Annotated in this window: 38 protein-coding genes and 1 pseudogene (1 of these 39 running past the window's edge); 23 read left to right on the forward strand and 16 right to left on the reverse strand. The window is 62.6% G+C overall.

Features of this window, described 5'->3' with window-relative positions:
• Both DC522_RS08380 and DC522_RS08385 read left to right on the forward strand, forming a co-directional pair.
• Nucleotides 1–615: the 3' end of an FAD-binding oxidoreductase gene (locus tag DC522_RS08380; protein WP_116528248.1), read on the forward strand. The gene continues 669 nt to the left of window position 1, outside the view; the window shows 615 of its 1,284 coding nt (coding positions 670–1,284); its start codon lies off the left edge, out of view; the stop codon is at nucleotides 613–615.
• 64 nt (nucleotides 616–679) lie between these two features.
• On the forward strand, nucleotides 680–2,218 hold the full coding sequence (locus DC522_RS08385) for an aldehyde dehydrogenase family protein (RefSeq protein WP_116528249.1): 1,539 nt from the start codon (nucleotides 680–682) through the stop codon (nucleotides 2,216–2,218).
• A 403-nt stretch (nucleotides 2,219–2,621) separates the two neighbouring features.
• On the opposite strand, the gene DC522_RS08390 is transcribed toward DC522_RS08385, so the two are convergent.
• The 3 genes from DC522_RS08390 to DC522_RS08400 are packed head-to-tail and all read right to left on the reverse strand — an operon-like array spanning nucleotide 2,622 to nucleotide 4,706.
• Nucleotides 2,622–4,067: an NAD(P)-binding domain-containing protein gene (locus tag DC522_RS08390; protein ID WP_116528250.1), complete on the reverse strand. Its 1,446-nt coding sequence runs from the start codon at nucleotides 4,065–4,067 to the stop codon at nucleotides 2,622–2,624.
• Between the two features lie 15 nt (nucleotides 4,068–4,082).
• Nucleotides 4,083–4,334, reverse strand: coding sequence for a hypothetical protein (locus DC522_RS08395; RefSeq protein WP_165820095.1), 252 nt, complete (start codon nucleotides 4,332–4,334; stop codon nucleotides 4,083–4,085).
• A gap of 54 nt (nucleotides 4,335–4,388) precedes the next feature.
• On the reverse strand, nucleotides 4,389–4,706 hold the full coding sequence (locus DC522_RS08400) for a helix-turn-helix transcriptional regulator (protein ID WP_116528252.1): 318 nt from the start codon (nucleotides 4,704–4,706) through the stop codon (nucleotides 4,389–4,391).
• 65 nt (nucleotides 4,707–4,771) lie between these two features.
• Here DC522_RS08400 and DC522_RS35825 point away from each other — a divergent pair.
• Nucleotides 4,772–5,089 (forward strand): annotated as a pseudogene (locus DC522_RS35825) (MFS sugar transporter); the annotation flags it as partial.
• Nucleotides 5,090–5,425: 336 nt separating this feature from the next.
• Nucleotides 5,426–6,151: a DUF2270 domain-containing protein gene (locus DC522_RS08410; protein WP_116528253.1), complete on the forward strand. Its 726-nt coding sequence runs from the start codon at nucleotides 5,426–5,428 to the stop codon at nucleotides 6,149–6,151.
• Between the two features lie 384 nt (nucleotides 6,152–6,535).
• On the opposite strand, the gene DC522_RS08415 is transcribed toward DC522_RS08410, so the two are convergent.
• From DC522_RS08415 to DC522_RS08425, 3 genes are read right to left on the reverse strand one after another with little or no spacing between them, the layout of a single operon-like run.
• On the reverse strand, nucleotides 6,536–7,306 hold the full coding sequence (locus tag DC522_RS08415) for an enoyl-CoA hydratase/isomerase family protein (RefSeq protein WP_116528254.1): 771 nt from the start codon (nucleotides 7,304–7,306) through the stop codon (nucleotides 6,536–6,538).
• Nucleotides 7,307–7,315: 9 nt separating this feature from the next.
• Entirely contained in the window at nucleotides 7,316–8,509 is a 1,194-nt protein-coding gene (locus DC522_RS08420) for a CaiB/BaiF CoA-transferase family protein (protein WP_116528255.1), read from the reverse strand.
• A 21-nt stretch (nucleotides 8,510–8,530) separates the two neighbouring features.
• Nucleotides 8,531–9,706 (reverse strand): extracellular solute-binding protein, encoded by a 1,176-nt coding sequence (locus tag DC522_RS08425; protein WP_116528256.1) that lies wholly within the window; start codon nucleotides 9,704–9,706, stop codon nucleotides 8,531–8,533.
• 53 nt (nucleotides 9,707–9,759) lie between these two features.
• Here DC522_RS08425 and DC522_RS08430 point away from each other — a divergent pair, with 53 nt between their 5' ends.
• Complete coding sequence (locus DC522_RS08430; protein WP_116528257.1) at nucleotides 9,760–10,482, forward strand: GntR family transcriptional regulator; 723 nt, start codon at nucleotides 9,760–9,762, stop codon at nucleotides 10,480–10,482.
• Here the strand turns inward: DC522_RS08430 and DC522_RS08435 are convergent.
• The gene (locus DC522_RS08435) at nucleotides 10,479–11,234 is read right to left on the reverse strand and encodes an enoyl-CoA hydratase/isomerase family protein (RefSeq protein ID WP_116528258.1); all 756 of its coding nucleotides are present in this window, start codon (nucleotides 11,232–11,234) and stop codon (nucleotides 10,479–10,481) included. The two genes, DC522_RS08430 and DC522_RS08435, sit on opposite strands and share 4 nt — an antisense overlap.
• The gene (locus DC522_RS08440; protein WP_116528259.1) at nucleotides 11,231–12,469 is read right to left on the reverse strand and encodes a CaiB/BaiF CoA-transferase family protein; all 1,239 of its coding nucleotides are present in this window, start codon (nucleotides 12,467–12,469) and stop codon (nucleotides 11,231–11,233) included. The genes DC522_RS08435 and DC522_RS08440 overlap by 4 nt, the downstream gene beginning before the upstream one ends.
• 331 nt (nucleotides 12,470–12,800) lie before the next feature.
• Between DC522_RS08440 and DC522_RS08445 the strand changes: the two genes are divergently transcribed.
• The 4 genes from DC522_RS08445 to DC522_RS08460 all read left to right on the forward strand — a co-directional run bounded on the left by DC522_RS08445 (nucleotide 12,801) and on the right by DC522_RS08460 (nucleotide 16,214).
• Nucleotides 12,801–13,787: a TRAP transporter substrate-binding protein gene (locus DC522_RS08445; protein WP_245444049.1), complete on the forward strand. Its 987-nt coding sequence runs from the start codon at nucleotides 12,801–12,803 to the stop codon at nucleotides 13,785–13,787.
• A gap of 61 nt (nucleotides 13,788–13,848) precedes the next feature.
• Nucleotides 13,849–14,430 carry a TRAP transporter small permease gene (locus DC522_RS08450; RefSeq protein ID WP_116528260.1) on the forward strand — a complete coding sequence of 194 codons (582 nt, stop codon included), beginning with the start codon at nucleotides 13,849–13,851 and terminating at the stop codon, nucleotides 14,428–14,430.
• Nucleotides 14,431–14,433: 3 nt separating this feature from the next.
• On the forward strand, nucleotides 14,434–15,714 hold the full coding sequence (locus tag DC522_RS08455; RefSeq protein WP_116528261.1) for a TRAP transporter large permease: 1,281 nt from the start codon (nucleotides 14,434–14,436) through the stop codon (nucleotides 15,712–15,714).
• Between the two features lie 11 nt (nucleotides 15,715–15,725).
• Entirely contained in the window at nucleotides 15,726–16,214 is a 489-nt protein-coding gene (locus tag DC522_RS08460) for a MaoC/PaaZ C-terminal domain-containing protein (protein ID WP_116528262.1), read from the forward strand.
• 495 nt (nucleotides 16,215–16,709) lie between these two features.
• On the opposite strand, the gene minD is transcribed toward DC522_RS08460, so the two are convergent.
• Nucleotides 16,710–17,576, reverse strand: a complete 867-nt coding sequence (gene minD, locus DC522_RS08465; protein ID WP_116528263.1) for a septum site-determining protein MinD — start codon at nucleotides 17,574–17,576, stop codon at nucleotides 16,710–16,712.
• 676 nt (nucleotides 17,577–18,252) lie between these two features.
• Between minD and DC522_RS08470 the strand changes: the two genes are divergently transcribed.
• From DC522_RS08470 to DC522_RS08495, 6 genes are all read left to right on the forward strand, one after another.
• Entirely contained in the window at nucleotides 18,253–19,401 is a 1,149-nt protein-coding gene (locus tag DC522_RS08470) for a M20 aminoacylase family protein (protein WP_371679138.1), read from the forward strand.
• A 141-nt stretch (nucleotides 19,402–19,542) separates the two neighbouring features.
• A complete protein-coding gene (locus DC522_RS08475; RefSeq protein ID WP_245444050.1) occupies nucleotides 19,543–20,469 on the forward strand; it encodes a LysR family transcriptional regulator in 927 nt (308 codons plus the stop codon).
• 67 nt (nucleotides 20,470–20,536) lie between these two features.
• Complete coding sequence (locus tag DC522_RS08480; protein WP_256369843.1) at nucleotides 20,537–21,508, forward strand: NAD(P)-dependent oxidoreductase; 972 nt, start codon at nucleotides 20,537–20,539, stop codon at nucleotides 21,506–21,508.
• 7 nt (nucleotides 21,509–21,515) lie between these two features.
• A complete protein-coding gene (locus tag DC522_RS08485) occupies nucleotides 21,516–23,054 on the forward strand; it encodes an aldehyde dehydrogenase family protein (protein ID WP_116528292.1) in 1,539 nt (512 codons plus the stop codon).
• Nucleotides 23,055–23,384: 330 nt separating this feature from the next.
• Nucleotides 23,385–24,218 (forward strand): DUF3100 domain-containing protein, encoded by an 834-nt coding sequence (locus DC522_RS08490; RefSeq protein ID WP_116528265.1) that lies wholly within the window; start codon nucleotides 23,385–23,387, stop codon nucleotides 24,216–24,218.
• On the forward strand, nucleotides 24,215–24,727 hold the full coding sequence (locus DC522_RS08495) for a hypothetical protein (protein WP_116528266.1): 513 nt from the start codon (nucleotides 24,215–24,217) through the stop codon (nucleotides 24,725–24,727). The genes DC522_RS08490 and DC522_RS08495 overlap by 4 nt, the downstream gene beginning before the upstream one ends.
• 481 nt (nucleotides 24,728–25,208) lie before the next feature.
• Here DC522_RS08495 and DC522_RS08505 read toward each other — a convergent pair whose 3' ends face one another.
• The 7 genes from DC522_RS08505 to DC522_RS08535 all read right to left on the reverse strand — a co-directional run bounded on the left by DC522_RS08505 (nucleotide 25,209) and on the right by DC522_RS08535 (nucleotide 34,391).
• Complete coding sequence (locus DC522_RS08505) at nucleotides 25,209–26,639, reverse strand: FAD-binding oxidoreductase (protein ID WP_116528293.1); 1,431 nt, start codon at nucleotides 26,637–26,639, stop codon at nucleotides 25,209–25,211.
• Between the two features lie 83 nt (nucleotides 26,640–26,722).
• Nucleotides 26,723–27,808 carry a hypothetical protein gene (locus DC522_RS08510; protein WP_116528268.1) on the reverse strand — a complete coding sequence of 362 codons (1,086 nt, stop codon included), beginning with the start codon at nucleotides 27,806–27,808 and terminating at the stop codon, nucleotides 26,723–26,725.
• 1 nt (nucleotide 27,809) lies between these two features.
• On the reverse strand, nucleotides 27,810–29,345 hold the full coding sequence (locus tag DC522_RS08515) for an AMP-binding protein (RefSeq protein WP_116528269.1): 1,536 nt from the start codon (nucleotides 29,343–29,345) through the stop codon (nucleotides 27,810–27,812).
• Between the two features lie 22 nt (nucleotides 29,346–29,367).
• Entirely contained in the window at nucleotides 29,368–31,128 is a 1,761-nt protein-coding gene (locus DC522_RS08520) for an ABC transporter permease subunit (protein WP_116528270.1), read from the reverse strand.
• Nucleotides 31,129–31,148: 20 nt separating this feature from the next.
• Nucleotides 31,149–32,228, reverse strand: coding sequence for an ABC transporter ATP-binding protein (locus DC522_RS08525; RefSeq protein WP_116528271.1), 1,080 nt, complete (start codon nucleotides 32,226–32,228; stop codon nucleotides 31,149–31,151).
• Between the two features lie 263 nt (nucleotides 32,229–32,491).
• A complete protein-coding gene (locus DC522_RS08530; protein WP_116528272.1) occupies nucleotides 32,492–33,559 on the reverse strand; it encodes an ABC transporter substrate-binding protein in 1,068 nt (355 codons plus the stop codon).
• Between the two features lie 58 nt (nucleotides 33,560–33,617).
• A complete protein-coding gene (locus DC522_RS08535; RefSeq protein WP_116528273.1) occupies nucleotides 33,618–34,391 on the reverse strand; it encodes an enoyl-CoA hydratase/isomerase family protein in 774 nt (257 codons plus the stop codon).
• 129 nt (nucleotides 34,392–34,520) lie between these two features.
• Between DC522_RS08535 and DC522_RS08540 the strand changes: the two genes are divergently transcribed.
• The 8 genes from DC522_RS08540 (at nucleotide 34,521) to DC522_RS08580 (ending at nucleotide 44,037) form a co-directional block, all read left to right on the forward strand.
• Nucleotides 34,521–35,333, forward strand: coding sequence for an IclR family transcriptional regulator (locus DC522_RS08540; protein WP_245444053.1), 813 nt, complete (start codon nucleotides 34,521–34,523; stop codon nucleotides 35,331–35,333).
• A gap of 137 nt (nucleotides 35,334–35,470) precedes the next feature.
• Entirely contained in the window at nucleotides 35,471–35,800 is a 330-nt protein-coding gene (locus tag DC522_RS08545; protein WP_116528274.1) for a (2Fe-2S)-binding protein, read from the forward strand.
• Nucleotides 35,793–37,160 (forward strand): NAD(P)/FAD-dependent oxidoreductase, encoded by a 1,368-nt coding sequence (locus tag DC522_RS08550; protein WP_116528275.1) that lies wholly within the window; start codon nucleotides 35,793–35,795, stop codon nucleotides 37,158–37,160. The genes DC522_RS08545 and DC522_RS08550 overlap by 8 nt, the downstream gene beginning before the upstream one ends.
• Nucleotides 37,157–38,341, forward strand: a complete 1,185-nt coding sequence (locus tag DC522_RS08555; protein WP_116528276.1) for an FAD-binding oxidoreductase — start codon at nucleotides 37,157–37,159, stop codon at nucleotides 38,339–38,341. Before DC522_RS08550 ends, DC522_RS08555 begins: the two co-directional genes overlap by 4 nt.
• A gap of 5 nt (nucleotides 38,342–38,346) precedes the next feature.
• Nucleotides 38,347–39,312: an ornithine cyclodeaminase family protein gene (locus DC522_RS08560; RefSeq protein ID WP_116528277.1), complete on the forward strand. Its 966-nt coding sequence runs from the start codon at nucleotides 38,347–38,349 to the stop codon at nucleotides 39,310–39,312.
• A gap of 11 nt (nucleotides 39,313–39,323) precedes the next feature.
• On the forward strand, nucleotides 39,324–40,556 hold the full coding sequence (locus DC522_RS08565; RefSeq protein WP_165820096.1) for an FAD-binding oxidoreductase: 1,233 nt from the start codon (nucleotides 39,324–39,326) through the stop codon (nucleotides 40,554–40,556).
• A 949-nt stretch (nucleotides 40,557–41,505) separates the two neighbouring features.
• Nucleotides 41,506–42,654 (forward strand): plasmid replication protein RepC, encoded by a 1,149-nt coding sequence (gene repC / locus DC522_RS08575; RefSeq protein WP_116528280.1) that lies wholly within the window; start codon nucleotides 41,506–41,508, stop codon nucleotides 42,652–42,654.
• A gap of 204 nt (nucleotides 42,655–42,858) precedes the next feature.
• Nucleotides 42,859–44,037, forward strand: a complete 1,179-nt coding sequence (locus DC522_RS08580; RefSeq protein ID WP_116528281.1) for an acyl-CoA desaturase — start codon at nucleotides 42,859–42,861, stop codon at nucleotides 44,035–44,037.
• Nucleotides 44,038–44,243 lie beyond the last annotated feature (206 nt).

Consider the following 44,243-nt stretch of genomic DNA (forward strand, 5'->3'; position numbering starts at 1 on the left):
GGGGGCGGCTCCGTGCGGGCCAGGTGGGTGATCGTCGCCACGAACGCCTACACGACCAGCGTGTGGCCGCAGATCCGCGCCGAGCTCGTGCATCTTCCCTATTTCAATCTTGCCACCAGGCCGCTTGGCGACAACCTGCATAACACGATCCTGCCGGAGCGGCAGGGTGTCTGGGACACGAAGGAGATCCTGAGCTCCTTCCGCTTCGACCAGCAGGGGCGGCTTGTCTTTGGCAGCGTCGGTGCACTTCGGGGGCCGGGCCGCTCCATCCATCCCAACTGGGGTCGCCGTGCACTCCGAAAGCTGTTCCCCCAGCTCGCAGACGTTGAGTTCGAATACGAGTGGTACGGCAGCATCGGCATGACCACCAACAACTTGCCGCGGTTCCACAGGCTGGCCCGGAACGTGGTCTCGTTCAGCGGCTACAACGGCCGCGGCATCGCGCCGGGAACCACCTTCGGGCGCACGCTTGCGCGGCTTGTCCTGGGCGAGATCGCCGAGGCTGATCTGCCGCTGCCGCTGACCGATCCCGAGCCGGTCCGGTACCGGGCGGTCAAGGAAACCTATTACGAGGTCGGGGCCCAGATCGCTCATGCCGCCACGGACCGCCTCTGACAACCGCGACACGTAAGCAAGCCGTTCAATCGCCATCCTCTTCATTTCGACAAAGGGTTCCAAGATGTCCCGATCCTCCATTACTACCGAGGTCCACGGCCTCCTCCGACAGTTTGGCGTCTCCATCAACCGCTTCACCGGCGACACGCTCGAGGTGCGTTCACCGATCACTGGCGAGGCGATCGCCAATGTTGCCGAGGTCAGCGCTGCGGAGGCCCGCGAGACCATCGCCCGGTCGCAGGCTGCCTTTCTCCAGTGGCGAAGTGTTCCGGCACCTCGCCGCGGCGAACTCGTGCGCCTTCTGGGCGAGGAACTGCGCGCCAACAAGGAAGCGCTCGGGCGGCTCGTGACCCTCGAGGTCGGCAAGGTCATCTCCGAGGGCCTCGGGGAGGTCCAGGAGATGATCGACATCTGCGACTTCGCGGTCGGTCTCTCCCGCCAGCTCTACGGACTGACGATCCAGTCCGAGCGGCCCGACCATCGATTGACTGAGCAGTGGCATCCCGCCGGCGTGGTCGGCGTCATCTCCGCCTTCAACTTCCCCGTGGCCGTCTGGTCGTGGAATGCGGCGCTCGCCTTCATCTGCGGTGACTCGGTGGTGTGGAAGCCGTCCGAGAAGACGCCACTGACGGCGCTTGCCGTAGACGCCTTGTTCCGCCGGGCCGTGCGGCGCTTCGGCGACGCACCGGAGGGGCTGAGCACCCTGCTCATCGGCGGCCGCGACATCGGTGAGCTGCTGGTCGACGATGCACGCGTGCCCGTCGTCTCCGCCACCGGATCGACCCGGATGGGGCGCGCGGTGGGCGAGCGGGTCGCCCGCAGGTTCGGAAAGGCGATCCTGGAGCTCGGCGGTAACAATGCCTCCATCGTCACTCCTTCGGCCGACCTCGATCTGACGCTCCGTGCCGTCGCCTTCGGCGCCATGGGCACGGCCGGCCAGCGTTGCACGACGCTCCGACGCCTCATCGTTCATGAGAGCGTCTATGACGCGTTGGTGCCGAAGCTCGTCTCGGTCTACCAAGGGATCTCGGTCGGCAGCCCCATCGACAGTGACGCGCTCGTGGGGCCGCTGATCGACCGCGGTGCCTTCGAGGCAATGGAGAGAAGTCTTGACGCAGCGAGAGCCTGTGGCGGGATCGTTCATGGCGGCGAGCGGGTGAAGGTGAACGGAGAGGCGTCCTTCTACGTCCGTCCGGCGCTGGTGGAGATGCCGGAGCAGACCGGCCCCGTGGTGGAGGAAACCTTCGCGCCGATCCTGTACGTGCTCAAGTACCGCGACCTTGACGAAGCCATCGCGCTCCAGAACGGAGTGCCGCAGGGATTGTCCTCCTCCATTTTCGCGACCGACATCCGCGAGGTGGAGCGCTTCCTCTCCGCTGCCGGGTCGGATTGCGGCATTGCCAACGTCAACATGGGCCCCTCGGGCGCGGAGATCGGAGGGGCCTTCGGTGGGGAGAAGGAGACCGGCGGAGGACGCGAGAGCGGGTCGGATGCCTGGCGCGGCTACATGCGTCGTCAGACCAACACCATCAACTACGGCCGCACGCTCCCCCTTGCCCAAGGCGTGAAGTTCGACGTCGATGCAGGCTCGGCCTTGGCGTAGCGGGTCGGGTCTGCCACCACTGCGCAAGATGACACGGTAAAGCCGGGAAGAGGCCAACTCATCCCTTTCCTGCTTGGACGTTCAGGTGAATGTCTCCAATCTCTCGCGTCCCGGAAGTAACGCTTTGGTCTACTCGCCCGGCCCCAGGCAGACTTTCCCCAAAGGGATCTTCAGGGTCTGACCCGATGCCGCCCTTCGCGTCGATGGCGTGCCCGACCCGGGGCGCGACCAGCCCGTGTCGGCGGCGATCGGCTGGGCGAGCACGGCGGGCAGGTAGAAGGACGAGCCCCCAGGCGAGGATCTGGGTGAGGCCGAGGGTGGTGATGACCACCCTCTGGCTCGGCTTCGATGTCGCTGAACTTCCGGCGACGGCTTCGCTCAATGACTGGGACACCTGCGGATCTCAACAGCAGCAGGCCAGTTCAGCAATCTTCTCCGAGACCTTCCGATCCGGCATATCCATAGGGCCGCAGCCGCAGCCCGACTTGCCCTCGGCTTTTGCCTCGGCATCCGCAGCGCAGCAGGCATCGACCTCTGCAGGGGCAGGCCCGCCGCAGCATCCCGACGATGCGGTCGCCGCATCCGCAGGAAGGTTCGTCGAGCATACGCCCGTCTCCGGCAGCACGAGGTGGATGTCGTCCGCTGCGGCCAGATCACCGGCAATCGCCGCCACGACCGAACGCACCTGCTCGTACCCGGTGAGCATCAGGAAGGTCGGGGCGCGGCCATAGCTCTTGATGCCGACCGTGTAGAAGCCCGGCTCGGGATGGGCGAGCTCGCGATGACCGTGCGGCGGGACGGATCCGCAGGAATGCAGGTTCGGGTCGATCAGCGGCCCGAGCGCCTTCGAGCTCTCCAGCCACGAGTCGAGGTCGAGCCGCAGCTCGCGTGTGAGATTGAGGTCCGGGCGCTGTCCGGTGGCGGCCACGATCCGGTCGATCGGGCCAACCTCGCGGGTGCCCTGTGCCGTTTCGCCCTCGACCACGACCTGCCCGCCAACGGCCCTGACGCGGACCACGGAGAGCCCGGCCACCAGGGTAACTCGTCCGCTGTCGACGAGCGCCTTGAGGTTGGAGCCGAGTTCGCCCCGCGCCGGGAGCTGGTCGGCCCGGCCGCCGCCGTAGACCCGCATCAGATTCTCCCCGCGGGTCGCCCACACGATGGAGGTCGCGGGATTGCGCTCCGCCAGTCGGGCGAGGTCGAGGAGCACGTTGGCGGCCGAGTGCCCGGCGCCGACCACCAGCGTCGTCCTGCCCTCGTAGGCCGCGCGGTCGCGTCCGAGCACGTCCGGAATGCCGTAGGCGATATGCCCGGCATACTCGGCCTCGCCCTCGGCGAGGATCCCGCCCGCCCCCAAAGGATTCGGGGCCGTCCACGTGCCGGAGGCGTCGATCACCGCCCGCGCCAGGTCGCGCCGTATCGCACCGTTGCCGTCCGATACGGCGAGCACGAAGGCCCTGGTCTCGCGGCCCTTGCTGAGAACCTTGTCGGCACCCCGGCGGGTGATGGCTGTCACCTTGGCACCAGTCTCGATCGCGGCCGCCATCTCGGGCGTCGCGGCCAGCGGATTGAGATAGGCTTCATAGAGGTCTGCTCCCGTCGGCATCGCCTCGCCCGGCGGCTCCTGCCAACCATGGGACCGGAGCAGGGCGCGCGCCTCCGCGTCGGTGTTGTACTCCCATGGCGAGAACAGGCGGACGTGCCCCCAGTCGCGCACATTGGCGGCGACGGTGGCGCCAGCCTCGTAGACCTTCACGGGCAGCCCGCGCCGGATCAGGTGGGCGGCGGCGGCGAGGCCGACCGGGCCTGCGCCGATGACGGCAACGGGAAGGTTATCAAGCGAGGTCATGAGAAGGCTCCTTGGTCAGGATCGGCAGCAGGAGACGGGTGCGGGGGCGATGACGCTGCGAAGGCGGGCGACGAACTCGGCCCAACGCCGCGCCATGCCGGTGCAGCAGACGCGGCGGAGGCGCTCCACGGGGACGGCGTAGAGGTCTGTCCGGCGCAGGCCGATGTCGCGCAGGATGTGATCACCGAGATCGGCAAGCGAGAGCATCTCGCGATGCGTGGGGGCAGGACACTCCCGGCCGAGGAGGGAGGAGAGAAGGAGCAGCATCGGCATCTCCTGTATCGCTATTTCCGGTACAATGGAAATAGCAGGCAAAAATAATCAGGCGGCGTTCTCCGCCTGGGTTGTGCATCCGGCGTCGGCGCAACACTCGTCGGCCAGGAAGCCGATGAGGCCGTTCATCGCCGGGTAGCTGGCCCGGCAGATCAGGGTCGTGGCCTGCCGCTCCTGCGTCACCAGTCCGGTCAGCAGAAGCCGCTGGAGGTGATGCGAGAGCGTCGAGGCCGGGATCTTGAGGCGCTCCTGGATCTGCCCGACGGGCAGTCCCGCCTCTCCGGCCCGCACCAGCGTACGGTAAACCTGGAGCCGGGTGGTGTTCCCGAGCGCTTCGAGCTGCTTGGCTGCTTGTTCGATGTTCATGGAAATAACGTGAAGCTGTTGGCAGGCGCTGTCAAGCGCTATTTCCAGAAATTTCGAAATAACTGCCGGTATGGACGCTCGTCACCCTCGCGGCGCTTCGGTTTCTCTCTTTCGCCAATGTGCCGGGGCTGCAGATTTACGTTGCCGAGCCCGCTAAGCAGTGTCGCCCGTGCGCGGTGATGTCGCCTAGGCGCTCAACATCGCGACCTTCAATCTCGGCATCGCTTTCGGGCGTGGGTTGGCGGCCACGGTGGTCTCATCACCCCTCGGGCTCGGCGCCACCCTGTGGGTCGGCGCAATCCTGGTTGCCGTCGCTCTCGTGCTGACGGATCTGGAGCGGCGCCCTCGACCGCTGCGCGGAGCCGGTCGGCCAGCCTGCATGACCGCTCGAGGCCACCTGCGAACTTTATCCCCTCAACCATGAAAATCGGCCCGACGACGAGTGCCGGGCCGAACATACAGGAGAGCCCCTGCGCCTCTCTATGAGAAGCCGAGGTGCTTCAAAGGGAGAATAACTGCTGAAAGGCTGAAGGTGGATCGCCAAGCAGACTTGGAAAACTGCAGAGCTTTCACGATGGGCGCGTAGAGGGCGGCTTACGGAAAGTGACCAAGACTCCCGCGCAAGTGCTATAATGCGTTTGCCATGGGCGTTCGTGAGCTGGATGGCCCTCCCGTGACCAGTGCAGCCTGAACGCGGTCCAGGGCCCGGGAGAGACGCCATGCTGACGGCAAACGATCAACGCGCCACATCGGCTCTGAAGCCGACCATTACGCCGCCTGTTTTTCCGGGGACACCAACCGAGTTCATCAACCTCATAGCGCATTACCATCGCGCCGAGATCGCGCGGATGGCCGGCTGGCGGGACCGGATTGACCGCACCACCAACTGGGCCATCACAGTCGTGGCCGCCATGCTGTCGGTTTCATTGTCCACGCCGACAGCTCACCATGGTGTCCTGCTGTTCGCCATGATCCTGGTCTTGCTGCTGTTGGTGATCGAAGCGCGCCGCTATCGCTTCTTCGACGTCTACCGCAACCGTGTGCGCCGGATGGAGCGGAACTACTATGCGCAGATCTTTTCGCCGGAGGATGGAACAACAGACGATTGGATTCACAAGCTGGGCGATGACCTGAGAAAGCCCCTGTTTCTGATTGGTCTCAACGAAGCGATCTCACGTCGTCTCCGCCGCAACTACTGCTGGATGTTCCTGATCCTGCTGCTTGCCTGGCTGGTCAAGACCACATTCATCAGAATGCAAGACAGTGCGATGGAGGCTCACATCGTGACATCCGTCGGGGAATGGGTGCGAAATGCAGCCGTTGGTCCAGTGCCGGGCTGGGCAGTGATCGTGGCCGTCACAATCTTTTATGGCTGGATACTTTATGCCTCGCTGCGCCAACCCAAGGGAGAGGGCGAGCTTGCCTTCGGCAATGTGCATGTCTGAGGCGGCGTTAAGAAGATGGCTGGCTGGTCGTCCCCACCTCGCGCCTATCCCTTCAATCCGGCATCACGCGGCTGAGTTGATTTCGGGCCGTGACAGTCGCGCTGAGTTTCGACTGCCGGCTGTTCCTCCCGCAAGAAACGCTGCTACTGAAGAAATCCGACTCTCAACCAGATCTGATGGCTCTGTCGCACCGCGGGTGTGCCCCGGAATGCAGGGCTAGAGCTTCGGACCCGAAAGTGGATTTCACTTTCGGGTCCGAAGCTCATTCTCTGGAGGAGCGCATCGCTTGGCGCGGAAAACCGGGTCCACTTTTCGCTGACGCGGACCTTCGGTTCCGCACGATGCGCTAGGTCCTCGGAGCGGCATCGCGCCGCCCCAGGGCAATTACCGTCTGCGGAAGACGGGGGCACGCTTGTCCTTGAAGGCTTCCCGCCCCTCGGCGGCATCCTCCGTGGCAAAGCAGATCGTCTGCAGGTCGCGCTCGTACTCGATCGCCTTCTCCAGCGGCATCGTATACGCCGCGCGCAGATTCAACTTCGCCGTTTCCGCCGCAATCGGCGCTCGACTCGCAATCACCGACGCTAGGACCTGCGCCCGCTCGATCAGGCGTCCCGGCGCCGTAATCTCGCTCACCAGCCCCCATGCGAGTGCCCGCTCGGCATCAATGGGGTCGCCCGTCATCAGCATCATGGCCGCATTGGACGGGCCCACGGAATGAGCCAGAAAACTCGCCATGCCGCCACCACCGATCCAGCCCAGCCTGATCTCGGGCGCGGCGAACTGCGCGTTGGGCGTGCACAGCCGAATGTCGCAGCTCATCGCCATCTCGAGTCCGCCGCCGAACGCATACCCGTTCACGGCGGCGACGCTGGGCTTGAGCAGTCGACGGATGGCATCGCAGTAATCCGGGCGGTTGCGGAAGTTCCAGGGCGTGTCGTACGTGTCCAGTTCGCGAATGTCAGAGCCCGCGCAGAAAGCCCTCTCGCCGGCTCCCGTAAGAATGACGCAGCGCACCCGGTCATCCGTGTTGCAGGCCTGGACGGCGGCCAGCACAGCGGATGCCATCTCGGGTGTCATGGCATTGAGCTTGTGCGGGCGGTTCAAGGTGATGGTGCCGATGGCACCGTCAATCGAAAAACTCACGTCCTCGGTCATTGTATGTCCTCAGTAGCGTGTTTCGCCAATGGCATTGGTTGCGATCAGACGATCAATCTGTTCGTCGCTCATCCCGCTCTCCCGCAGGATCTCCCGCGTGTGCTCACCCGCCAGCGGTGCGCCGCGCTCGACCTTTGACGGCGTCCTGGAAAAGCGGATCGGGAAGCCAGGTGTCGTCACCACGCCTTCGGTCGGGTGCTCGTAGGACACGAACGTGCCGTTGTGCTTGATCTGCGCGTCCTTCACCAGATCCTGATAGCCATAGACAGGTCCGGCCCAGACGTCATTCGCCTGGAACAGATCCAGCCATTCTGCGGTCGTTCTGGCCTTCAGGCGCTCGCGCGTCTTAGCAAAGATCTCATCGCGGCGAGTCCAAGTGTCGGTCTCGTCGTTCATGGTCAGAAACGATGGTTCGCCGATCAACTCGCCGAACGTCTTCAGGCTTGGAAAGGCCACGATGATATAATTGTCCTTGGTGGCGAAAGCCCCGTAGGGGGCTCGGATGTATACATGCGCATGTGGCTCTGCCGAGCGTTGTTGCGGCTTGCCGGCCACCGTGAACACCGACAACTCCTGCATCTGGATGGTGGTGATCGCATCCAGCATGTTCACCTGCACCAACTGCCCTTCGCCCGTGCGCTCTCGGTGCAGGAGCGCCGCCAAGGCTCCCTCGAAGGCCGTATAGGCGGTAATTGCATCCACCAGGTACTGCCCGGCCGGATTGGGCGGTTCGCCGGCGCGGCCAGCGGAGAGCATGGCTCCGGACATCCCCTGCAGGATCAGGTCCTGGCCGGGACGATTGACGTAAGGGCCGTCCTCGCCGTAACCCGAAATGGACACGTAGACCAGACGCGGATTGATGGCGGCGAGCGTCTCGTAGTCCACTCCAAGACGCTTGGCCACGCCAGGGCGGTAGTTCTGCAGGAATACGTCGGCATTTTTGACCAGGTCGAGCAGAACGGCTTTGCCGCCGGGCGATTTGAGGTCGACGGCCAGCGAACGCTTGTTGCGGTTCAGCGACAGGAAGGACACGTTGACCTTATTGCCGCGGGCTCCGCCGGCCGCCACATGCCGCTGCCATTCGCCGGTCGTCGGCTCTACCTTGACGACGTCCGCTCCCAGATCGCCCAGCCGCTGAGCCGCGAACGGGCCTGCCATTGCGATCGAACAGTCGAGAACACGGTATCCACTCAATATGCTCATGTTTCTATCCCGTTGTGTCGGTCAGGCTGCGGCCTGCGTAAAGATCTGGCGGGCGGCAGACGCCACTTGGTCGATGGTCTGGGCTTTCGAGAGTTCACGGGCGCAGTAGCGCTCCATCGCGGCACCCGCAGCGGCCTGGAAGCGGATATACCCGGCCTGTCGGGGACGGATCCATGCGGTTTCCATCGAACGTCGCACTCCTGAATAGAAGCCGTTGAAGCGCGCGTTGTTGTCCGGGTCCTCCCAGGATGTCACCAACGCCGGCTGTCCGTGATGCTCGGGAATGATGCGGTCCTGCGCCGTGCGGGACAGAGCGAAACGAACGAAAGCGAGCGCAGCCTCCGGGTGCCGGGACGAGGCTGAAACCGCGAGGCCAGTCCCACCGAGCATGGAGCCGGCTTCATAGGGAGTTCTCAGGCCGCAGAAATCGGAGAAAGTCAGCGGGGCACGCATATCCGCTTCGGCATACGTCGCGTAGCCGTAGACACAGGGTGTGAAGGCGATGTCGTCACGGGCCACCATTGCTTCGTGCAGATCGATCGAGTTCCACTTGAGCGTCTCGGGGTGGGAGAATGCGAGCACGTCGTCGAGAGCCTCCAGGGCCTCGGTCATGGCGGCGTGGTCGAACTCGCAGGATCCTGCCGGGTCGGTGCTGATCGGCTTGCCCAGATTGGCCATGAGGCTCGCCACTGTCGCGAAGGCGTGCGGGGTTGGAACCGGCGTTGCGAGATAAAGACCCTTGGCACGCAGGCGGCGGCCGAGAGCGACGGTCTCCGCCCAGTTCTTCGGCAGGGCTTCGCCGGCCTGCTCAAGCAGGTCCGCCCGCGCCACTGCGTGCGGGGTTGCCGCATCGATTGGCGCCGCCCAAACATGGCCGGCGAAGCGGTAGCTCGGCAGAGAAGGCCCCACATAGAGTGCATCCGCCTGCGGTCCGAGCAGGTCGGGCAGCGCCTCGTCGAGAGCCATGAAGGCATGGGCCGCCGCCACATCGCCGCAGAAGGGATGATCGACGATCAGCAGATCGTTCTGTGCCGCGATGTCCCGGATCGGCTGATGCTCGAAATCGGAGAGGGGCCGGACCACCCACTCGATCTCGACGTCGGGGCGGCCGTTCTGGAAGGCCTTCGTCAGGGGCGCCAGTGGGCCGGTCGCTCGGCGATGCCCCCAGGCAAGGCCGCGCAGGCGAATGGTGGTCATTGGAAATCCTCCGGTTGACGATTAAGTTGATGTTGCTCTAGGACCTTCCGCCCATGGATGCGCACATCACCCCTGATAGGTCGGCTCAGCTCCCAAGGGGTGCGAGTCTGGTCGACATGGCCCATGAAGAACTGCTCCGGCGCATCACCGACGGACTGCTCGCGGATGGCGACCGCATCGTGATCGATCAGCTCGCTCGCGACTTGAGCATCAGCCTGATCCCCGTGCGCGAGGCGCTGGCGCGTCTGCACGCCGAAGGACTGGTGACCTTCGAGCGCAACAAGGGGTACCGCGTTGCACCACGGCCGTCCGTAAGCGAGCTGCGTCGGCTCTTCGAGGCACGCCTTGTGCTGGAGCAGGGGGCTTGCGAGCTTGCGCTCGCGCGTGGGGTGCCGCTGGCGCTGGGAAACCTGGAAGCCGTGAACAAGCTCATCAGCCGCGGCGCCTACGGCACCACCTTCCGGGGCTTCCGGGAGTTCGTGACATTGAACGAACGCTTCCATAGCGAACTCGTGGCGTTGAGCGACAATCCTCACCTCGAGGAAGCCTATCGCCGGCTCGGCTACCACCAGCAGATCACCCGGCCGACCTACGGCCACGGTGTTCCCGATCTGGATCTGATCGTGCGCGAGCACGAGGCTATCCTCGACGCCTTGCGACGAGCCGATGTCGTGGAGGTGCGGAAGGCGTTGCGAGAGCACATTCTCGGCGGCCATGACCGGCTTGCCACCGTGCTCGGTCGCAGCAGTAAGACAGAGCATGGGCATTGGGCCTAACCCCGCTCGCGCTGCTTGAACGCCTCGGGTCCGCTTTGCTGCGCCCCTAGGGCAAAGGCCAGGGCCATCAGTTCACGCTCCATGGCAAGGCCACCTGTCAGTCCGCCCTCCATTGCGGCGCGAATGCCGGCCTTGTTGGTGACCGTCGCCACCTCCGGATGTGCAGCGATTTCAGCCGCGAGGCGGCGGGCGGCCGCTACCTCTTGCCCTTCCTCGACGAGGAACTCACATACGCCGATGCGATACGCTTCGGCTGCATCCATGGTGCTGCCGGTGAGCAGGATCCGGCTAGCCTGTCCGTAGCCGACCAGGCGGGTGAGACGTTGTGAGAAGCCGCCGGCTCCGAGCCATCCGTGCTTCACCTCGGGGGCTGCGAATTTGGCCGTCGTGGAGGCAATGCGGATATCGCAGTTCAGTGCGATTTCGAAACCGCCTCCCATTACCCAGCCTTTCAGAGCCGCGATCACGGGCTTACGAAACTCGCCGAACTCCAGCGCATAGTTGACGGAGTGCCGCCAGGCCCATGCATCCTCGTACACCCCAAGGGTGCCGAGGTCGGTGCCGGCACAGAACGCCCGCTCGCCTGCGCCGCGGACCAGAATGCAGCGGACCGATCGGTCGGCATCGAGCGCATGACGGGCTTCGCGGATCGCCGCCGCCATATTCGGCGTGATCGCGTTGTGCTTGGCCGGTCGGTTCAGGACAAGTTCGGCAGTGTTGTCGCCGGGCCGAAGGATTTCGATCTCGCTCATGCGACGGCTCCCGTCGCTTGCAGGTGCCGGATGTCATCGGGGCCATATCCGAGCGAGGCGAGGATCTCGCCGGTGTGCTCGCCCAGAGCCGGAGCTCCGGTAATCTGCGGTTCGGGCGCGGTTGAAAAGCGGATGCTTGGAGCCGTCGTGGTGATGGCGCCGGCACGCGGGTGATCGTAGGTGACGAAGAAGCCTTCGAACTGGGGGTGCGCCTTCACGGCGGCGTAATCATTGACAGGGCCGGACCAGACGCCCGCCTCGAAGAACGCACGGACCGCATCGTCGGTCCGCCAGGTCGCGAGACGCTCGGCGACAACAGGATAAATCCGGTCACGCCAGGCATTGATGCCCTCGCGGTCGTCCGGATCCTGCGGCTTCTCTCCCGCAAGACGGGCAAGCTCGTCCGCGCCGAGCACTTTCGCGACGGCCGCGAGACTCGATTGGGCGATCGCGATGTGACCGTCGGCGGTCGGATAAATGCCGTAAGGAGGCTCCATCCAATTGGAGGCATAGGGCACGTTGTTGCGCGGGCATTCACGTCCGGTGGTGAGATAGGTCGAGATTTCCTGGATCTGAACTTCGAGGGCGGCCCCCAGCAGGGATACTTTGACCTCGCTGCCACGGCCCAGACGATCCCGTTGCAGAATCCCGGCCAGGACACCTTCGCTCGCCAGGTGCGAAGCCATGACGTCGATCATGTAGACAGGCGAGGGATGGGGCAGGCCGCCCGCGACACCGGCGTTCCAGGTCAGGCCGGAGAACGACTGGACGAGCAGATCCTGCCCGGGCCGTTCGACCATGGGGCCGCTGTCGCCATAGCCGGAGATCGAAACGTAGACGATGTCGTCCTTGAGCGGCTTCAGGTGTGTGTAGGAAATGCCGAGCCGCTCCGCGACCCCCGGACGGAAATTCTGAACGATGGCATCGGCGGTTTCGACGAGGCGGTACAGGACCTCTCGCCCGGCTTGAGTCTTCAGATCGACCGCCAGCGACTTCTTGTTGCGATTGAGGGTCAGGTACGGCGTTGTCTCCCCGCCCAGCAGCACGTCCCCCATCGGGGAGTTCCGGGTAAAGTCCGGCCGCCCCGGCGCCTCGATCTTGATCACGTCGGCGCCCATGTCAGCAAGGCGCTGGGTCGAAAGTGGACCGGCCATGGCCAGTGTGAGGTCGATAATCCGTAGCCCCGCGAGGGGGCCTTCGCCAAGACTCGTGCTGGGCGAGGTTTGTGTCTGCATGGCGTCGCTCCCGGTACGGCCGCTCGTCGAAACGGTAACCGCTTGTCGTGTTCGGACGATTCTTATCGACAGGAAGCGCAGGACGCAAGATCATATATGATCTCATATCCACTAAAGGATTGTTTGCTTATTCAGTCATCGACAGGCAAACGGGTAGCGATTCTGCCGGTAAGGCCATAACTCACCGTAATTGTCTACGTAATTGGTCTTAGGAACACACGGCTCGCCAGAGATGTTTGACAATCCCCTCCAGGGCTGATCATATATGATAAAGGGGTTCGGTGTTAGGTCGCGATCGGATCCAGAAAAGGCTGCGACCGGAGGAAACGCTATGATCAAACGCCTGATGGGCGCTGTGCTGCTGCCCGCCTTCATTCTCGCGGCTGCTCCGGCAATGGCGCAGACCACCGCAACGTTCGGCGGCTCCGATGCCGTTGGATCAATCTTCGACCGCCAGAACAAAATGTTCACCAAACTCGTGAACGAGCGGGCCGGCGGCAAGCTCAAGATCAACTTCATCGAAGGCGAGCAGCTCGGCAACGACACACAGGTCATCGAACAGATGATGGGCGGCATCGTTCAGGCTTACGGTGATGATCTGAGTTGGTACGCCCGTTGGGTGAGTGACTTCAATGTCGTTACATGGGGCTTTACGCTTCGCGATGCCAATCATACCGCCGCCTTCGTCAAGAGCGACGCCTTCAAGTCCATGGCCGAGCAGCTTCGGACGAAGCATAACCTGCGCATTCTCGCCGCTGCGCCGAGCCAGCCGCGCATCACCTTTGCGGTCAAGCCGCTGAAGTCGGCCGACGATTTCAACGGCATGAAGATGCGCGTGCCCGAGATCAAATCCTATCTCACTCTGTGGGAGACGCTCGGCACCCGGCCGACGCGTGTGGCTTGGGGCGAGACATTCCTCGCCCTGAAGACAGGATTGGTCGAAGGCGCCGAGGGTGGCGTTTCATCAGCCTACTCGGCCAAATTCCACGAGGCCGCCAAGAACGTGATCCTGACGGACCACATCTACATCATCGGCAACATCACGGTGAACGAGCCCTGGTATCAGAGCCTGTCTCCGGATCTGCAAAAACTCGTGACGGAAGCCGCGCAGGAAGCCGTGCAATGGGCGTCCGAAACCATGAAAGCGGAGACAGACGGCATCATCGCCAAGATGAAGGCGGAGGGTGCAACGGTTTCCACCATCGACACTCAGCCGATCCGCACGAAGGCCCTCGACGCTGTCGCCAAGTTAGAGGCCGAGGGCTTCTGGCGGCCGGGTCTGTGGAAGGAAATCCAGGCCATCGGCACGACCAACTGATTCATTCCCCGTTTTATAGAGCCGGCGCGTTCCGCGCCGGTTCCGGACCTGGAGACATGTCATGTCTGTCTTTCTCCGTGCGTATGCGGGGCTTCTCCGCTGGACCGGCTATGCCGAGGCGGCCCTCCTGACCGTGCTTATGGCCGTCATCGTCCTGTCGATAGCCCTTCAAGTGGTCATGCGGTTCGTCTTCGGACATCCCATGGTGTGGGTCGAAGAGGTTTCAACCTACGCTTTCGTGTGGATCACGTTCATGGGAGCGTCGGTCGGCTTGAAGCAGGTCAGGCACGTCAAGGTGGAGTTGCTGAACGAGCGGCTGTCCCCCGGCGGGCACTGGAGGATGAAGCTGGTCGGATACGTCGCCGTTCTCGCGGCTGTCGGCTATTTGGCGTTCAAGACACCAGGGGTCATCCGCATCGAGAGTTTCAGTTCCACGGTTTCGCTTCCGGTCGAGATCCCCCGCGCGTGGTTTTACTCAATTCCGTTGCTCTATTGCTGCCTTATGATGGCAGCGACCGCTCTTTACGAAATCCTGTCTCTCCTGGTTCAAGGTGACGAGGAGGTTCTCGTATCGTTTGCGCTGGCTGAGGAGATGCACGAACCCTCCGCCAGCCCGGCGGCTCCCCAACCTGTGCTGAGCTGAGCCATGATTGTCATCGCCCTTTTTCTGATCTTCGTGCTGCTCATTCTCGTCGAGGTGCCCGTTGCGTTCGCGATGATTCTGGCGGTCTTCGCCAGCATGCTGGCCTTCACCTCAACCCCGGTCGAGATCATCGTTCAGCGCATGCCGTCAGGCATCGACAGCTTTCCTCTGCTCGCGATTCCGCTGTTCATTCTGGCCGGCAACATCATGAACGGCGCCGGTATCGCCAACCGCATCTATGACTTCTCGATGGCGGTCGTCGGGCACATCCGCGGAGGCTTGGCACAGGTCAATATTCTCGGCTCGATGGTCTTCGCCGGTATGTCGGGCGTGGCGCAGGCTGATGCGGCCGGTCTCGGCACGATCGAGATCAAGCATATGAAGGAACGAGGATACGATCCGGCGTTTGCCGCGGCCTGCACGGCGGCGTCGGCGATCATCGGCCCCATCATTCCGCCTTCGGTGATCATGGTCGTGTACGCGGTCACGGCCGAGGTATCGCTTACCGATCTTTTCCTCGCCGGTATTGTTCCTGGTGTGCTGCTTGGGCTGACCCTGATGGGGCTTGTCTACGTGCAGTCCGTCCGCGGCACGATCACGGCGCCAATCGAACCCCGCAGCAGCGTACCGGCCCTGGGAACGGCATTCGTGCGCGCGCTGCCGGCGCTGGCTGCCCCGACACTTCTCACAGTGGGTCTGCTGTCCGGTGTCGCGACCCCCACCGAGTTGGGGGCGCTCACCGTCGTCTACGCGGTCTTTCTCGGATTCCTCACCCGCGATCTCACTCTCCGGTCGCTGCTGATTCACATGCGTGACAGCGCGATCACCACTGGCATCCTCACTTTCATCATCGCGGCGGCGGTGCCGTTTGGATGGTTGATCTCGGTGCAGAACGTGTCGGCCGCACTGCAGGAATTGATGACCTGGATCAATGCCGACAAATACACGTTCCTGCTGATCGCCAACGCGATCCTGCTTCTCGCTGGCCTCTTCATGGAGACCACGGCGATCCTGCTGATCGCCACCCCAGCCCTTCTGCCCGTCGTCAAGCTCTATGGGATCGACCCGGTGCATTTCGGGCTGATCATGATCCTCAATCTGCTGATCGGCTCCCTGACGCCGCCGTTCGGGGTCATCCTCTTTATCTGCAAGCACATCGCAGGCGTCACGTTCAAGCAGATGGTCAGGGCGACGATACCTTTCTATGTGCCGCTTGCCCTCATGCTCCTGCTGATCACCTACGTTCCGCAGATCTCTCTGTGGCTTCCGTCAATGTTCAAGTGAGTGAGGCTACGATGAACGGAACTGCCTTCGAGGACTATGCCATAGGATTCGAGCGTGAGAGCTTCGCGCGCACGGTCACAGAGGCCGATATTGTTGCCCACGCTGGGCAGACGGGTGATTTCTTCCCGCATCATGTCGACGAGGAGTTCGCGCGGACAACCCCTTTCGGCGGGCGCATCGCTCATGGCACCCTGATCCTGTCCATCGGGATTGGGCTCCTGGCCCGTGAGATCAACCCGCTGTCATTCAGCTACGGTTACGATCGCCTGCGATTTGTCCGTCCCGTGAGGATCGGCGACACAATCCGGGCGAGGGCGACGGTCGTCGCAAAACAGGAAGATCCGAAGCGGATGGACCATGGGCGCGTCATCGAACGCTGCGAGGTCATCAACCAACGGGATGAGGTTGTTGTCGTCGCAGATCATATCAGAATGGTACGGAGGAGAAACGCCGTCGACTCCGATCGGACGACCACGGAAGAGAGCGTCTTGCCCGCCTGATGGGGATGATCCTGGCCGGTCCCTTTGGGGTGGTTCATCATCGCTTCTACAGCATCGGACGTGAAAAGTGGACCTGCACTTTTGGGACCCATCCGATGCTTTCTCCTTCAATGAGAGCATCGTTGAGAGCGGAAAACCGGATCCACTTTTCCGCACGATGCTCTAGAGCCTCGGACGTGAAAAGTGGATTTGCACTTTTGAGGCTCAGCCATGCTCCCTTTTATACAAAGCGCATCATTGACTGCGGAAAACCGGATCCACTTTTCAAGCACGATGCGCTAATGCATGGTTGGTCTTGGCATTATGCTCCGAGTGGCAGTCGGAGCTGACCAGAGCACCGTTTCTGGTGGGTGCTCCGGCAGCGCAAGCAAAGATGCAGGCACCCCATGTTCGAATGCCGGTATCAGCTTTCAGAGATCGCTTCAGCCTCCCGCAGGGTGTAGGAGATCTCTCCCTTCGGCAGTTCATTCCGAAGTTGAAGGAAACCGGGTAGGCTCATGCTGCTCTCCGGGTGAACAACTTCCCCAAGAAGCGTGTGGTCTCGGCCGGAACCGGCGCAGGGCTTTTTGTCTCGCCTTTCAGCCGTGCGGCAGCTTCAAGGTAGGCTCGGGCCGGTGCACTGTCAGGGCTGCCAATCGTTACTGGTTCGCCAATGTTGGATGTGCGCAACACCTCCTTACTCTCCGGGATGATGCCCAAAAGCGGAACGGAGAGAATTTCCAGCACATCCTGCACCTTCAGGATATCGCCGCGCTGCGCACGGGCTGCGTCATACCGAGTAAGGAGAAGATGCTTCTCGATCCGCTCGCCGTTTTCAGCCTTCTCGGTTTTTGAATCGAGCATGCCAATGATGCGGTCAGCGTCGCGAACTGACGAGACCTCCGGATTGACCACAATGACAGCCATATCTGCATGCCGCATCGCCAGGGTTGCGCCTTTTTCAATCCCAGCTGGGCTGTCGCAGATCACCCAGTCGAACTTTTCCTTTAGCTGATGGATGACCTTCGCAACGCCGTCCTCAGTAAGACTATCTTTTTCACGAGTCTGTGAGGTTGGAAGCAGTGTCAGCGTCTCGACGCGCTTATCTCGGACCAGAGCTTGCGAGAGCTTGGCTTCACCCGTGATGACGCTGATCAAATCGTAAACTACGCGGCGTTCAGCGCCTAAAACCAAATCAAGGTTTCTCAGGCCGACATCGAAATCAACAACGACTACATTCTGTCCTGCCTTTGCTAAGGCAGCTCCTAAAGAGGCCGTTGAAGTCGTCTTGCCGACCCCTCCCTTACCGGAGGCCACAACGACAACTTTGCCGGTTTTAACGTGTGGCTTCGATTTGCTGTGCCTTGGCCGCGGTTTCTTCATGGTTGGCGTTCTCCTTAGCAACCGTGATGGGGCACGGCACCCACTCAAGCACAAGTGTAACGCAGAGAAGGCAACACCGAAGCAGAACGATGGAATGCCTCAAGTGAGGTCGCTCTGATTCTCGTCGGGTCAGTTGATTTCGTGCCCTGGGCGGTTAACAGGAGGTTAAATGTCCTGGAGGTAGTTCGAATGAAGGTGTGAGTTCGGAATGTCTCCTAATGCCATATCTGAGACATTACGCCTTCGTCAGCTCACAGGCGTGAAGCAGACGTCCCCGCGGGGCGGGGAAGACCCTGATCCGACCCGTTGCCGACGCTCAGTGCCAACTTGTGTCTCATTGCGATAAAGCGCGCGATGTTCTGCTTACGCAGATGTTCTGCTTACGCATTAGACCCGCGCACGTACTCGGAGTGCGCGAGGCAGAAGCATCGTTCTGGGCGGAGAACCCGGCCCACTTTTCGCTGACGTGGCCCTTCGGGTCACTGACGCGGACCTCCGGCTCCGCACGATGCGCTAGGGGCCGATCCGGCTTGGCGGAACGAAGAAGCCATCCATGAGACCGCCATGATGGATCCAAGAGTGTTCTGATTAGAGCAACGCAGCCATCCCGAAACGACACTAGCGCCTTTTGTGTGGCTTCTGAATCATTGACTCTGTCGATCACAGGGGGATGCCAATGAAATCAGAGGAAATCGCCGAGACAATCTCATGGCGGCATCATTTGCATCGCAACCCGGAGCTCGCCTTCGAGGAGCATGAGACTTCGACCTTCGTTGCCCGCATGCTCGACTCGTTTGGCTTGAAGGTCTCCACGGGGCTCGCGGGCACTGGTGTGGTCGGAACGCTGTCGCGGGGCTCTTCCGGCCGATCCATTGGGATCAGGGCCGATATGGACGCCCTGCCGATCGAGGAACTCGGCCAAGTCCCGTACCGATCGCTCAGGCCGGGCAAGATGCATGCCTGCGGCCATGATGGCCATGTTGCCATGTTGCTCGCCGCGGCTCGGGACTGCGCCCAGTCCGGCCGCTTCGATGGTACCGTTCATTTCATTTTCCAACCGGCCGAGGAGAATGAAGGCGGCGCGCGGCGGATGGTGGAGGACGGGTTGTTCACGGAGTTTCCGTGCGACGCCGTCTACGCGCTCCACAACTGGCCAGGGATGCCGGTGGGATCATGCGTCGCCCGAGACGGCGCCATGATGGCCGCCTTCGGCACGTTTGAAATCGTGATCGATGGAGCCGGAGCGCACGGGGCCATGCCGCACGAGGGCGTCGACCCGATCGTCGCCGCCTGCGCGCTCGGAACCTCCCTGCAAACGATCGTGAGCCGGAACGTGTCGCCCCTGGAGCCTGCCGTTCTTTCGATTACCCAGATTCACGCCGGCGAAGCCTGGAATGTCATTCCGCCCAGTTGTGTCATCCGCGGCACGACACGATGGTTCGATAATGCCGTTGGCGACCGTATCGAGAGCCGTGTGACCGACCTCGCCAACTCGGTCGTGAACGGCTTCGGATGCAAGGCCACAATCCGCTACGAGCGGCGCTATCCTGCGACCATCAACGATGCCGCCGAGGCGGCGTTTATCCGCTCCGTGGTAGGTGCCCAGACGAAAATCAGGATCGAAGACGCTCCGCCGAGTATGGCCGCCGAGGACTTTGCCTTCATGATGGAGGCCCGACCGGGGTGCTACCTGTGGCTCGGAAGCGCCCGTGACGGAGCGAACCCTGGCCTCCATTCCCCTTACTTCGACTTCAATGACGAGGTCATCCCCCACGGCGTGGACCTTTGGCGCAGGGTGGTCGAGACGAGGCTCTCCTCCTGCTAAGGGGAGTTGGATGGGCCACCGCATGACGGCGGTCCGGGAGGCTCGGACGCAGGCGTAAATGAGGCGAGCAATGAGACGAAATTATAGCGCCGCTTCGAAATAGGGCTTGCCCAAAACGCCCGCCGATGCTGACTGTGCGTCATGTCCTTGGATGCGTTAGACACCCGCGCGCTTCGTCACTTCCTGGCCGTGGTCCGAACCGGCTCGATCAGGGCCGCCGCGGATCATATCAGCATTGCGCCCTCGGCGGTGAGCCGCCAGATCGCCGATATCGAGCACCGCCTTGGCCTGCCCATCTTCGAACGATCGGCCAGAGGCGTCGTCCTCACCGAGGCGGGTGAACTCCTGGCAGAGCACGCCAAACGCATGGTCGAGGACGAGGAACTCCTGCGCGAGCAACTCGGTCGCCTGAAAGGCATCAAGCAGGGGCTCGTCAGGATCAGCTGCGGAGACGGGTTCGTCGCGGACATGATGGCGAACGGGCTCAGGACGTTTGCCCAGGTCTATCCGGATATCCGGTTCACGATTCAGCTTGCCGGAACCGCGGGCGTTCTTGCGGCGGTCTCGGATGGCGATGCCGATGTCGGTCTCGTCTATAATCCCGTCATCGATACCAGCGTCCGGTCGATTGCCATCGCGAGGCAGCCCCTTGCGGTCATAACCCCACCGGGCCACCCACTCCTGACGCGGCCGAGCATCAGTCTGGCTGAAAGCCTCGCGCACCCTTGTGCGCTGCTCATTCCGGGCCATGGCGTCCGCCAGCTCGTCGGGCGCGTGGCGGCCGATTGCGGGCTTGCCTTGTCGCCTGCACTGGAGACCCCCTCGATCGACGTTCTCCGCCAATTTGTCCGCGCCGGGCTCGGGATCACCTATCTCCCTCCGTTTGCGGTCGATACGGAGTTGGCCCGCGGCGAGGTCGGTGTCGTCACGCTTACGGATCCGCTGCTGGTCGAGGCAAGCGCCCACATCATCGTGCGGGCGCGGCGGCGCCTCCCAGTCTCAGTCGAACAACTGGTCGGTCACATCGCACGCGAAATGGTCGCGTTCCGGGTGAAGCATCCCTACTGAATTGGCGTGTTGCTGACCCGGCAACACCTTGTTCTTTCCTTTCGTCTTGCTGGCAACAACTCCGTCCCTGACTGTTGCTCGAACATCGGATCGCCGGAAGGCGGCGGCCTGGAGGAAGGAACATCGAATGAGCAAACAGGATCGTGAAACGGTCGGGGTTATCGGCCTCGGAAGCATGGGCCTGGGGATGGCGCAGACGCTTGCCGGCAAGGGTTTCCGGACCCTGGGCTACGATGTCTCGGATGCCCGTTGCGATGCCGCCGCAGCAGTAGGGGTCGAGCGCGCCCGGACAATCGGGGATGTCTTCGCCGACGCGAGCTTCGTCGTGTTCTCGCTGCCCTCCGCGCGTGAGGTGGAAGCGGTCGTGAAAGCTCCGGGGGGCCTGCTCGAACGCAAAGGGGCAAAGCGGGTCATCATCATCGATACGTCGACCTCGGAGCCGGATATCAGTCGGACCCTCGCCGCGGAGCTGGCCACCGCCGGGCACGGCTTCATCGACGCGCCTGTCAGCGGGGGCCCCCTAGGGGCCAGCTCGGGCAACCTCACGATGATGATCGGCGGCAGCGAGGAGGAAGTTGCCCTGGCTCGCCCGGTCATCGAGGCGATGGCCTCCAAGATCCTGCATGTCGGCCCGACCGGCGCCGGAAACGTGGCGAAGCTCGTCAACAACATGCTGGTCGCCGCTCACATGATTACGACGAGCGAGGGATTGCGGCTTGCGGCTGCTGCCGGCGTGGATCCTGACTCGGCCCTGCGGGTCGTGAACGCCGCCACCGGACGATCGGCGCTCAGTGAGATTCACTTCCCGAAATGGATCATGTCGGAGCGTTTCGACAGCGGGTTCTCGATGGGACTGATGCGCAAGGATGTGCGTCTTGCCAGGGAGCTGGCGGAGCGGGTCGGGGTCGATCTCCCCATTGCCCAGGCCGTTTCGCGGCAATGGGGACCGGAAAGCGACCACTTGGCCGATACCGACGATTTCACGCGCATGGGCGCCGTTTCGTCCGCTCTCGCCTCCTCCAGCAAGAAGGTTGCCTGACATGAACATGCCCCTCGCTAATACTGACAGCAGCGCACGCGTTCTGGAACTTCTCCAGGATCTCCTGCCGTCGAAGGAGATCGGAAGCCTTGTCGCCGGTCAGATCCTTCCCGGAAATGGAGAGGCCGTCGATTTGGTCGATCCTGCAACCGGCAAGGTCTTCCTGACTTATGCGGACGCCGGATCGGCCGTGGTCGATGCGGCGATGGAGGCTGCCCGGGAGGCGCAGGGCCGCTGGATGGCGCTGACCGCATCGGCGCGCGGCAGGGTGATCTGGGAGATCGGCAGGCTTCTGCGCGAGAATGCACCAGCCATCGCCGAGCTGGAAAGCCGGACCGCAGGCCAGCCGATCCGCGACACGCGCGGCTTGATCGGCAAGGTTGCCGAGATGTTCGAGTACTATGCCGGATGGGCCGACAAGATGTACGGCGATGTCATCCCCGTACCGACCACCCATCTCAACTATACCCGCCACGAGCCCTACGGCGTCGTGGTGCAGATCACTCCTTGGAATGCGCCTTTGTTCACAGCGGGCTGGCAGATCGCTCCGGCCATCTGCGCCGGCAATGCCGTCGTGCTCAAGCCTTCTGAACTGACCCCGCTGACATCCCTCGTCCTCGGCGCCCTCTGTGAGCGCGCCGGAGCTCCGAAAGGCCTCGTGAACGTCATTGCAGGCGTCGGCCGGACGTCCGGCCAGTATGCGGTCGCCCATCCGAAGACCGCCCTGGTCGTGTTCGTCGGCTCGGCAGCGGCCGGTTCCGCCATCGCTGCAACGGCAGCCCGCAATGTGGTGCCCTGCATCCTGGAACTTGGCGGCAAGTCGGCCAACATTGTCTTCGCCGATGGCGACATTGACCGAGCTGTCGTCGGCGCCCAATCGGCCATCTTCGCGTCCGCGGGGCAGAGCTGCGTGGCCGGATCTCGCCTGCTCGTCCAGCGCACCGTGCACGCCGAGTTCGTCGAGAAGCTCGCGAAGGCCTCCGAGAAGATTCCCGTCGGAGCCCCTCTCGACAATCAGACCCAGATCGGCCCGATCAACAACGAGCGGCAGTGGAAGAAGATCGACGAGATGGTCCGGCAGGGCATATCGGACGGCGCCCGGCTCGCAACTGGCGGATGCAAGCCCGCGCATCTCGAGGCAACAGGCGGTTTCTACTATTCCCCGACCATCCTGGATCGTGTCGACCCGGCGATGGAGATCGCCCGGGAAGAGGTCTTCGGACCCGTTCTGGCCGTGACGCCGTTCGATGACGAGGCCGAGGCGATTTCCATCGCCAATCGCACTCCCTACGGTCTTGCGGGAGCAGTCTGGACCGAAAACGTCGGGCGTGCACATCGCGTGGCAGCCAACGTGCGCGCCGGGACTTTCTGGATCAACGGATACAAGACCATCAGCGTGATGTCTCCCTTTGGTGGCTTCGGCCGCAGCGGCTACGGCCGTTCCAGCGGCAGGGAGGCTCTCATGGCCTATACCCAGACGAAGAGCGTGTGGGTTGAAACCGCCGAGGATCCGGCAATCACGTTCGGTTATCACCCGGTCGATTGAGACCCGACAATCCGGCAGACGGGATTCAGGTAGACCTGTGTCCCGTCGGCGATCGCAAGGGCCCTTACCTTGCGGGCTCGCATCCTCACTGGAGGCACATCGCGCAATCTGCGCAGCTTGGATTGCCATTCTGCAACGGGATGGAACAAGCATGCCTCACCTTATGGCGATTCCGCGCCACCAGGGCTACGGCGTTGCCCAATCGGCAACACCTCGTTACGAAGAAGTGGTCTATTCGCCCGTTTGGCCGCCTTCATACTTCGTAGCCGCCTCACAAGGGGGCTGAGACGAAAAGCGGCCCAGCCGCATGTGCTCGAGGGAACCAGAAATATGGCACAGACAACATTGGAGAGATACGGAGGGGTCGGGCTACACCTCTTCGTTTTGGGAATCGTGGTGGTAGCCGAGGCCATAGGGCTGATCCGTATCCCCATTGGCACCGCTGCCGTGATCCTTTTACCAATCCTTTACGCCTTCGCGATGGGTATCATTCTGAACCCGAACATCATGAAGGGCACTCGGCGCGTCCTGTCCGGCAACGCCACGAAGGTCGCCGGCACCATGATCGCCATCTCGATCATGCCGTTCATCGCGAAATTCGGGACGACGGTCGGACCGCAGATCCAAAAGGTGATCGAGACCGGACCGGCCCTGGTGCTCCAGGAGATCGGCAACCTGGGCACCATCCTCGTTGCCTTCCCGGTGGCCGTCTTCCTGCTCAAAATGGGGCGTGAGGCGATCGGGGCGACCTATTCCATCGACCGTGAGCCGAACCTGGCCCTGATCGCGGACAAGTACGGGCTCAACAGTCCCGAGGGCGCCGGGGCGATGGGCGTCTACGCGACCGGGACGATCATCGGCACCTTCATCTTCGCGATCATGCCGCCCCTGATTCACAGTCTCGGAATCTTCGACGTCAGGGCACTCGCAATGTCGTGCGGAGTGGGGTCCGGCAGCATGCTGGCAGCCTGCACGGGCGCACTTGTGTCGGCGGCGCCCGCGGACAAGGATACGATCCTGGCCCTGGCCGCGGCGAGCAACATCCTTACCTATGCGACCGGCCTCTATGCCGGTGTGTTCGTCGCATTGCCGCTGACCGAATGGCTGTACCGGATCAGTCGCGGCGAACGGACGTCCAGCATTTCCCGGGAGGCACGGTCATGACCACTGAAACCATCAAGAACACCGCCGCATCGGCGGATATCCTGAACGTGGAAGATGAACGTCGGATCGACCTGGCTCATCACGCGTTGCTCCTGCTGGTCGCCTGCGTACTTGGCCTGATCAGCAACTGGGTCGCGACGAAGGTCGACCCGATGGCCGCACTGCCCGGGATGGCGCTCCTGTATGCGATTTCGATCGTGGGCCTTCTCCTGGCAAGGTTCGCACCCTTCTATCTCCCCAGCGTCGCGTGGATCTCGCTTGTCGCGATCCTGGCAACGATTCCCGGCGTGCCGGGCTCAGCCTTTATCGTTGAACAGGTTGGAAAACTGAACTTCCTCGCTTTGGCAACACCCGCGCTCGCCTATGGCGGCCTGGCGCTGACGCAGAACGAATTCCAGATTGCCCGCACCTCGGGCTGGAAGATCGTCATCGTTGCGATCTGCGTCATGTTCGGGACCTACATGGGCTCCGTCGTGGTCGCAGACGTGACCCTCAAGCTTTTCGAATGAGAAGCGAACAGGCACCAGCGGGAGGCGCGCGAGAACGGAAGCCCCCGCTGACCTGCCGGCAAGCACCGACCGGCGCGCAGGTGTCTTAGAGCATCGTGCGGAACCGAAGGTCCGCGTCAGCGACCCGAAGGTCCACGGCAGTGAAAAGTGGATCCGGTTTTCCGCACGATGCTCTCATTGACGGAGAAAGCATCGGACCCAAAAGTGCAAATCCACTTTTCACGTCCGAGGCTGTAGACAGGATCCTCCCCACTTCGGGCTGCCGACCAAGGCAGCCCATTTTTTGGAGCGGGTCCAATTCTTTCGTCCTGAGGCTTCCACATCGGGACCACGTCGGCATTCTCGATGGCGATGTTCGTGCCGGTGTCGACCGCGAAATCAACATCAGCCTCGGCCAGAGCAGGGGCATCGTTGATGCCGTCTCCCACGAACGACGCAAATGGTGCAAGACTGCAGGAAAGCCTGATCCCGAGAGGGAGCCCTATCGAATGCCGATCCTGAGCCCAAGGAGTTTCGGGAGTTTGGCAACGGCCCGAGCCAGGACAGGAGCATGAAGATCCTGCTCGTCGGCCTCTTCGCATGCGAGAATGGCGGAGCGGATGGCGCTGGCGCCGGTAAAGCGGAACGGCTCAGGCGGCAGCCGCGGCAGTGATCGCGTGCAGAACGGCAGCGTCGACCAGCGATCCTTTTCGTTGAGGACCAACGATGCGAGACACTGCCCGGCAATATAGGTGGCGTTCACGCCATGTCCCGAGAAGCCGCAGGCATAGTGGATTCGCGTATCGGGTATGGTCTTGAAGAAAGGAAGACGGTCGGCGGAGACATCGATCGCGCCGCCCCAGGCGCGTGCCAGCGGGACCTCCCTCAACTCGGGAAGCAGCCGACGAAGCCCTGCCTCCGCCCGTCCGATGCTCGCTCTGTCATGGGTAAGATGCCGCGCCTGCGCATCATCGCCGTAGCCTACCGGTCCGGATCCAGATCCCATCAGGACGCGGCCGTCCGGTGTCTTGCGGAAGTAGTGCAGGAACATGCGCAGATCCGCGAGGCCTTCATCGCCCGTCCAGCCCATGGCAGCCAGCTGTTCCGGCGCAGGTTCGGTCATGACGACATAACTGGAAAAGATGCTGACATGCGGCCGGACCTCCCGCCGCTCGCTCAGTGCGGCATTGGTCGCGAGCACGACTTCGCGAGCGACGATGTGGCCGCGAGGGGTTTTGACTCGGCATGGATGCCCCGGATCGACACTCAACATCGGCGTATTCTCGAAAAGAGCCACCCCGCGGTCGATTACGGCCTGCCGAAGCGCGCGTGCCAAGCGAGCAGGATGCACCGTCGCTGCATCGGGATAGAAGAGGCCCCGCCGGAACACCGGTGACGCGCAGCGCGCCTGAACCTCTTCCACGGAAAGTACCGCGACATGGTCTTCCGCGCCCAGTTCGCGGGCGTGCTGCACGACGTCCGCGATCTTCTCCTCCTGCTGCGAAGTGGTGGCAACCACGAGATTGCCTCCCTCCCGCCACCAGATGTCGCGATCGCATTCGGAGGCGAAGTTCCGGATACCGTCCTGAGCCCAGTCGCCGGCCTTCGCGATCGCAAGAGCGCCGTCCCGTCCGAGAGCCTGGACGGCGGTGCCCAGAGAGGACCAGTAGCCGTGAACTTTTCCGCCGTTCTTGCCGCTCGCACCGGAGCCGCAGATCGCCGCTTCGATCAGCGCGACGGAAAGGTCGGGACGACGGCTCTTGAGAGTAAGCGCGGTCCAAAGCCCGGCGAACCCGCCACCGACAATGGCGACATCGGCCTCACAAATTCCTTCGAGCGGCGCGGCGGCAGGCACGCTGCCCTCGTCCGTCAGGGCTTCATCAAGCCACCAAGAGCGATCGGATGGATCGATGGAGGGCAGAGAGGATCTCATGGTGACAATGCCGTAATGTGCCGCGCCGAACCTGAACGCTGCAAGCGCGGGCGCTGGGCGACGCGGCAGCGGGAAGCCTGGAGTCAATCTTGTTTCTGTAGTCTTGTGCGCAGGTCCTGCATCGACCGGTGGACCTCCTCGAGGTCGGCCACAGCAAAGCCCTCCGCCAAGGCGGGGGAGTGCCGAGCCAAGCGTTCGCGCAAGACACCCGTGTAGCGCGCCCGCCGATCCGGGCCGACGACGAGGCCATTCTCTTCCTCGAAGCGTGCGTTCCACGCCACGGCCTCCTCCTGTGACAGAGATGGCGGCAGGTTGAGCGACAGGACGCCGCCGGCGAGCTGCACCGGATAGCCTCCAGGCAAGCCGTAAGGGCCAGGAACATGGCCGGCCCATGGGCGTCCTTCCGCGAGGGCGAGGATCAGCGGCACGCCGCTGGCTCCGGAGATGTCGATGACCGGCTCTGGCGTCAGCTTCACATTCCGGAACGTGCCGAACACATCGCTAATCTCTTCGTCGTCGATCCAGACCCTTGGCGATGGTCCCGAACGTGTTTCGGCTGGACGCCGCCACGCTCCAAGATTTTGATAGTGCGCAAGAACCTTGATGCGGCTCCTGTCCATCAGATTGCGATCGGCCGCGAAGGCATTGGACAAGATCGCGACGTTGCCCATGCCGCAGGTGACCTGGTGACCGAGCGCCTTGATCAATCCGTTCACCACGTCCGGAAAGCTGCAATTGATCAGGGGAGCGGTGCTCCCGAGACGCGTCATGGCTGCCGCCACACGAGTGCTGAGAAGCGCCTGGAAAACCGCCGTCGCGCTCAACCCGCCCTCGGCGACGAGTCTGCTCCAGGCGTCGCCCGATCCTGCGATCACGGACGAAGTTTGCACGGAAGCCGCCTGCACGACCACGTTCGGCGCCGTTTCTTCGAGCATTTCGACGGCAGCGCCCTCGGCAAGAAGATCGGTCTCACGTGGAACGATGGTCACAGGCGTGTCGAAGATCGCCGCACGGGCACCCGCCGCGACCTTCAGCCATTGCAGGCGCTCGCGGTTGCGCCCCGCCAGAACCACACGGGTGGGGACGGTTGCGATGGCTGCGATGTCGAACAGGATGCGGGCAGCGAAAGCGCCGGTTCCGGTCAGGAGGATGGTGGATTCAGCCGTCATCTCAGGTCCCTTGAGCGAGCCTATCCCAGCAATCGTCGAGACGCTTGGACAGCTTGTGCTTCATGATGCGCTGGCTCGGCGTGCGCTCGAACTCGTCGACGACGGCGATGTAGCGGGGGTTTTGGTAAGTGGCGAGGCGAGTAGAAAGCCAGGCGGAAATCTCTGCAGGTTCCACGTTGGTCCCGGCCTTCGGTTTGATGAAGAGCTTGATGTCCTGCTCGCCGACATCCGCCGCGACTCCGATCATGGCGCAATCCTCGACGGACGGATGATCGGCGGCCACGCGTTCGACTTCCCAGGCAGAGACGTTCTCGCCGCGGCAGCGGACGCTGTCGGTCATGCGGCCGTGAAAGATCAGGTTGCCTTCCGGGTCGTAGGAGCCGAGATCCCCTGTGTGCAGGGCACCGTTTCGAAGGGCCTTCTCGCTCGCGGCCGGATTGTCGAAATAGCCTGGAAAGATTGCACCCGGCTTCGAGGTGCGCACCACGATTTCTCCCCGCTCGCCCTGAGGCACTGGATTGCCGTCGGCATCGAGGAGTTCCACCGTGAACCACGGCACTGGATTGCCGACGGAACCGACGATCCCCTTGTCGTTGAAGGTGGTGATGCTGGAAGCCTCGGTCATGCCGTAGCATTCCCGGATCTGCACTCCGAACCGGTCCTGGAACGCCTCCCAGATTTCGCCCGGGCAGCCTCCGCCCCAGGCGATCCGCACACCATGGTCACGGTCCATCGGCGACGGAGGCTGCTTGAGAAGGATCTGCAGGATGCCGCCGAGATAATGGATGTGCGTTGCGCGGTATTCCCGCACTTGGCTCCAGAAGCGGCTCGCGCTGAAGCGATCCACCATCGCAAGGACCACGCCGTGGGTCATCGGCAGGCCAAGGAGCTGAGCCCCGCCGATATGGTAAAGCGGCTCCCATACGAACATCACGTCGCCTGCCCGGGCGGCCGCGACGAGGCCGACCGCCTCTCCCGCCAGCCGCATCATATGGTTGGAGACGATCACGCCTTTCGGCTGGCCGGTCGTGCCGGAGGTGTACATGATGGCGAAGGGCGCATCCATGGTGGGTGCCGGTTCCGCGAAGGGGGTTCCGGTGCTCAGGACATCGGCCAAACGTGGATGATCCTCGTCTTTCCCATGAACGAGAAAACCGTGCCGGGGATGCTCTGCGCCGCATTCGGCAATCGTCGGCAGGAGCTCGGCATCGGTGATCACGAGGGTCGGCTTCGAATGGTTGATGATGTACTGCAGGCCTTGGCCGCGCTGCTGGGCATTGAGCGGCACCCAGACCAGACCGGCCTTGGCGAGCCCGAATACCACCGCAAGAGTTTCCACGCTGTTGCGCATCATCACCGCGACATGCTCGCCCGACCGCAAACCGCGGGAACGCAGCCAGGCTGCCAGAGCTGCGGACTGCGTATCAAGCATGGCGAAGGTGATGGGCTCGCCGTTGAAGCGGGCGAAGACCCCCTCGGGATTCTGCTCGGCATGCAGGCGCAAAAGGTTTGCGAGACTGGTACCATCGAGTGACATCGAGATCTCTCAGATTGTGAGTTTAAGTCGTGCGGCGGAAGCGTTCGGCGAGGAGAAGGAGGACGGTCACGATCACGAAGACAACGACAGACACCGCAGCGAGCGTCGGATTGAGCTGCAGGATCATGTCGTCCCACATCTGCTTGGGAAGCGTCGTCTTGATCCCACCGCTGACGAAGATCGCAATCGTGAGCTCGTCGAAGGAGGTGATGAAGGCGAACAGGAAGGCCGCGACCAATCCTCCCTTCACGAGGGGGACCGTGACGAGAAGCAGGGTCTTGAGCCGGTTGGCTCCAAGCACCGCCGCCGCCTGATCGAGACGCCAGTCGTAATTCTTCAGGATCGCCGTGATGGTCACGAAGGCGAAGGGAAGGGCCAGGACGGTATGACCGATCACCAGACCCAGATCCGTCGCGACGAGGCCGATCTGAGCGAACAGATAAAACAGGCCGACCGCGATGATGATGCGCGGGACGATCAAGGGAGCAAGGAACGTCGCAAAGACAACTCCGCCCCAGCGGGTGTTGGAGCGCGCCAGCGCCAGTGCCGCCAGTCCCCCGATGAGGGTCGCACATATTGCGGTCGCGGCAGCCACGCCGAAGGAGCGCAATGTGGCGGAAAGCCAGACGGGCGAGGAGAAGTACGTCTCGAACCACTGCAGGCTGTATCCGGGAGGTGGAAATTCCAGGAACTGCGAACTCGTGAAGCCGATGGGGATCACGAGGAGAGTCGGCAGAACCAGAAACACGAGGGCAAGCGTGCAGTAGAGCGGCAGCAGCAGGCGTGCTCCGCGAGTTCCGATCACCTGCCGGACGGCGTCGGCCAGGACGGCGCTCGCCTTGGCGACAATCCGCAGGATCGCGAGCCCGAGCAGACGCAGGCGTCCCGATCCGCTGTCTTGCGTCGAGGTCTCGCCTGAGAGCGACGAGAGGCCGAAGAGGCGGTCATAGACCCAGCAGGTGATGAGGGCTGCGACCAGCATCATGGCAGCAAGCGCCCCGGCAAAAGCCCAATTGAGGAGTTCCTGCACCTGCGTGATGATGAGCTGCGCAAGCATCGTCTCGCGCCGTCCGCCCAGGAGAGCAGGGACGATGAAGAAGCCCAGAGACGAGATGAAGACAAGCAGGCCGCCGGCCGTCACGCCGGGCAGGGAGAGCTTGAAGTAGACCAGCCAGAAGGATTGAGCCGGAGCGGCACCCAGCGCCTGCGCTGCCTGGATCAGGCGCCGGTCGATGCCGATCATGACCGGGAGCATGGTGAGCACCGCGAGAGGGACCATCGCATGGACCATGCCGACCATCACGCCAAACTCGTTGTAGGCGAGAGGAAGCGGCTGGGAGGCTATGCCGCTTCCCGTAAGCATGCTGTTGATCACGCCGGTACGGCCGAGTATGACCATCCAGGCGAAGGTCTTCACGAGGTAGCTTGTCCAGAACGGCACCATCACGAGCAGCACCATGCGCTCCCGCAATCCTTCCCGCAGTCCGGCCAGCCAATAGGCCAGAGGATAGCCGAGGAGCACCGAGAACAGCGCCGTATTGCCGGCGATCTTGAACGTGATGCCCAGCACCTGAAGATACACGTCCGTGTTCGCGATACGGGCATAACTCGCGACGCTGAGGGCGCCGCTCGCCGGATCCTGCACGCTCAGAGCCAGAAGACGCACGACCGGATACAGGAAGAAGACGGCCAGGAACGCGAGCCCCGGTGCTGCCAGCCAGAGCGCATTGGGACGTAATAGGCGCTGGCGCAGCGGGAGGGCGGGGGCGGTGATTGCTGTCATGCCTGCGATTCCTTTAGCGTTCATGGCACCAGGACCGCTGCGTCCGGATGCCAGCCCAAGGTTGCGCGCTCTCCATATGCGGGAGCGGTCTGTCCCGGCGGCAGGCGCACGATCACCGTTTCGCCCTCGTCGAGATCAACGATGAGGCGCGTCTCGGAGCCGGCGTAGACGGCATCGGTGACACGGCCCACGATGGTGTTTCCTTTGTCGCCTCCGAGGCTGATTTGCTCGGGGCGAACCACGATGGCGGCCTCCGCACCGGAGCACGTGGCGCCTGCGGGCAGGCGGAATTTTCCATGCGGCGTCGAAAGACGGATCTCCCCGTTCGAGGCAGTGTCGACCTGCCCGCGGAAGATGTTCGAGATCCCGATGAAGTCGGCCGCGAAGGCCGTCGCCGGACGGGCGTAGATATCCTGGGGAGAGCCGAGCTGCTCGATCCGTGCATGATTCATCAGGCAGATCCGGTCGGAGAGCGCGAGCGCCTCCTCCTGGTCGTGCGTCACGTAGATGATGGTTGCACCGGTTTCACGATGCAGCTGCTTGATCTCGATCTGCATATGCTCGCGCAGCTTCTTGTCGAGAGCGCCAAGCGGCTCGTCCATGAGGATGATCGACGGCTGGTAGACGAACGAGCGGGCGAGCGCGACACGCTGCTGCTGTCCGCCGGAAAGCTCCCGTGGAAAGCGCGCCGCAAGATGGTCGAGCTGCACCATCGCCAGCGCGTCCTTGACCCGCTGCTTGACCTCCGCGGCGGACAGCGCGCGCATGCGCAGAGGGAACTCGATGTTCTCGGCAACGGTCAGGTGAGGGAACAGTGCGTAGTGCTGAAACACAAGACCGATGTCGCGCTGGTGAACCGGCGTCTGCGTCTGGTCGCGGCCATCGATGAGAATGCGCCCCGAACTCGGCTCGACGAGGCCGCAGACCATCTGCAGCAGCGTCGTCTTGCCCGACCCCGAGGGCCCGAGCAGGGTGAGGAACTCTCCCGTCGGAACGGTCAGGTGCGTCGGCTCCAGCGCCGTGACAGTGCCATAGCGCTTCGACAAGCCTTCAATGATCAGCTTCGGCGCGGTCACGCCATGCTTCGCTACCGTCGTCATCGCAGCGTATTCCTTCCTTCGTCTCGAAGCCGTGTGCGGGCGCGGTATCGAGCGGATCCGCGACACCCGCCCAACAGAAGAATGCAAGAAGAGCCGGCTCTGTAGAGCCCAAGAGCAGCCGCGGGACACAGGCTCCGCGGCCGGGCCCTCGGGCATCGGCGAAAGCTCACGCGCACCCGGTTCGTGAGCTCCAGCTCAGTCCCGCCGGAACGCGCCGCCGCTTCAGAAGTCCGTCTTCCGGATCGAAGCGGCGGCGCTCGCCATCAGGTCAAGAGCCAGCTGTTGAACCGCTCGGTCACTGCGGCGCGGTTCGCGCTCCACCAGTTTTCGTCGGCGACCCGCATCTTCTTGAGATTCTCGGGCGAGGTCGGCAGCACCTTCGCCCGCTCCGGCGAGATGCTCTTGTAGGCCTCGAGATTGGTCGGTCCGTAAGCCAGAACGTCCGTGAAGGCGGCCTGACGGTCAGGGGCGGAGCAGAACTTGATGAACTGCCTCGCGGCGTCCGCACGCGGGCATCCCTTCGGAATTGCCCAGCCCTCGATGGAATAGAGACCCTGCTCCCAGACGATCGTCGCCGGTGCGCCGCCATCGATCGCTGCCTGGAGGCGCGCGTTCCAGCCGCTGATTAGATCGACCTCGCCACTCTGCAGGAGCTGCGTCGACTGTGCGCCGCCTGTCCACCACACGGCAATGTGCGGCTTGATCTTGTCGAGGCTCTTGAATGCGCGGTCGACGTCGAGCGGATAGAGCTGATCGAGGCTCACGCCGTCGGCCAGCAGGGCCTGCTCAAGGGAGTCGATGGGATTCTTGCGCAGGGAGCGGCGGCCAGGGAACTTCTCTACGTTCCAGAAGTCCGCCCATGACTTCGGCGCATCGTTCTTGAAGCGGTCGGTCCTGTAGGCGAAGACCGTGGAATAGACGTCCGTGCCCATCCAAAGATCGGTGATTGCCTCCGGCATCAGGCCGGGCGCTGCATCACGAGTGAAGCCGATGGGTTCGAGGAGGTTCTGCTTCGCCAAGATGTCCCGCGCCGAAAGGGTCAGCGTGCAGACATCCCAAGTGTAGGACTTCGTTTCGACAATCGCCTTGAACTGTGCCGTGGGTTCGGCCTCACGGGCCACGCTGACCACTTTGATGCCGGTCGCCTTTTCAAACGGGTCGTAGAAGGCTTTCCGGAAGGCTGGGCCAAAGGGGCCGCCGGGATCGGCGACGGTGATCGTCGTCGCCGCCAGAGCCCGGCTGGAAAGACCCGGCATTCCGAGGGCCAGGGCTGCGCCGCCTGCCGTCTTGAGCAGGTGCCTCCGGTTCATCGTCAGATTGGTATCGCTCATGTTCGTCCTCCTGTTTCGCAGGTCGTGAACCCGCATTCCCTCACGCTGTGGCGGGGCTTCAGCCCTTCTTTGCCGCGGCCTTGCGAGCCAAAAACTGTTCCATCATCCGGGCCGGCTCTCCGGAGGCGTATGCTTCGCGCTGGATGCGGATGCCGGCAGCGAGGCTGTCGCGGAAGCCTTCCTCAGTCATTTCACGGAAGCGCTGGCGGTCCAGACGCATTGCGACAGGAGGTTTGCTCGCGAGGAGTTCTGCAAGTGCAAGGGACTCGCTCATCACCTTGTCCTGGGGCACCAGACGATTGATCACGCCGATGCGGTGGCATTCATCCGCATCCATCATGCGGCCAGTGAGCGTCAGGTCAATGGTTCGGGCGAGGCCAATGATCTCGCGCATGATCCAGGGACCCGTGGTGCTGGCAATTCCGGAGTTGATCTCTGGCTGGCCCATGGTCACGCCAGGGTGACCGACCCGGAGGTCGCATAGGAGCGCCACCTGAAAGGCCGAGCCGGCAGCGACGCCGTTCAACGCCGCGATAATGGGCTTCGAGAGCGACCGGATGCGGTCGTAGAGGCGCTCCCACTCGCCGATCCACTGCTCCGCCCGATCTGGGTCGAAAGTCTTGGTCTCGTTGAGGTCCTGCCCGGCCCCAAAAGCGCGGTCACCAGCACCGGTGAGGATAATAGCGCGGACTTCCGCATCCTCCTCCATGGCCGACAGGGCGGCGGTCAACTCGTCCCGCATGGCCACGTTCCAGGCATTGAGAACCTGGGGACGATTCAAGGTGATGATGCCGACTGCACCCCGCCGCTCACTCAAGACAAATTCGGCCATGGCCCGGATCCTTCTGCTGATTTTATTGCAATGCAATAGCTCTTATTGTATGTTCCGCCCAATCTAACGCTATTGTCAACTCCCTTCGAGATTTTTATCGAACTCGCTTCAATGAGAGAGAATTCAAGAATGGCGATCAGCAAAATGAAGAAGATCGAAGATGAGGCACCGGCAAAGCGCGGTCGTGCCACAGATCCGCTGATGGTGATGTCGGTCGAAAAGGCTTTCCGTGTGCTTTCGGTCTTTGATCAGCTGAGCGCGAACCTGAGCCTTTCCCAGATCGCCGCCGCGACCGAGATGGATGTCAGCGCGGCACAGCGCTTCACACACACGCTGACCCGGCTGGGCTATCTGCGCAAGGACCCTGGGACGAAGCGGTTCGAGCTGACGGCCAAGACGCTCCAGCTGGGCTACTACTACCTGCGCAGCAATCGTCTTGTGGAACGGGCGATGCCCTATCTCATGCATCTTTCCAAGGAGACGGAAGAGACGATCAACCTCACCGTGCTCGACGATACCGAGATCATTTTCATCTCTCGCTTCATGAGCCGGCATATGCTGAACACGAATGTCATCATCGGTTCCCGCATGCCGGCTTATTGCACGGCTCCAGGCATGGCGATCCTGTCGCGTCTGCCGGAGGATGAGGCCGTTGCGATCCTCGAGCGCTCCGACCGGAAGCCGATCACTCCCTCAACAACGTGGAAGCTCGACGATCTCGTGAAGAAGCTGCGCGTTTCGCGGGAGCAGGGATACGCCACCGCCTTCGATGAGTTCTATCGGGGCGATGCATCCATCGCCGCAGCGGTCATCGCGGCAAACGATCGTCCGGAAGGCGCAGTCAACATCGCGGTTCCACTCTCGCGCTTCTCGCGCGAGGAAGTCGTGGAGCGCTTTGCACTGCACATCATTTCTGCGGCGCATTCCGTCTCGTCCACCTGAGCCGACCACCTCTGCCCGGCTGATAGCTGAGCCGCATTGCCCTACCGGCTGAGGCACCTTTTTCTTGACAGCGGTTTTCCAGCAATTTTACCATTCCACACTTTTATTGCATCGCAATAAAAGTGTGGTGGTCAAGGATGCCGGATGAGGCAAAGCAGACGGCGCACAAGGGACAGTTCGTGAGGGTTGTCCCCCGTCACGGCACAATGCTGCGTCTTACGATTGACGGAAACGCGGTCGAGGCTGTCGAGGGCGATAGCCTGCTTGCGGTGCTCCTGCTGAACGGAAGAGTTGTGCGGCATCTCGAATTCGGTGGCGAACCCCGCGCCGGCTTCTGCCTCATGGGAGCCTGCCAGGATTGCTGGGTCTCGCTCGAAGGCGGCGAGCGCGTGCGGGCATGCACGACCCTCGCGGCTGATGGTATGGTCATATGGACCAATCCCCAGAAGGCTGACGCCGATGCCTGATGTGGTGATCGTCGGCGGCGGCCCGGCCGGTATACGGGCAGCATCCATCCTGGTCGAGGCAGGCCTGAGGCCGGTTCTCGTGAACGAGACAAGCCGGGTGGGAGGCCAGGGCTACCGCACGCCGGCCAAGAGCCTTGCCCTCGATATCAACGCCCTGATGGGCTCGGAGGCAGGGAAATACCAGCGCCTGCATTCACTGTTCGCTTCCCTCCGAGAGCGGATCGATTATCGACCCGGCACCCTCGTCTGGGGCATTCATGAGAAGATGCTCCACACGCTGTCCGATGGTGTGGCGGGTACGATCCCCTACGATGCGCTTATCCTCGCAACCGGCGCGACGGATCGCATCATGCCTCTGCCGGGATGGACATTGCCCGGCGTCTTCACCTTGGGCGGCGCACAGGTGATCCTCAAGGATCAGGGATGCCTGATCGGCAGCCGCGTCGTCTTCCTCGGCAGCTCGCCGCTGCTGTTCCTGGCGGCGCTGCAATACCACAGGTCCGGTGCATCGATTGCGGCCGTCGTGGATACGACTCCGTCCTCCGCAAAACGGGCGGCCATACGCGACCTCGCGGCGAGCCCGCGAACGCTGGCACGGGGGATCATGTACCGCACGGCACTCCACGTGGCAGGTATTCCTGTCATGGATGGCGCGACGCCGCTCGGGATCGACGGCAAGGACCATGTCGAGGGCGTTCGGATCAAGGATCATCGGGGCCGCGAACGAGTCATTTCCTGTGATGCCGTCGCGTATGGCCATGGCCTCAAGCCGGAGACGCAATTGGCCGAGCTGGCCGGGGCTCGCTTCTGGTTCGATCCGGTCTTCCGGCTCTGGTTGCCCGAGACGGATGCCGACGGACGGGCCGGGGCCGACCTCTACCTGGCCGGCGATGGGGCAGCGATCGGCGGAGCGGACGCCGCAGAAGCCAGCGGTGCGCTCGCCGCTCACGCGCTGCTCACGGATATGGGCAGGCCGCAGCCGGAGACCGAGCTGGTGCGCCTGCGGCGGCAGGTCGAACGCCTGCGGCGATTCCAGAGGGGGCTGGCCCGGGCTTTCGCATGGCCGGTCGCGCAGGCGGCCGCACTTCCCGACGAAACCATCGCCTGCCGATGCGAGGCGGTGACAGTGGGCGAAATCCGCGCTGCCGTTCAGGCCCCGCTCGGCCCGCGGGAGGTCAATCGCGTCAAGGCTATCACGCGCTGCGGCATGGGACGATGCCAGGGGCGTTTCTGCGGTCCGGTCCTCCAGGAGATCGTGGCGGGAGCTTGCGACGCACCAATCGCGGAAGCTGGTCGTTTGCGCATACAGGCGCCGGTGAAGCCCATTCCTCTTCATGCGGCTTTGGAGCTGGAGCCATGACGACGAAGACGGCACAGGTTGCCATCGTCGGAGGCGGGCTCATCGGCACCTGGACAGCCTTCTTCCTGGCCAAGCGCGGATGGGATGTGATCCTGATCGAGAAAGGCGTTGTCGGGGCCCAGTCGAGCGGGGTGAATTTCGGCAACCTGCGTCTGCAGGGACGCTATCCGGGACAATATCCGCTTTCTCTCAGGTCGCAGGCGATCTGGGAGGAAATCGAAGAACTGATTGGCGACCGTTGCGAGTTCGAGCGAACCGGCCACCTCTACGTTGCGATGAACGAGGCCGAGCAGGAGAAGCTGGAGCAGCATGCACGGGTCGCCGAGGGGCATGGACTCGTGATCGAGCGGATCGGCCGCGATGAACTTCGCCGCCGTTGGCCATGGCTGGGGGAGGGGCTTCAGGCGGCAACCTATTCGGCACGAGACGCCACGGCCAATCCTCGTCTCGTGTCGGTGGCCGTGGCAAGGGCCGCGCAGCGCCTCGGCGCCGAGATCGTCGAGCATACGCGCGTGACGGAGGTGCGTCGGAACCGCATCGGCTTCACTGTGGAAACGGATACTGGGCTCGTGGTGGACTGCACCGCAGTGGTGAACTCTGCTGGTGCCTGGGCCCTGGCCATTGCCGAAGCCTTCGGCGAGACGGCGCCCATGTTCGCAGCCGGGCCTCCGCAATTCGTGACCGAGCCTATTCCCTATCAAGTCGTGCCCTCCGTGCAGGCGGTGGACGGTTCCGTCATCTTTCGACAGATTCCGCGCGGCAACGTCATTTTCGCGGGCTATCCGCGGACCGCGGCAGATCCGGTGCTCAACCGAGCTCCCGTGCCGCCGATCAAGACCCTCAGCGGCATGCGCAATCTCGTGAGGATTGCTCCGTTCCTGAAATGGGCGCAGGTCATTCGCGTCTGGTCAGGCATAGAGGGCTATCTGCCCGACATGTTGCCGGTCATCGGCGAGAGCGAAACGACTCCCGGTCTGTTTCATGCCTTCGGGTTCTGCGGGCATGGTTTCCAGGTGGGGCCTGGAGTCGGTGCGGTGCTTGCCGACCTCATCGTGGATGGCATAACCGACACTCCGATTGCTCCTTTCTCCATCAATCGCTTCAGGAATGCGGTTCAGGTCTCGGACAAGCTGGCGCATGAATTCGATGCACCGGCCGCTCCCGGCAGTCGAGCAGGGTGAAGGCAATGAGGAAACTGCTTTATCTTTCGAGCGAGGACATTGCCGCACTCGACATAAAGCCTCGGGCCGCGCGAGAGGCGCTTGCGCATGCCTTCCGGCTGCATGCCGAGGGGAGGACCCACGTTCAACCGAAGCTCACCGTGCCCGTAGGTCCGGGGCACTTTTTTCAATCCCTCTGCGCTGCCATGCCCGATCCGCCATTCGCGACGACGAAATGGGTTGGGGTTGCCGCGGGCAACAACGAGCGCGGGCTGCCGAACGTCAACGGCCTGATCGTGGTGAGCGATTTCACGACCGGAGTTCCGGTGGCGGTTCTCGACGGAACCAGCCTCACGGTGCTGCGCACGGCTGCCATGTCGGCCCTGGCAGCTTCCTATCTTGCTCGTGCCGACAGTTCCACCATAGGCTTCATCGGATGTGGCGCCCAAGCCTGCGGGCATCTCGCCAGCCTCCGGGATGTGCTGCCTGGGCTTAGCAAAGTCGTATGCAACTCACGTCGCCGCTCGTCCGCGGAAAAACTCGCGGCATTCGCGCGGGAATCCGGCCTTGATGCCGAGGTGGCGGATCATCCGGGCGAGGCACTCGCCTGCGACGTGGTCGTCACGACGGTTCCGGCGCAACCCGGACTCGAGCCGTTTCTTGACGCTTCGCTCCCGAGGCCCGGGTGCTTCGTCGCCGCGGTCGATCTCGGCCGTCCCTGGCGCGGCGAGGCGCTGCGCACTTTCGATGTCCTGGCCACCGACGATCATGCTCAGGCGGCCGATCCGGCCAACCGGGCCAAGCTCCGCTACCCGGGTCCCTTCGATGCGGATCTGGCATCCCTCGTGGCCGGGACTGCTGCCAGCCGCACGGATGAGAAGCAGCGCGCCATGTTCCTTTTCCCGGGCTTCGCTCTCGGCGATCTCGCCATCGCGGCCGAGGTCATCGCCGAGGCCGGACGAACCGGCCGGGGACTACATCTGCCACTTTGAGGGAGGGGGCCTTGGCCAACATCGCCATTGTCGGAGCAGGCGTCATCGGGATCTCGTGTGCTGCCTTCCTCCAGCGAGACGGGCACTCGGTTACGATTTACGATCCGTTGCCACCGGGGGAGGGATGCTCCTTCGGCAATGCCGGAAGCATCGGCCCCGGCTCCGTGGTGCCCCTGTCGACGCCGGGCATCGTGCGACAGGCCGTGTCGTGGATCACCGATCCCGACAGTCCGTTGTGGATCGACTGGCGCTATCTGCCTCGCGCCCTGCCTTGGCTCGTGAAATTCATTGCGGCGGGGGCACGGCCGCGCATCGACGGCATCGCAAAGGCGCTCCGTTTGCTCCACGCCGACAGCTTCAAGCATTACCGGACGCTTCTGGGTGTTGATGCCGGAAACCTGCTTCATGTCTCCGGTCAGCTCTATCTCTATGAAAGCGATGCAGCCTTCGCCAAGGATGCTCTCGGCCGAGAGCTCAGGGCTTCGCTCGGGATTCGTTCGGAGATTTTGGGACCCGACGAGATCCGTGAACTGGAGCCTTCCCTGGGGCCTCGATTCGCGAAGGCGATCTACCTTCCCGATTCCGGTCATTGCAGCAATCCGCATCGCCTTGTGGCGACCATTGCCGAAGACGTCGCTCGGAACGGGGGACGCTTCGTCCGGGCATCGGTCAGGGATTTCGAGCAGGATGCCGGACAGGTCCGTGCCCTCGTGACGGATGCCGGCCGCATTCCGTGCGATATGGTGGTTGTCGCAGCCGGCGCATGGTCTCAACGCTTGGCCGGGCGGCTCGGCCTCAGGATCCCACTTGAGAGCTTGCGCGGCTATCATGTGATGCTGCCCATGCCGACGCCGGCTCCAAGCCGCCCGCTCTATCCGCTGGCCGCAAAGATCATGATGACGCCGATGGAGCATGGCCTTCGGATTGCGGGAACGGCGGAGATCGCTGGTCTCGACGCGCCGATGAACGAGCGGCGTGCCGCCGCACTCGGGAAGATTGCGAAGCGCTATTTCCCTGGCATAACCGGCGAGCCGATCTCCGTTTGGATGGGGCATCGCCCAGCAACACCCGATTCACTGCCGGTTATCGGACCTTCGCCTTTGCACGGGAACGTTCTGCTTGCTTTCGGTCACGGCCAGACAGGGCTGATTGGTGGCTCGACAACAGGCCTGCTGGTCTCTGACTTGGTCGCAAGCAGGAAACCAACGATCGATCCTTATCCTTACCGGGCAAACCGTTTCTAGAGCATCGCATTGTTGAAAACGACCCGAAGGGCCGCGCTAGCGAATAACCGGGTCCACTTTTCACTGGCGTGGCCCTTCGGGTCGCTGACGCGGACCTCCGGTTCCGCACGATGCTCTAATAGCCCATGAGTGGAAGGTAAGATCCGCAACATAGCGAATTGCAGACGAGCGGGCGTCAGCAGAAGCACAATGAATGAGAACGCACGGACCACAATCCCTGGAGCTGAATTGCTATCGGGCCATCCAGCCACCACGACACGGATAAGTTCAGATTGGGACGCGCTAACGAACGTTGGCTACATCATTATCTGAGATATACTAGCGGTTATACTCGATTTCCCGCAGATAACTCTGAGGCGGCTTTAGTAAAAGCTGCATGCCATCCGAATCAAACGGCTGCGAGGCAGTCAATATCAGCTTTGCCTTGACTCGTGGGTTCTACCCTGACGAATCGCTCGACTTCTGTCTTTTCAACAAATCTGTGGTCAGTCTTAACCAATTCTTACGGATCGACTCCACGTGCAACACCGAATCGGACATCTCTGACGGCGCTACGAGACAATGGAGTTTGCACCGTCGGTACGCTGAGTGCCGTGGTCGTCAGCGCTTCCGAGAAACCTGTCGCTGAACAGGATTCCGGGAGGCCGATGTGCTTGGCATGTGAGATCGCCGGTGGGGGTTCGATACCCTCGCACGGCGCACCGGAACTCACCGGCATGCAATCGCCCATGGTCCCGCAACGCTCTTCGAGCAGGAGACGACAAAAGTGAACTGAGGCTAGGCAAAGCAAAAGGCCCACGAAGCTGGAAACTTCGAGGGCCTTTGGAGTCACCGAGGGACGGCGACGGATCTGTTTGGCGACAATCCTTATGCCATCCCGACAAGCTGCGTGTCAACAACATCGGTTTCGGTGAGCGCTCTCGCTTTGCCCTCACATTGGAGGGACACGATGCAGCTTGCATCGTCTGGAGGTCGGCGGCTGAGACATGCTGCTCTGGCCGCGAGGAAGTTTGTGCTCGAACCTGGGCGCACCGTCACACGAAAGGAACTCTCGGCCTCTGCGCGGGAGGCAGAGAAGGCACTCGGGCTGAGTGCGCCGCAACGTCTGGTGTTGAGCCAGCTGGTGGCGTGCTGGGGCGAGCAGGAGATGGATCGACTGCTCGTCTGGCCCTCCAATCAGCGCCTGATGTCGACAACTGGCTTGTCAGAGCGCGCTGTGCGTAATGCCGTCCGTGCCCTGATCGAGTGCCAGTTGGTGATCCCGAAGGACTCTCCGAATGGCAAACGCTATGCCGTACGGGATGCCACCGGAACCATCGTCGATGCCTTCGGGTTCGATTTGACACCGCTCTACGCCCGTAATGGTGAGTGGACGGCAATCGTCGCCGAGCAAAAACGCCTCAAGCAGTGTCTGAAGCGTTCGTTTGATGAGATCACCATCTGCCGTCGTGCGGCCGAGGAAGCGTTGAGCGCGCTCGCCCAGTACCATCCTGCCGTCGATCGCTCCCCAATCGAGGATCGCCTTGCGATGCTAAAAGCTCGTACTCCCAAACGCTCTGGAACTGCCCTTCCGGAGGGACTGCTCGAAGCGTGGAAAGAAATACGAAAACACGTGGAAGAAGCTTTCTACCAGGCGGGCTGTGGCGGCACGGAATGCCGACAAATAGAAGCAGAGAAAGGATCTCCGAGTGAGACTTGTGACAAGGGCATCCAGGTTGTTGCTCAACCCGCTGTTCAAACCACTTTACCCGCTCAGCCGCTGGTTCCGGCCTTGGTCGTCGAAGCCTGCCCGGTAGTTTCAAATTACTCACAACCGATCAGAGATGCTGTTGACCTCGTCGCGGCAGGCCGCTTCCTAAGAGCATCTCTCGGGGCTCACCCAAGCGCCTGGGATGAGGCTGTCGAGGAGATCGGCGCAATCCAAGCTGCGACTGCGGTGATTTATGTCCTGCAGCTCTATGATGATGACGTGTCGAGCGGTCGAAACAGGATCCGAAACGCTGGGGGCTATTTCCGGTCCATCGTGCGCATGATCAAGGCTGGTCAGCTCGACCTGGATGCGGAGCTGCTGGTTCTACGGAGACGCAAGATGGCGTGACCCGGCCTGCAAGGCTGAACCCTGAACCCGACGGCTAATCGCGATCTTAGTTGCCTTGGTGTGATAAGGCCCTGACGAAACCGACAGGCGACACTTACGTCGCACCGAACCCGCCTATCCTCCTCCATAGTTTATAGATAAACATTTCCTTCGCAGGCTGCGCCGGCATCGCGCCCAAGAACAACAGCAACACCCGGGTCCAGAATGAGTTTTCCAATCTCCTCCCAGCCGTCGCCGCATCAGGATCAACCTGATCATGATGATATCGTCTATCCGCAGGCTATCCCCTTTGTCCTCGTTCACGTGGCGTGCTTCGCAGCAATCTGGACCGGCGTGACCTGGGAGGCCGTCACCCTCGGTGTGGCACTCTATTGGTTGCGGATGTTCGGGATCACGGCCGGCTATCACCGCTACTTCTCGCACCGCTCCTACGCCACGAGCCGCGTGTTCCAGTTCGTCCTTGCCTGCCTGGCTCAAAGCTCGGCTCAGAAGAGTGTGCTCTGGTGGGCGGCCAAGCATCGGCACCACCACCTGTTCTCGGACACCGAGCACGACGCGCACTCACCCCGTCAGAGCGGGTTTCTCTTTGCCCATCTAGGCTGGATCTTCGCGCGCAAGCACGACACGGCCGATCTGGTGAAGGTGGGCGACTTCACCACCTACCCAGAGGTGATGTGGCTGCATAAATACGAACTCGCACCAGCCGCTGTGCTGGCCCTGATCACCTTCCTGATCGGGGGCTGGTCGGGCCTTGTGGTTGGGTTCTTCTGGAGCACGGTGGCGGTCTATCACGCCACCTTCTGCATCAACTCGCTTGCCCATGTGCACGGTTCGAAGCGCTATGTGACAGGCGATGACTCGCGCAACAACTGGCTGCTGGCCTTCTTCACCATGGGCGAGGGCTGGCACAACAACCATCATGCCTATCAGGCCAGCGTGCGCCAAGGCTTCCGTTGGTGGGAGATCGACCCGACCTTCTACATCATCAAGGCGCTTTCCTGGATCGGGATTGTGTGGGATCTCAAGAGCCCGACCGAGGCGGTGCTAAAAAACGAGCAGAAGCTCGGCTCGAGGGTGATCGACCGGGCTGCAGGCGACCTCGTCGCCACCTTCAACATCGAGAGCATCTCGGCCAGACTGGTGCATGCACTGGAGACCACGCCGAGTCTTGCTGATGTCCAGGCTAAGCTGGCAGCTGCGCAGCACAGAGCCCATGAAGTGCTGACACATGTACATCTTCCTCACTTGCCGACACGGGAAGAGATCGCCGCACGGGCATCAAGCATGTTCGTGAAGACACGTTCGCTGGACGACATAGTCGAGCGGGCTCACCGGATGATCCTGGAGGCTGTTGGCAGGCGGCTGACACTCGCCGGAACCTGATAAGGAATAGTAGAAGGGCCGCATGATGCGGCCCTTTTGCAGAGACGGTTTGGCATGATCTCTCCAGATCGAGATCCAGAATTGAGAGGAAGGGAGCAATACTCCGTTTTCAGGCTTAAGCTGGTGTTCTAGAGCAACGGCAGTTCTGACGGAATCGTTGGGGCTATGCGGTGTGGCGGCTTCGTGATTCACTCATCTTGGCTCTC

The organism is Microvirga sp. KLBC 81 (assembly GCF_003075415.1).
GTDB lineage: Bacteria > Pseudomonadota > Alphaproteobacteria > Rhizobiales > Beijerinckiaceae > Microvirga.

What these genes read in the sequence shown, in the direction of transcription:
- DC522_RS08385 (WP_116528249.1), top strand. Translation starts at nt 680, where the DNA reads ATGTCCCGATCCTCCATTACTACCGAGGTCCACGGCCTCCTCCGACAG.
- DC522_RS08390 (WP_116528250.1), bottom strand. Translation starts at nt 4,067, where the DNA reads ATGACCTCGCTTGATAACCTTCCCGTTGCCGTCATCGGCGCAGGCCCG.
- DC522_RS08395 (WP_165820095.1), bottom strand. Translation starts at nt 4,334, where the DNA reads ATGCTGCTCCTTCTCTCCTCCCTCCTCGGCCGGGAGTGTCCTGCCCCC.
- DC522_RS08400 (WP_116528252.1), bottom strand. Translation starts at nt 4,706, where the DNA reads ATGAACATCGAACAAGCAGCCAAGCAGCTCGAAGCGCTCGGGAACACC.
- DC522_RS08410 (WP_116528253.1), top strand. Translation starts at nt 5,426, where the DNA reads ATGCTGACGGCAAACGATCAACGCGCCACATCGGCTCTGAAGCCGACC.
- DC522_RS08415 (WP_116528254.1), bottom strand. Translation starts at nt 7,306, where the DNA reads ATGACCGAGGACGTGAGTTTTTCGATTGACGGTGCCATCGGCACCATC.
- DC522_RS08420 (WP_116528255.1), bottom strand. Translation starts at nt 8,509, where the DNA reads ATGAGCATATTGAGTGGATACCGTGTTCTCGACTGTTCGATCGCAATG.
- DC522_RS08425 (WP_116528256.1), bottom strand. Translation starts at nt 9,706, where the DNA reads ATGACCACCATTCGCCTGCGCGGCCTTGCCTGGGGGCATCGCCGAGCG.
- DC522_RS08430 (WP_116528257.1), top strand. Translation starts at nt 9,760, where the DNA reads ATGGATGCGCACATCACCCCTGATAGGTCGGCTCAGCTCCCAAGGGGT.
- DC522_RS08435 (WP_116528258.1), bottom strand. Translation starts at nt 11,234, where the DNA reads ATGAGCGAGATCGAAATCCTTCGGCCCGGCGACAACACTGCCGAACTT.
- DC522_RS08440 (WP_116528259.1), bottom strand. Translation starts at nt 12,469, where the DNA reads ATGCAGACACAAACCTCGCCCAGCACGAGTCTTGGCGAAGGCCCCCTC.
- DC522_RS08445 (WP_245444049.1), top strand. Translation starts at nt 12,801, where the DNA reads ATGATCAAACGCCTGATGGGCGCTGTGCTGCTGCCCGCCTTCATTCTC.
- DC522_RS08450 (WP_116528260.1), top strand. Translation starts at nt 13,849, where the DNA reads ATGTCTGTCTTTCTCCGTGCGTATGCGGGGCTTCTCCGCTGGACCGGC.
- DC522_RS08455 (WP_116528261.1), top strand. Translation starts at nt 14,434, where the DNA reads ATGATTGTCATCGCCCTTTTTCTGATCTTCGTGCTGCTCATTCTCGTC.
- DC522_RS08460 (WP_116528262.1), top strand. Translation starts at nt 15,726, where the DNA reads ATGAACGGAACTGCCTTCGAGGACTATGCCATAGGATTCGAGCGTGAG.
- minD (WP_116528263.1), bottom strand. Translation starts at nt 17,576, where the DNA reads ATGAAGAAACCGCGGCCAAGGCACAGCAAATCGAAGCCACACGTTAAA.
- DC522_RS08470 (WP_371679138.1), top strand. Translation starts at nt 18,253, where the DNA reads ATGAAATCAGAGGAAATCGCCGAGACAATCTCATGGCGGCATCATTTG.
- DC522_RS08475 (WP_245444050.1), top strand. Translation starts at nt 19,543, where the DNA reads ATGTCCTTGGATGCGTTAGACACCCGCGCGCTTCGTCACTTCCTGGCC.
- DC522_RS08485 (WP_116528292.1), top strand. Translation starts at nt 21,516, where the DNA reads ATGCCCCTCGCTAATACTGACAGCAGCGCACGCGTTCTGGAACTTCTC.
- DC522_RS08490 (WP_116528265.1), top strand. Translation starts at nt 23,385, where the DNA reads ATGGCACAGACAACATTGGAGAGATACGGAGGGGTCGGGCTACACCTC.
- DC522_RS08495 (WP_116528266.1), top strand. Translation starts at nt 24,215, where the DNA reads ATGACCACTGAAACCATCAAGAACACCGCCGCATCGGCGGATATCCTG.
- DC522_RS08505 (WP_116528293.1), bottom strand. Translation starts at nt 26,639, where the DNA reads ATGAGATCCTCTCTGCCCTCCATCGATCCATCCGATCGCTCTTGGTGG.
- DC522_RS08510 (WP_116528268.1), bottom strand. Translation starts at nt 27,808, where the DNA reads ATGACGGCTGAATCCACCATCCTCCTGACCGGAACCGGCGCTTTCGCT.
- DC522_RS08515 (WP_116528269.1), bottom strand. Translation starts at nt 29,345, where the DNA reads ATGTCACTCGATGGTACCAGTCTCGCAAACCTTTTGCGCCTGCATGCC.
- DC522_RS08520 (WP_116528270.1), bottom strand. Translation starts at nt 31,128, where the DNA reads ATGACAGCAATCACCGCCCCCGCCCTCCCGCTGCGCCAGCGCCTATTA.
- DC522_RS08525 (WP_116528271.1), bottom strand. Translation starts at nt 32,228, where the DNA reads ATGACGACGGTAGCGAAGCATGGCGTGACCGCGCCGAAGCTGATCATT.
- DC522_RS08530 (WP_116528272.1), bottom strand. Translation starts at nt 33,559, where the DNA reads ATGAGCGATACCAATCTGACGATGAACCGGAGGCACCTGCTCAAGACG.
- DC522_RS08535 (WP_116528273.1), bottom strand. Translation starts at nt 34,391, where the DNA reads ATGGCCGAATTTGTCTTGAGTGAGCGGCGGGGTGCAGTCGGCATCATC.
- DC522_RS08540 (WP_245444053.1), top strand. Translation starts at nt 34,521, where the DNA reads ATGGCGATCAGCAAAATGAAGAAGATCGAAGATGAGGCACCGGCAAAG.
- DC522_RS08545 (WP_116528274.1), top strand. Translation starts at nt 35,471, where the DNA reads ATGCCGGATGAGGCAAAGCAGACGGCGCACAAGGGACAGTTCGTGAGG.
- DC522_RS08550 (WP_116528275.1), top strand. Translation starts at nt 35,793, where the DNA reads ATGCCTGATGTGGTGATCGTCGGCGGCGGCCCGGCCGGTATACGGGCA.
- DC522_RS08555 (WP_116528276.1), top strand. Translation starts at nt 37,157, where the DNA reads ATGACGACGAAGACGGCACAGGTTGCCATCGTCGGAGGCGGGCTCATC.
- DC522_RS08560 (WP_116528277.1), top strand. Translation starts at nt 38,347, where the DNA reads ATGAGGAAACTGCTTTATCTTTCGAGCGAGGACATTGCCGCACTCGAC.
- repC (WP_116528280.1), top strand. Translation starts at nt 41,506, where the DNA reads ATGCAGCTTGCATCGTCTGGAGGTCGGCGGCTGAGACATGCTGCTCTG.
- DC522_RS08580 (WP_116528281.1), top strand. Translation starts at nt 42,859, where the DNA reads ATGAGTTTTCCAATCTCCTCCCAGCCGTCGCCGCATCAGGATCAACCT.